This window comes from Acidobacteriota bacterium (assembly GCA_009861545.1).
GTDB lineage: Bacteria > Acidobacteriota > Vicinamibacteria > Vicinamibacterales > UBA8438 > WTFV01.
On sequence record VXME01000150.1, the window covers coordinates 1 to 57671 of the forward strand.

46 protein-coding genes and 4 pseudogenes (1 of these 50 running past the window's edge) are annotated in these 57671 nt (G+C 69.4%); 26 read left to right on the plus strand and 24 right to left on the minus strand.

All coding sequences use genetic code 11. The features are described 5' to 3' along the window. The 3 genes and pseudogenes from F4X11_22895 to F4X11_22905 form a co-directional block, all read right to left on the minus strand. Positions 1-126, minus strand: a pseudogene (locus tag F4X11_22895) (NUDIX hydrolase). 119 nt (positions 127-245) lie between these two features. After that, positions 246-1838 carry an ATP-binding protein gene (locus F4X11_22900; protein MYN67840.1) on the minus strand — a complete coding sequence of 531 codons (1593 nt, stop codon included), beginning with the start codon at positions 1836-1838 and terminating at the stop codon, positions 246-248. A 90-nt stretch (positions 1839-1928) separates the two neighbouring features. After that, positions 1929-2990: a hypothetical protein gene (locus F4X11_22905; protein ID MYN67841.1), complete on the minus strand. Its 1062-nt coding sequence runs from the start codon at positions 2988-2990 to the stop codon at positions 1929-1931. A 191-nt stretch (positions 2991-3181) separates the two neighbouring features. On the opposite strand from F4X11_22905, the gene F4X11_22910 reads away from it, so the two are divergent. Together F4X11_22910 and F4X11_22915 are read left to right on the plus strand one after the other, a co-directional pair. Beyond that, positions 3182-4840 (plus strand): FAD-dependent oxidoreductase, encoded by a 1659-nt coding sequence (locus F4X11_22910; protein MYN67842.1) that lies wholly within the window; start codon positions 3182-3184, stop codon positions 4838-4840. A 55-nt stretch (positions 4841-4895) separates the two neighbouring features. Further along, entirely contained in the window at positions 4896-5732 is an 837-nt protein-coding gene (locus F4X11_22915) for a carboxypeptidase regulatory-like domain-containing protein (protein MYN67843.1), read from the plus strand. A gap of 3 nt (positions 5733-5735) precedes the next feature. On the opposite strand, the gene F4X11_22920 is transcribed toward F4X11_22915, so the two are convergent. After that, complete coding sequence (locus F4X11_22920; protein MYN67844.1) at positions 5736-6746, minus strand: hypothetical protein; 1011 nt, start codon at positions 6744-6746, stop codon at positions 5736-5738. A gap of 334 nt (positions 6747-7080) precedes the next feature. Here F4X11_22920 and F4X11_22925 point away from each other — a divergent pair. After that, positions 7081-8664 (plus strand): annotated as a pseudogene (locus tag F4X11_22925) (DEAD/DEAH box helicase). Between the two features lie 857 nt (positions 8665-9521). Here F4X11_22925 and F4X11_22930 read toward each other — a convergent pair. From F4X11_22930 to F4X11_22965, 8 genes are all read right to left on the minus strand, one after another. Further along, positions 9522-10520, minus strand: a complete 999-nt coding sequence (locus F4X11_22930; protein ID MYN67845.1) for a hypothetical protein — start codon at positions 10518-10520, stop codon at positions 9522-9524. Positions 10521-10726: 206 nt separating this feature from the next. After that, positions 10727-12769 carry a PQQ-binding-like beta-propeller repeat protein gene (locus tag F4X11_22935; protein MYN67846.1) on the minus strand — a complete coding sequence of 681 codons (2043 nt, stop codon included), beginning with the start codon at positions 12767-12769 and terminating at the stop codon, positions 10727-10729. Positions 12770-12862: 93 nt separating this feature from the next. Further along, on the minus strand, positions 12863-13663 hold the full coding sequence (locus F4X11_22940) for a carboxymuconolactone decarboxylase family protein (GenBank protein ID MYN67847.1): 801 nt from the start codon (positions 13661-13663) through the stop codon (positions 12863-12865). Between the two features lie 128 nt (positions 13664-13791). Beyond that, positions 13792-14016 (minus strand): hypothetical protein, encoded by a 225-nt coding sequence (locus F4X11_22945; protein MYN67848.1) that lies wholly within the window; start codon positions 14014-14016, stop codon positions 13792-13794. A 90-nt stretch (positions 14017-14106) separates the two neighbouring features. Next, entirely contained in the window at positions 14107-16608 is a 2502-nt protein-coding gene (locus F4X11_22950; GenBank protein ID MYN67849.1) for a DUF5117 domain-containing protein, read from the minus strand. A gap of 109 nt (positions 16609-16717) precedes the next feature. Further along, entirely contained in the window at positions 16718-17647 is a 930-nt protein-coding gene (locus F4X11_22955) for a hypothetical protein (protein ID MYN67850.1), read from the minus strand. A gap of 64 nt (positions 17648-17711) precedes the next feature. After that, on the minus strand, positions 17712-18665 hold the full coding sequence (locus F4X11_22960) for a hypothetical protein (protein MYN67851.1): 954 nt from the start codon (positions 18663-18665) through the stop codon (positions 17712-17714). Positions 18666-18772: 107 nt separating this feature from the next. Beyond that, positions 18773-19324 (minus strand): hypothetical protein, encoded by a 552-nt coding sequence (locus F4X11_22965; protein ID MYN67852.1) that lies wholly within the window; start codon positions 19322-19324, stop codon positions 18773-18775. A gap of 63 nt (positions 19325-19387) precedes the next feature. Between F4X11_22965 and F4X11_22970 the strand changes: the two genes are divergently transcribed. Genes F4X11_22970 through F4X11_22980 form a run of 3 tightly spaced genes read left to right on the plus strand, consistent with a single transcriptional unit; the run spans position 19388 to position 22830 of the window. Continuing rightward, positions 19388-21595, plus strand: a complete 2208-nt coding sequence (locus F4X11_22970; protein MYN67853.1) for a PQQ-binding-like beta-propeller repeat protein — start codon at positions 19388-19390, stop codon at positions 21593-21595. Then, positions 21391-22128: a DUF4102 domain-containing protein gene (locus tag F4X11_22975; GenBank protein MYN67854.1), complete on the plus strand. Its 738-nt coding sequence runs from the start codon at positions 21391-21393 to the stop codon at positions 22126-22128. Before F4X11_22970 ends, F4X11_22975 begins: the two co-directional genes overlap by 205 nt. Positions 22129-22185: 57 nt before the next feature. Continuing rightward, complete coding sequence (locus F4X11_22980; GenBank protein MYN67855.1) at positions 22186-22830, plus strand: hypothetical protein; 645 nt, start codon at positions 22186-22188, stop codon at positions 22828-22830. 213 nt (positions 22831-23043) lie between these two features. On the opposite strand, the gene F4X11_22985 is transcribed toward F4X11_22980, so the two are convergent. Continuing rightward, complete coding sequence (locus F4X11_22985; protein ID MYN67856.1) at positions 23044-23478, minus strand: hypothetical protein; 435 nt, start codon at positions 23476-23478, stop codon at positions 23044-23046. Positions 23479-24046: 568 nt separating this feature from the next. Between F4X11_22985 and F4X11_22990 the strand changes: the two genes are divergently transcribed. The 5 genes from F4X11_22990 to F4X11_23010 all read left to right on the plus strand — a co-directional run bounded on the left by F4X11_22990 (position 24047) and on the right by F4X11_23010 (position 30830). Next, a complete protein-coding gene (locus tag F4X11_22990; GenBank protein MYN67857.1) occupies positions 24047-24937 on the plus strand; it encodes a hypothetical protein in 891 nt (296 codons plus the stop codon). A 266-nt stretch (positions 24938-25203) separates the two neighbouring features. After that, entirely contained in the window at positions 25204-25548 is a 345-nt protein-coding gene (locus tag F4X11_22995; protein ID MYN67858.1) for a PadR family transcriptional regulator, read from the plus strand. A gap of 14 nt (positions 25549-25562) precedes the next feature. Beyond that, the gene (locus F4X11_23000; protein MYN67859.1) at positions 25563-28280 is read left to right on the plus strand and encodes an ABC transporter permease; all 2718 of its coding nucleotides are present in this window, start codon (positions 25563-25565) and stop codon (positions 28278-28280) included. 201 nt (positions 28281-28481) lie between these two features. Then, entirely contained in the window at positions 28482-28922 is a 441-nt protein-coding gene (locus F4X11_23005) for a glyoxalase/bleomycin resistance/extradiol dioxygenase family protein (GenBank protein ID MYN67860.1), read from the plus strand. An 87-nt stretch (positions 28923-29009) separates the two neighbouring features. After that, positions 29010-30830, plus strand: coding sequence for a PQQ-binding-like beta-propeller repeat protein (locus F4X11_23010; GenBank protein ID MYN67861.1), 1821 nt, complete (start codon positions 29010-29012; stop codon positions 30828-30830). Between the two features lie 38 nt (positions 30831-30868). Here the strand turns inward: F4X11_23010 and F4X11_23015 are convergent, their stop codons facing one another. From F4X11_23015 to F4X11_23045, 7 genes and pseudogenes are all read right to left on the minus strand, one after another. Then, on the minus strand, positions 30869-31354 hold the full coding sequence (locus F4X11_23015; protein MYN67862.1) for a carboxypeptidase regulatory-like domain-containing protein: 486 nt from the start codon (positions 31352-31354) through the stop codon (positions 30869-30871). Positions 31355-31457: 103 nt separating this feature from the next. Next, positions 31458-31598 (minus strand): annotated as a pseudogene (locus F4X11_23020) (transcriptional regulator). Between the two features lie 104 nt (positions 31599-31702). Then, positions 31703-32125, minus strand: coding sequence for a DUF1801 domain-containing protein (locus F4X11_23025; GenBank protein MYN67863.1), 423 nt, complete (start codon positions 32123-32125; stop codon positions 31703-31705). 70 nt (positions 32126-32195) lie between these two features. Continuing rightward, complete coding sequence (locus tag F4X11_23030) at positions 32196-34712, minus strand: FtsX-like permease family protein (GenBank protein MYN67864.1); 2517 nt, start codon at positions 34710-34712, stop codon at positions 32196-32198. Further along, the gene (locus F4X11_23035; protein ID MYN67865.1) at positions 34688-35017 is read right to left on the minus strand and encodes a type II toxin-antitoxin system PemK/MazF family toxin; all 330 of its coding nucleotides are present in this window, start codon (positions 35015-35017) and stop codon (positions 34688-34690) included. Before F4X11_23035 ends, F4X11_23030 begins: the two co-directional genes overlap by 25 nt. Further along, positions 35004-35195, minus strand: coding sequence for a hypothetical protein (locus tag F4X11_23040; protein ID MYN67866.1), 192 nt, complete (start codon positions 35193-35195; stop codon positions 35004-35006). The genes F4X11_23035 and F4X11_23040 overlap by 14 nt, the downstream gene beginning before the upstream one ends. A 194-nt stretch (positions 35196-35389) precedes the next feature. Then, positions 35390-38749: a TonB-dependent receptor gene (locus F4X11_23045; GenBank protein MYN67867.1), complete on the minus strand. Its 3360-nt coding sequence runs from the start codon at positions 38747-38749 to the stop codon at positions 35390-35392. A 242-nt stretch (positions 38750-38991) separates the two neighbouring features. On the opposite strand from F4X11_23045, the gene F4X11_23050 reads away from it, so the two are divergent. Both F4X11_23050 and F4X11_23055 read left to right on the plus strand, forming a co-directional pair. After that, positions 38992-41154 carry a carboxypeptidase regulatory-like domain-containing protein gene (locus F4X11_23050; GenBank protein ID MYN67868.1) on the plus strand — a complete coding sequence of 721 codons (2163 nt, stop codon included), beginning with the start codon at positions 38992-38994 and terminating at the stop codon, positions 41152-41154. Positions 41155-41376: 222 nt separating this feature from the next. Further along, a complete protein-coding gene (locus F4X11_23055; GenBank protein ID MYN67869.1) occupies positions 41377-42198 on the plus strand; it encodes a DUF4159 domain-containing protein in 822 nt (273 codons plus the stop codon). Positions 42199-42307: 109 nt separating this feature from the next. On the opposite strand, the gene F4X11_23060 is transcribed toward F4X11_23055, so the two are convergent. After that, positions 42308-43192, minus strand: coding sequence for a prolyl oligopeptidase family serine peptidase (locus tag F4X11_23060; protein MYN67870.1), 885 nt, complete (start codon positions 43190-43192; stop codon positions 42308-42310). Positions 43193-43314: 122 nt separating this feature from the next. On the opposite strand from F4X11_23060, the gene F4X11_23065 reads away from it, so the two are divergent. The 5 genes from F4X11_23065 to asd all read left to right on the plus strand — a co-directional run bounded on the left by F4X11_23065 (position 43315) and on the right by asd (position 48170). Then, the gene (locus tag F4X11_23065) at positions 43315-44319 is read left to right on the plus strand and encodes a lyase (protein MYN67871.1); all 1005 of its coding nucleotides are present in this window, start codon (positions 43315-43317) and stop codon (positions 44317-44319) included. Positions 44320-44326: 7 nt separating this feature from the next. Further along, complete coding sequence (locus F4X11_23070; GenBank protein MYN67872.1) at positions 44327-45061, plus strand: class I SAM-dependent methyltransferase; 735 nt, start codon at positions 44327-44329, stop codon at positions 45059-45061. Positions 45062-45071: 10 nt separating this feature from the next. After that, positions 45072-46289: a divalent metal cation transporter gene (locus F4X11_23075; GenBank protein MYN67873.1), complete on the plus strand. Its 1218-nt coding sequence runs from the start codon at positions 45072-45074 to the stop codon at positions 46287-46289. A gap of 183 nt (positions 46290-46472) precedes the next feature. Next, positions 46473-47027 (plus strand): hypothetical protein, encoded by a 555-nt coding sequence (locus tag F4X11_23080; GenBank protein MYN67874.1) that lies wholly within the window; start codon positions 46473-46475, stop codon positions 47025-47027. 48 nt (positions 47028-47075) lie between these two features. Further along, positions 47076-48170, plus strand: a complete 1095-nt coding sequence (gene asd / locus F4X11_23085; GenBank protein ID MYN67875.1) for an aspartate-semialdehyde dehydrogenase — start codon at positions 47076-47078, stop codon at positions 48168-48170. Positions 48171-48178: 8 nt separating this feature from the next. Here asd and F4X11_23090 read toward each other — a convergent pair whose 3' ends face one another. Continuing rightward, the gene (locus F4X11_23090) at positions 48179-50044 is read right to left on the minus strand and encodes a hypothetical protein (GenBank protein MYN67876.1); all 1866 of its coding nucleotides are present in this window, start codon (positions 50042-50044) and stop codon (positions 48179-48181) included. On the opposite strand from F4X11_23090, the gene F4X11_23095 reads away from it, so the two are divergent. Together F4X11_23095 and F4X11_23100 are read left to right on the plus strand one after the other, a co-directional pair. After that, positions 49850-50500: a hypothetical protein gene (locus F4X11_23095; protein ID MYN67877.1), complete on the plus strand. Its 651-nt coding sequence runs from the start codon at positions 49850-49852 to the stop codon at positions 50498-50500. The genes F4X11_23090 and F4X11_23095 overlap by 195 nt on opposite strands. A 25-nt stretch (positions 50501-50525) precedes the next feature. Continuing rightward, positions 50526-51221: a hypothetical protein gene (locus tag F4X11_23100; GenBank protein MYN67878.1), complete on the plus strand. Its 696-nt coding sequence runs from the start codon at positions 50526-50528 to the stop codon at positions 51219-51221. Here F4X11_23100 and F4X11_23105 read toward each other — a convergent pair. Further along, positions 51216-51833, minus strand: coding sequence for a HEPN domain-containing protein (locus F4X11_23105; GenBank protein MYN67879.1), 618 nt, complete (start codon positions 51831-51833; stop codon positions 51216-51218). The two genes, F4X11_23100 and F4X11_23105, sit on opposite strands and share 6 nt — an antisense overlap. Beyond that, on the minus strand, positions 51605-51928 hold the full coding sequence (locus F4X11_23110) for a hypothetical protein (protein ID MYN67880.1): 324 nt from the start codon (positions 51926-51928) through the stop codon (positions 51605-51607). Before F4X11_23110 ends, F4X11_23105 begins: the two co-directional genes overlap by 229 nt. A gap of 77 nt (positions 51929-52005) precedes the next feature. Between F4X11_23110 and F4X11_23115 the strand changes: the two genes are divergently transcribed. The 6 genes and pseudogenes from F4X11_23115 to hflK all read left to right on the plus strand — a co-directional run. Beyond that, positions 52006-54639, plus strand: a complete 2634-nt coding sequence (locus F4X11_23115) for a DUF305 domain-containing protein (protein ID MYN67881.1) — start codon at positions 52006-52008, stop codon at positions 54637-54639. Positions 54640-54672: 33 nt separating this feature from the next. Continuing rightward, the gene (locus F4X11_23120; protein ID MYN67882.1) at positions 54673-54912 is read left to right on the plus strand and encodes a DUF4160 domain-containing protein; all 240 of its coding nucleotides are present in this window, start codon (positions 54673-54675) and stop codon (positions 54910-54912) included. After that, on the plus strand, positions 54872-55171 hold the full coding sequence (locus F4X11_23125) for a DUF2442 domain-containing protein (protein MYN67883.1): 300 nt from the start codon (positions 54872-54874) through the stop codon (positions 55169-55171). The genes F4X11_23120 and F4X11_23125 overlap by 41 nt, the downstream gene beginning before the upstream one ends. Positions 55172-55623: 452 nt before the next feature. Continuing rightward, positions 55624-55953: pseudogene (locus tag F4X11_23130) on the plus strand (nucleotidyltransferase domain-containing protein). Between the two features lie 587 nt (positions 55954-56540). Further along, on the plus strand, positions 56541-57188 hold the full coding sequence (gene nth, locus F4X11_23135) for an endonuclease III (protein ID MYN67884.1): 648 nt from the start codon (positions 56541-56543) through the stop codon (positions 57186-57188). Between the two features lie 264 nt (positions 57189-57452). Next, positions 57453-57671 carry the 5' end (the start) of an FtsH protease activity modulator HflK gene (gene hflK / locus F4X11_23140; GenBank protein ID MYN67885.1) on the plus strand. Its footprint extends 816 nt past the window's final position, so 219 of the gene's 1035 nt are visible here — the first part of the coding sequence; the start codon lies at positions 57453-57455; its stop codon lies beyond the right edge, outside the window.

Consider the following 57671-nt stretch of genomic DNA (forward strand, 5'->3'; position numbering starts at 1 on the left):
TTTATCTGGTGCCACCCCGCCCGGCCTCCCCCCCCGCCCGCCGCGCCCCCCCGCGGGGGCGGGCCCCCCGCGGGGCGGCGCCCCCCCCCCGCCCGCGCGCGCGCCACGACGAGGACCTCCCGCAGGCCAAGTGGGGGCTGGGGCCTAACGCGTCGCCCTGGCGACGGGTTAGGCGGCGCTCGCTGCTCGGGCGGGGACACCGGCGAGCGCCATCGCCGCGGACGCCTCTGCCCGGCGGGCGCCCGTCACATGCCCCAGACGGTGACAGGCGCGCGGCCGCCGGACCGTGCGCGGCGGAAGATCTTCTCCTCCCAGGTCTTGGTCTCCGAGCGGTCGAAGACGATCAGGTGGCCCGCCTCGGCCCCGCAACGACCCATGTAGCCCCGCGTCTGCTCGACTCCTTCGCGGACAGTCGGCTCCAGCCCGTCGCCGCGCACCTTGCACTCGACCACGAAGCGGCGGATGCATCCGGCGTGCGGCCAGACGATCAGCAGGTCCACGCGCCCCCGACCCAGGGCATACTCCCGCTCGACACGCCCCCCGCCGTTGACCACCTTCTGCAGGTATGCCTGCAGCAACAGTTGCGGCCCGGCCTCCTGGTAGCGGTCGAAGCGCTGCGTCCAGTGCTCCGAGTGCTCGCGGAAGAACCGCTGGAACGCGGCGAGGAGCTTGTCGACGTTCAATCCGCCGTCCGCGTCCACGAACCACGCCGCCTCCGCGTCGACGTCGTCCTGCGTGATCCATGTGAGCTCGCGCGGAATCACCTCCGCGTAGATCGGATTCGCGATGCGCTTCGCATCGTGTTGCGCCAGCAGGCCCAGGTCGCGCACGTACTCGACGTCGCGGTCCCGGTCCGCGTAGCCGTCCCGATCCTCGGCGCCGGTCAGCATCGGCAACACCACCCGCCGCACCCGCTCCTCGCGCAGCTTGTCGGCCAGGTTGTCCAGATGCGTCACGCGGGCGAGGATCAGCCGCTCCTGGGCGCCCAGGATGTCCCCTTCCGTGATGGCGCGGGAACGGTCGCGGCCCGCCCTGCTCTTGAAGCACGCCTCGCGACACAACGCGTTCACCAGCCACGGCTGCCCCGCCGTCCGCGTCCGGATCGCTTCCAGCGCCGCCGGGGCGAACGCCTGCCCTGTTTCCGCCGTGTGTTGCGCCAGGAGCGCCCGTGTCTCCGCCGCGGTGAAGTCGCCCAGCCGCAGCGACGCGGACTTGATGTTGAACGCGCTGCCGCCGAGCACCAGCGCGTTCCGCGCCGTGGAGTGGACGCGGTAGTCGCGCACGTCCCGCACCCCGCACAGGATCACGCTGTGCGGGAATCCCCCGGGCCGCTGGTCGTACCCGGCGCGAAGCTGCCGCAGCACCGACAGCAGCGTGTCGCCCACCAGCGTGTCGATCTCGTCGATCAACAGGACGAGCGGCCGCGGGTCGGCGCGGGCCCACCGCGACAACACCTCGAACAGCGCGCCGTCCGGCCCGGCGTCCGCTAGCGCCGCATTCCGCAGCCGCCCCGGCGTCTCGTCGTCCAGCGTCATCTCCGCCCTGGTGGCCAACTGGCCGAGCAGGGCGCGTAGCGCCCGCGCGGTGTCCTCGCGCGCCGCCTGGCCGACCTCGAAGTTCGCGTAGACGCAACGGTAGTCGCCGGCCTCTCCGCTGTTCAACAGATCGCGCAGCGCCAGCAGCGCCGACGTCTTGCCCGTCTGCCGCGGGGCGTGCAGCGCGAAGTACTTGCCGCTCCGTACGAAACCGAGCACCTCGTCGAGGTCGATCCGCTCCAAGGGCGGGATCAGGTAATGCTCGTCGGGGCGGACGGGACCTTCGGTGTTGAACTCCTTCATCGCTTCCAATTTGTCGCAACGCGCCTGTCACCGGTGACGGGCGGGCCCTTCGAGCCGTGTCGGGTCCGTCTCGCCGCTACGACACGGCGCTCAAGGCGACTCGGGCGGTGGAGGGATCACCGGCATCTCCCGGAGGCGCCGCCGGAATTCGGAGAGGTTCGTACACGTGACCGCCGCGGCGACGAACGTGTCGAGCGGAAGGTCCGCATGGCGCGTCACGTCGTCGGCGACGATGTCCGCGGGCGCGTCGACGCCTCGTGTTCGAAGCGCGGCAGTCACCGCCTGCGCGCGAGCCGCCGCGAGACCCTCCGCATGCCCCTGCCGGCGGCCTTTCGCATGTCCCTGCGCCGCCGCCCGCCGGCTCATCGAGCGTGTGAGCGGATCATCTTCCGGGGTCGTTCCCTCGCGCGCGCCCAGCGCCAGCGCCACGCGCTCCAGCGCCCGCCAGCTTTCCGCCGACAACGGCTCCTCCGTCAGCGCCCGGTGGATTTCCGCCGCCGTCCAGCCCGGAAACGCCAGGCTCTCCTCCGCCTCGCGATAACCGTCGCCCCGGCGCACGTGAATCGCCAGTCCCGGTCGCCGCACCGAGATGTTCCACGGGACCTCCGCCCAGATCTCCGGAAACCCGCATTCCTGGTACACGCCGAGCTTCCACCGGCGCACGTCCGTGGAGTGGTCTACCTCCAGAGCGACGTCCGGCAACGGGTCCTCGCCGATGATCACGGCCGAGCCCAGGCCCCGCGCCCGGTCCGGATGCAGATACAGGATTTCGTCGGCCTGCATGATCCAACGCCTGCGGCCCTCCGCGTCCCTGCGCAGCAGATCCGCCGATCCGAGGCACAGGATCCCGGAACCGCGCAGCGAGGCGATTCGCTCGACCAGTCCCGTCAGCCGACGGGTCGGCCGCTCGTGCCACGTGGAAGTCGGCTCGCGGGTCTTCCAGGCGGTCTCGGTGGAGCCATCCCAGAATTCCAGGTGGCCGTCGTAGGCATCGAGGGCGCTCTCGGGCAGATGAAACGACTCGCATCCGGGCAGATCCGGCGGGCGGGCGGTTGCCGGCAGCGCCGGGGCGGAAGCGACCGGCCGCGGCTCGAACAACGTGAAGGCGAACGACCCGCCACGGTGCGCTTTCCGGTCGAGTGCCGCCACCACACCATTCTAGCGCCCCGAAACGACGCGCAGGCTCGGCGCGTCGACCCATCCCCCCGCTCCATGACCTTGCGCCTCGGCACCTGGCTTCTCCGCGTTCTGCAGCGCAAGCTCCGCCCGTCAATCGTCGCTATACGGTCTTGCGCCGGCTCCGCACTCTCGATACAGTGCGGAATCGTACGGGGAGGACAACCATGCCCAAGGCGACACGGAAGGATGCGAGCGTCAGTCGGAGGGCCTTTCTCAGGAAGGGCGCGACCGCCGGCGTCGGCGCGACCGCGCTGGCCGGCCTCGGCGGACGGACCCAGGAGGCGGAGGCGCAGGACTTCTGGGACATGTCGGCTGATCTGGTGACCATCGGCGCCGGCACCGCGGGGCTTGCGGCGGCCGTCTCCGCCATCGACCACGGCGCCTCCGTGATCATGGTCGAGGAGAACACCGATATCGGCGGGCACGGCCTGTGCTCCGGCGGCAACGTGCACCTCGGCGGCGGCACCAGCAACCAGAAGAAGCACGGAGTGGAGGACTCTGCGGATCAGGTGTTCCTGGACTGGATCCGCCACGACCACCTGCAGAGCCGCTACAGCGACCGGGACCTCGTGCGCGCCTTCGCGGACGAGAACGCCGCAACCTACGAGTTCCTGATCGAGAACGGCGTCAAGTTCCAGGACCACCTGGTCGGTCCCACCCAGGCCTCGCGGGTGCGCCGGCAACAACGCACCATCCAGTGGCCGGTCGCCAGCGAGCGGGTCACCCATCATCCGACCCGCGTGGGGTCCGGCCTCGTCCGGGCGCTCGAGAAGAGCGCGCGGGCACAGGGCGCGGAGGTCCTGCTGCGTCACAAGATGCAGAGCATCGTGCGCGAGAGCCCGTCGTCGGGCCGCGTGCTCGGCATCACGGCGACCCACGACGGCCGCACCGTGAACATCCGGGCGAACAAGGGCGTCCTGGTGGCCACCGGCGGCAGCACCAGCAACGTGACCCTGCGCCGCACCTTCGACCCGCGGCTGACCGAGGAGTACCAGGTGGCGGGCGAGCCCTGGTCGCGGCAGAGCGGAGACGGCGAGCTGGCCGCGATGGCGGTCGGGGCATCGCTCTGGGGCACCGCCAACCAGACCTGCGAGCAGGGGATCGCGATCTCGAAGACGCGCCACATCGGGTGCCAGTGGGGCTACTCCAGCCTGATCTGGCAGACGGACAGCCGCATCTTCGATCTCGCCCGCGCCTCGGGCCTGACCGTGATCGACTGGCAGGATCTGATCCTGGTCAACCAGACCGGCCGGCGGTTCTGGAACGAGGTGGATGCCCGCTACGACTTCTTCGCCGCGGCCATGGCCTGGAGCGGCGACGAGAACAAGCTGAACGGCGGTGGTCCCATCTGGGCCATCTTCGACCAGGACGCGGTGGAGCGGGAGGAATGGGATCCGCGTCCGCCCAACGTCGATCCGGACTACTTCTTCCAGGCCGATACCCTGGCCGAACTGGCCGCCGCGATCAAGAACCCGTACCAGACGCTGTCGATGTCCGGCGCCACTCTCGAGGAGACCGTCGCGCGTTACAACTCCTTCGTCGACCTCGGCGAGGACGAGGATTTCGACAAGCCCACGCCCCGCTACAAGATCGAGCGGCCGCCGTTCTATGCAGCGTGGTCGACACCCATCCTCCACGACTCGCTGACCGGGTTGCGCACGAACGCGAAGGCGCAGGTCATCGACATGCGGGGTCAGGTCATCCCGGGGCTGTACTGCGCCGGGGAGTCGCAGGGGGGCTTCGCGCAGCACGGTCTCGGCCGCTGCCTCGTCTTCGGCCGCATTGCCGGCCGTGACGCGGCAGTCAACGGGGGGATGGCGTAGCCGGCCCGGCAATCCGCAGGCGCAGCGGGTGACGCCGAATCGGGACGAAACCGCAGTGACCGACAAGGTAACGCCGCCGGCAGCAGCCGGCGGCACGGCCATCGACCCCGGAGGCCGCAAGCCGACGAGGGAGTCGCATCCGACGAGCATCGCCGTGTGGGGCGTACCGTCGCCCGTCGTGGTGAGCCGCCGCTTCGCGGCGACCGTCGGCGTGAAGTGCGCGGCGGGGTGCCCGCTGGCGGGCCGGCAGGTCGTGGTCCGCGACGCGGCGGGGGCCGACGTCGGGCACGGAAGCCTCGGAGAGAGCCCGGCGCCCGGCACCCGCGCCCTGTACGCCGCGGAGGTGATGCTGGAGGCCCCGGCCGAGGAGGGGGTCCACGCCTGGACCGCGGCTTTCGGCGGGACGGAACCCGACGCGGCTCCGGCGCAAGAGTCGGTCTCTCCGCAGGAAGCGACTCCATCCCGCGCGGGACAGCCGGTTCAGCCCGCGACGCCGGCTCCGGCGCAGCACCTGCCGTCCGAGCACGCTCACCCGGCAGCGCCGGCTCCGGCGCAGCAGGCGGCATGCGAGCACGAAGGCTCGGTCACCACGTTCGGTTTCCGCGCGGTTACCCGGCCCGAGCACCGCGTCACGGTGACGGTCGTCGATCGGGATACGGAGACGCGCCTCGCCGGCGCCGAGGTACGGGTGGGCGTCTACCGGGGGACGACCGACGCGAGCGGACAGGCCCACGTCGCGGTGCACCCGGGAAGCTACGACCTCTACGTGCGCAAGGCCGGCTACCAGCCGCACGCAGACCGCATTCCGGTGGTGTCCGGAGACGTCATTCGCGAGGTGGCGGCGGTGCGCGTAACGGACGCGGACCTGGACGACGACCAGGTGTGGATGTGACCATCAGTGTCCCTGGGCCGCTTCCTCGGCGGCCCGACGCTCTTCCTCTCGCGCGCCGGCCAGGATATTCGTCAAGCCGTAGTTGCCCTCGTGGCAGGCGTGCTCGAAGATCGGCCCGATGGTCTGCTTCATCGGCATTTCGGCCGTCCAGGGCGCGTCCCAGGTCTCCGGATCCTCCACCGTGAAGCGGTAGATGATGGTGTCATCGGCCGCGCGGGTGAACCGCTCGGTCACCTGGAGGGCGGGGCCGGCGCCGCGGAACGGGTTCTTGCCGTTGTAGTTGGTGGTTTCGACCACCAGCGTGTCGCCCTCCCAGCGCCCGCGCGACTGGCCCATCCATCCGCGTGCGCCGGCCGGCGGCGCCGGTCGGCCGTCGAGCGGGATGATGCGCGCGTCATGAATCATCTCCGTGAGGATCATGACGTAGTCCCGGTTCTGGACGATGTGGTAGTTGGCGTTGTAGCCCGCGTTCATCATCGGCGGGCCGGCGCCGCGCATGACGATGCAGCGGGCGCCGAGCGGCAGGTTCTCCGCCCGGTCGTACTGTCCGCCGCGCGCCTCGCGCGCCGCCCGGCGTTCCGCCGCGCGCTGCTGTCCCTGCGCATTCACGGGCGGGATTCTGCCGTTCGGCGGATCCACGATCAAGGACGTGCGCAGGTTGCGCGCGAAGGTCGACTGACTCCGGTCGAGCCCGAACTGCGTGAAGTCGTAGTGCACGTCGGGGATCGTGCCGGGGGTCGTCTGCGACGCCTCGCGCACCGCCCTTCCCTGCTCGATGGCGGCCGCCTCCTCGGGGGTATGGAAGGCCGTGGTCACGCCGTCGGGGCGCTCGAGCGGGGTGTAGGTCTGGTTGGTCCAGAACCCCTGCAGGTCCGGTTGGCCGTCCGCGGTGCGCGGTACCGCGTAGGCCTCCTGCTCCGCCGCCCGATTCGGCGCCGAGGCATCCTGACCGCCGGCGGGGACCACGGCGACCAGGGTCACGATCCCGACGAGAACGAGCGCGCGATGATGCATGGCGTGTCTCCTTCCAGCCGCGAGCACCCCGATTCGACCGGGGGCGGCGAACCGGCCGGCTCGGACCGGCGGGTACGGCGTCCTGCGGGCCACTCTACTACACGCGCCGCGGATCCGGGCGCGGCGCGATCCATGCTACGATCGAGCTTCGAGTCCTGAATCGCGAGCAGGCGTTCCTCCACCCGGAAGCCCGCTCAGAGTAGCGGGTGTCGCCGGGTACGCTCTCCGGCCCTTCCCTCCTCCCAGATTCTCTTGCGGACGCCCGTCGGGTCGACGGGCGATCACCGAAACGATCTGCGCCCGGGTGAGCGCGGAAACTGGAGCACGTACCCGCATGCAGTTCGCCGACCTGGGCCTGCGCCCGGAAATCCTCCGCGCGGTCGCCCGCGCGGGCTACGAGACCGCCACGCCGATCCAGGCGCGGGCCATTCCCGCGGCGCTGGACGGGCAGGATCTGATCGCCTGCGCACAGACCGGCACCGGCAAGACGGCGGCCTTCCTGCTGCCGATTCTGCAGCACCTGGGCAGCGGCCGGCCGTGCCGCCCGCCGCGCGCGCTCGTGGTCACGCCGACGCGCGAGCTCGCCGCCCAGATCACGGAAGCGGCCCGGCAGTACGGCTGCTACCTGCGGCTGCGCAGCACTGTCGTCTTCGGCGGGGTCGGCATGGAGCCGCAGGAGCGCCGGCTGCGCGGCGGCCTCGACCTGCTCGTCGCCACGCCGGGACGGCTGCTCGATCACCTCGGGCGGGGCCATGCACGGCTCGACCGCGTCGAGACCGTGGTCCTCGACGAGGCGGATCGCATGCTCGACATGGGATTCCTGCCCGACGTCCGGCGCATCCTCGAGGCCCTGCCGGAATCGCGCCAGAACCTCTTCTTCTCGGCGACCATGCCGGACGAGATCGAAAGGCTCATCCGCCGGACGGCGACGAATCCCACCGTGATCGAGGTAACGCGTCGGGCGACGCCGGTCGGCGCCATCAGGCAGGTGGTTCACCCGGTCGCCATGACCAGCAAGAAGGACCTGCTCAAAACGCTTCTCGAACGCGCGGACATGGGACCGACGCTGGTGTTCACCCGCACGAAGGCCCGCGCCGATCAACTGGTGCGGCGCCTGGAGAAGTCCCGGCGCCAGGTTGCCGCGATCCATGGGAACAAGAGCCAGGGCGCACGGACCCGCACCCTCGCCGGGTTCCGCGACGGCAGAATCGACACGCTGATCGCGACCGACATCGCCGCCCGCGGCATCGACGTCGAGGGCATCAGCCACGTCATCAACTTCGACCTGCCCCACGTCCCGGAAGACTACGTGCACCGCATCGGTCGCACGGCGCGGGCCGGGTCGAGCGGCCACGCGGTCTCGCTGGCCGCACCGGAGGAAGGGCAGCAACTGGCCGCCATCGAGCGATTGGTCGGGAGCGCGATCCCGCGCGAGACGGTAGCCGGATTCGACGCCGCGCTCGACGTGACGGCACCGGCGCGACGGCGCCAGACGCCTCGCCCGAAGCGCCGCCGTCGACGACCGGAGGGAGGCGGGTACGCGCGCACCGCCGGGCCCGACAAGGTCGGAGCACCTGCCCGACCGCGCCGCCGCCCCGTCCGTTGATTCGGGGAGACCGGGTTCCCGGGTGACCGCGTGAATCCTCTCGGCGGCGCTATTCGGCGATGTGGACTTCCGCGATCGCGATCCCGCTCTCGCCGGCCACGGCGTACAGCAGAAAGATGCGCCCGCTGCCGGCGTCCTCGAAGATCGCGGGATCGCGGAGCTGGTTCACGTGCCCGTAGGCGGTGCTCCGGACGGACGGCTCGAGCGGCGCGTCGGCCCCTTCCCAGTCGAACTCCGGCCGCAGCACCTCGATGCCCGGGGTCTCCTTCCAGGTCATCCAGTCGCCGGCCAAGTCGATGGTGCTCAGCTTGATGTGCTCGGGCGCCTCGCCCACCTGCGTCCAGAAGACGTAGAGCGTGTCGTCCCGCTTCAGCAGCGCCAGGTGGCGCATGTCCGCATTGAACAGCAGCGGTCCCTGCTCGAACCCGCCGAGCGGATCCCGCGACCGGTAGAACTGCCCCGGCATCGACAATGCGTAGGTGTAGCCGCCGTGCTCGAACACGCGCATGTAGGTCCGGCCGAGACGTTCGGGCCGCGTCTCGAAATCGATGCCGTCGGGAGAGGTCGCCACCCGCGTCGTCTGCGTGCTGACATCGTCCAGGCCGTGGAAGTACATGACGATGCGGCGATTGGCGTCGTCGACGTGCACGTCGGGCGACGCGATGTGCGGCGCGGTCGCCTCGAACAGTCCGTCGTGCGACATCGGCACCCCGCGCCGTTCCTGCGAGGCGCGCAGCCGCGCAGCCACTTCGGGGGCGACCTCCGGCGGCTCGGTCAGGAAGTACGAATCGGCGATCTGCAGGCTGCCCGGCGGGTGGATGGTCCACGGCCCGAGCAGGTCGTCGGCGTACGCCAGGCGGATGTAGAGGCCCTTGTGGTCGGCGAAGTACAGGTAGTACCTGCCCAGCCGGTCCTCCACCCAATCGGGAACCTCGATCAGGGACGGGCCCTGGATGTTCACCCCGATGCTCGGGTGCAGATCCGGGGTGATGATCGGTGCGTCCAGCAGGCGCTCGACACGTACTTCGGACTCCGTCGTCTGTGCGTCGGCCGCGGCGGCTCCAAGAGCCATTGCCACCGCGGCGACGCCGATAAGCGTTCGCATCGTCACCTGGTCAACCCTCCAGACTCCCGGCGATCTCCCGAATGGGCGAAGGCATCGCTCCTCGTCACGGCCGCAGCTCGCGCCCCAGGCTTTCCAGGCGCCGCGCGCCGGCCAGAATGCCGGTCAGCCCGTAGTTCCCCTCGTGACAGGCGTACTCGAAGAGGTCCTGGTCGGTCCGGCGGAACGGCATCATCACCGTGTACGGCGCGGTAAAGACGGTCGGGTCCGTGACGGTGAACTCGTAGGCGACGGTGTCCGGATCGATACGGGTCAGGCGCTCTATCAGGTGCATGTTGGGTCCGGTGCCGCCGCTCTGCCCGCCCCGGAACTGCGTGGTCTCGATGACCAGGGTCTCCCCTTCCCAGTGCCCGCGGGAGACGCCGGCGAACTGCGGGAACGGCGGCTTCGCAGTGTCGTCGTCGATCGGAATGACGCGCGCGTTGTGCACCATCTCGTTGAGGATGGTCACGTAGCCCGGCGTCTGGAAGATCATCACGTTGTTGTTGTAGGCGCTCGACCGCATGGGCGGACCGGAGTTGAAGCCCATGATGCAGCGATCGGCGAGGCTGCGGTTCTCGTACGAGTCGTAGCGGTGCTCCTCCTGATAGGCGCGCCGCTCCGCCGCCGCCTGGATCGCGGCTTCGGTGCGCGGCGGCAACCGGCCGTCGGGCGGATCGACAATCAGGGAAGTCCGCTTGTCGGAGGTCAGCTCGATGCCCCGCTCGTACCAGAACTCGTTGTACGACAGGACGCCCCCTTCCGAACGCGGGCGATAGCCGGCCGCGCCCTTCTCCGGGTCGAAGAGGTCGCGGTTCAGCCGCACACGCTCCGCCGCCTCGAACGCGGCGGCCTCTTCGAGCGAGAGACTCTCCCGCCCTTCGAACTGCGCGGGCCGCTGGAACGGCGTCAGGGTGCGGAAGGTAAAGGTGCCGGACACGTCGGGCTGGCCATCCGGCGTCCGCATCGGCATCGTGCGCTCACCGGCCTGCGCGGCTGCGTCCGCCGGCGTGAGCGTGAGCACAACGGTCAGCACGAAGAACGCCGCGAGACAACTCCTGAGCATTTCCAGCCTCCCCTCCGCCGGTGACGCCCGGCGGGCTCTCGACAAATCACGGTACGGGAATCTCGACCGATCACAGTAGACGCGGGCGAACGGAAACGCAAGCGTCTCAGTCGCTCTCGGCCATTCGATCGGAATGTCCGGCCATCCAGTTCGTTGCGCCCCTTACCGTGCACCCGATGTCGCCGAGACGGGTCGTGAGCAGATCGTCACCGCGGCAGCCTGAACGCGACCAGCGACGGGGCCTCGCCGCCGACGGTGAGGGCGATGTACTGCCGGCCATCCAGCATGTAGGTCATCGGCGTCCCGATAGCGCCGCCCGGCAGGTCGACCGCCGCCAGCGCCTCACCGGTGGCCTTGTCGTAGGCGACGAGCTGCGGCCCGTCGCCGGTGCCGCCGGCCGTCAGGGACTGCACCAGCAGCGTCTTCGTCACCAGCGGCCCGTTGCGACCGCTGTCCCCGCCCAGCGGCGGCAGGTCGAGATCGCGCAGCAACGGGTGGTTGCGGACGCGGTCGCCGTCGCCGAGCGGCGTCATCCAGCGATGTTCGCCCGTGTTCATGTCAATGGCCGTCATCCGCGAGTACGGCGGCTTCCAGAGCGGCAGCCCCTGCGGCATGACGGGCGTACGCCGCGGGTTGCCGCCCTCCAGGAACGGCGCGCCGCCGCGGCTGAGCACGTAGCGCAGGGTCGAGTCCTCGCCGGGTCCCGGCTCGCGGAACCGCATGACGGATTGCGCGTTGCGCGACGGGATGTAGATGACGCCGGTCTCGGGATCCACGGCGCCTCCACCCCAGCTCGCGCCGCCGCCCGCGCTCGGGCGGAAGATGGTGCCGTTGAGGGAGAGCGGCGTATACAGGGGGCCCAGCCGGAATCCCTCCACCGCCTCCAGCGCCATCTGCCGGACCTCCGGCGTGAAATCGATCAGGTCATCGATCGACGCTCCCTGGTACTCGAAGGGAGCCGGCCGGGTCGGGAACGGCTGCGTCGGCGCCAGCACCTCCCCCGCCAGGTCGGTGTCGGTCGCCACCGGCCGCTCCTCTATCGGCCAGATCGGCTCGCCCGTCACCCGGTCGAACGCATAAACGAACCCCTGCTTGGTCACCTGCGCCAGCGCCTTCACCCGGCGGCCGTCGACGGTGACGTCCAGCAGGTTGGGGCCGGTCGGGTTGTCGTAGTCCCAGACCCCGTGGTGCACCATCTGGAAGTGCCAGACGCGCTGGCCGGTCTCCAGGTCGACGCAGATGAGGCTCTCGGCGAACAGGTTGTCGCCGACCCGGTGCCCGCCGTAGTAGTCCGACGTGGGCGTGCTGGTCGGCAGGTAGACGTAGCCGAGCTCGGGGTCCGCCGCGATGTTGCCCCAGACGTTGGTGTTGCCCGAGTAGCGCCAGGCCTCGTGCAGCCACGTGTCGGATCCGAACTCGTCGGCGCTCTGCGGCACGGTGTGGAAGTCCCACTTGTGCCGGCCCGTCCGCGCGTCGTAGGCGCGGGCGAAGCCCGGCGCGTTCTCCCTCCGGAGCAGGTAGTCGTGCACCGACGAGCCGACGATGATCGTGTCGCCGACCACGAGCGGCGGCGAGCGGGAAGGAGGCGGCAGCCGGCTGGGGTTGTCGCGCGCCCGCGGGATCCCTTCCTCCAGGCTCACCCGCCCGTTGTCGCCGAAGTCCGCGGCGAGCAGCCCGGTGCGAGCATCCACCGCGGTCAGGTAGCCGTCGCCCGTCCCCCAGATTATCCGCGCCTCTTCGCCGTCCTCCCAGTAGGCCACCCCGCGGTGGTTCCAGGGAGACGGCAGCGGCGGACTGCCGGATTCGTAGACGCGTGGATTGTGGATCCAGAGCGTCTCCCCGGTGTGGGCATCGATCGCGGCCGCCTGGTACAGCGGCGTGGCCAGGTACAGCACGCCGTCGACCATCAGCGGCGTCGCCGACAGGCGGGCAATGCCCGGGCGTGTCACCCAGAGGTCGGGATTCTCGGCCTCCAGGTGCTCGAACACGGTCTCGGCGGCAACGAGGGAGACGCCGTGCTCGTTCTCGACGGGCAGATGCGAGTCCGCGGTGCGCCAGCGCCACGCCAGCTCCAGGTCGCCGAAGTTGTCTCCGTCGATCCGGTCCAGCGGCGAGTACTTCGTGCCCCAGGCGTCCGCCGCATAGGAACGCCACTCGCCGCCGGTGGCCCCCTGCTGGGCGACGGCGGGGAGGGCCGCGAGCCCCGTTACCAGGAATGCTCCGACCAGAGTCCTCTTGTGCTGTCTCATGCGACTCGCGCTTCCCTTCGGTTGCCTCAACGACCGCTGACGACTTGCGGGCAGCTCACCGCCCGGGACGCCGAGCGCGGCCGCGCCCGTGGGCTACTTGAGGTCGGCGAACGCCACGTCGCGAGCCCGGAACGCCGCGGTCAGCAGACGGCCGGCGTTCACCGCGGCCGGCCAGCCGGCGTAGAACGTGACATGCAGCACCACCTCGGACAGCTCCTGCGGGGTCACGCCGTTCTGGTCCAGGGCGCGATCGATGTGCAGCCGCAGCTCGTTGGTGACGTAGAGCGCCTGGTTCACCGCCACCGTGACGAGGCTGCGGTCGCGCTTCGACAGCGTCGGCCGCTCCCAGATGTCGCCGTACAGCAGGCTGTTCCGCAACGCTCCGAGCCGCGGCACGGCCGCGTACGCGTCACTCAGACCGCCCGGCGTCGTCACCGCTTCCTCGAGATCGGGGGCGCGCGGCAGGTCGCCCAGGGTCACTCCCCGTGCCTCGAACGCCTCGGCCGCCGTCAGGGACGCCTGCACCCCGGTCGGCCAACCGGCGTAGAAGGTGACGTGCAGGATGATCTCTGAGATCTCCTCCGGCGTCAGCCCGTTGTCGAGGCCGCGCGGGATGTGGATTGCCAGCTCCTCGCGGGCCAGGGCCTGCAGAACGGCGATCGTGATCAGGCTGCGATCCCGCTTCGACAGGTAGGGACGCTCCCAGACCTCGCCGTAGACCAGGGTGTTTCGCAGCTCACGCAGATAGGGCGAACCGGCGTACAGGTCGGGCGCCGGCAGCGCGGGCACGTCGACCTGTTGCGCCGCCGCGGGCGCCGCGCCGGCGGACGGCAATCCGCAGGTCACCACGACCGCGACCAACGCTGCGACCTGAACCAGCCGTGATCTCTTCATGGTTCGTACTCCTCAACGGTGCCCGGATTCTCTCAACCGTCGAGCGGCTTCCTCCGCGACCGCTCGGCTCCCGGACGCAATGGTACCCCGGTCGAAGCGAATCGTACGGAGTCGAAGGGACTGCGCCGCTACGGGAGAATCCGGAGCAGGGCCACGGTCAACGTCACGATTCCAAGGCCCTGAAGCCACAGTGCGCGATAGATGTCGGCCTTGAACTCGGCTATCTCCTGCCGCACACGTTCGATGTCGATGCGGGTGGCGACGTCGTGCGCCAGCGGGATCGCACCTGCCGCCGCCTTGGCGGTGGAGTCGTCGACTCCCGCCGCGCGGAACGCTTCGTAGACTTCGGTCACGAGATGACTCACCGGTTCCCTGCCCTTCCTGGTGGGGGTTCGGAAGCAGAGACAATTCGAGTATACGGGATCGCCGCGGCGGGTTGGGCATCAGAAACCCGGCCGCCATTCCCAGGCGCAAACCTGGGTCGACCCGCGCAGCCACTCCAGCGCTGGTGAACCGATCGGGCTGCCCGGAGGCGCAACAGGCATGGGCGCGGCCGGATTCGGAACGGGACCACCCGGTCGCTCGAGGAAGCGTTCAATCTCGCGCCGCAGCAATCGATTGTGGGTATCGGTCGCCGATCGTCGGGTGTGGAGAGTGTGGATGCGCTCCAGTGTCTCCGCCGCGTGGGCGCGCACCTCCGCCATGGGAGCGCCCTCGGCGAGTCCCATCAACCGTTCGACGACAACCCGCTGCACCGCCCGCCGGACCGCGCGCGCGTACGCGGATTCGGCCGGCGTGTCGAAGACACCCTCCACCATCGCTTCCAGTACCTCCTCCAGGTCCGGCAGGGTGTCGTCGAGCATGGCCTGCTCGACCAGGCGGGCAGCCCGGGACGGGACGAGCATCCGCGAGACGGTCAGATCCGCCGCGACGATGGCCGGCGTCAGCGCATCGAACACCGGACCGGTCCGGCGCGGGAACAGCTCCCGATGCGGGCCGTGGCCCGGCGGCCGTGGAGGAATCCGTTGCAGCACGCTTTCCGGCAGCGCCAGCTCCGCCGGGTCGAGCGTGCGCAGGAGCGCCGCCAGCGCCGCCCGCTGGCGATCGCCCGGGACGGGGCTCACCGGCACGCGGCCGTCGCCCCGCAGCGCATAGACGTAGTCCACCCCGCCGAGCGCGGACGCCGCGGCATCGACCTGGTAGCGGTGGTGCAGGTAGAGCGGCACCAGCGCTTCCTCCAGCGTCGCCAGCGGGCGCCCGGCGGGAATCGCGCTCTCGCCGAAGCGGTCGAGGGCGACGCGGCGCACTTGCAGCATCCGCTCCAGCTCGCGGGCGGGGTCGGTGCCGTTGGCCCACAGGTGGACCCGCGGGTGTGCGGCGGCATCCTGGTTCGTCAGGTAGCGCAGGTCCTCGTCCCACGCCTCGTCGAGCAACCGCTGCAGCGCGGACGCCGTGTCGGTCCCGTCCGGATAGTCCTGGTAGCCATAGGCGATGGCCACTTCGTCCCATTCCCCGATGCCGACGTCGTAGGCGTCCGACAGGTCGATCTGCGCGTCCGGGCCCAGCGTCACGAGCGGGTGCGGGTAGTCCATGACCGAGATCCGTCCCTGACTGCTCGCGTAGTAGTTGTGGCCGAGCCCCAGGGTGTGCCCTACCTCGTGCGCGGACAACTGGCGGATCCGCGCCAGCGCCAGATCCGCCAGCTCGGGCACTTCTTCGTCACCGCGCAGATAGGGCGAGAGCAGTCCCTCGGCGATGAGGTAGTCCTGCCGGACGCGCAGGGAACCGAGCGTGACGTGTCCCTTGATGATCTCGCCCGTGCGCGGATCGGTCACCGAGCTGCCGTAGCTCCAGCCCCGCGTGGAGCGGTGCACCCACTGGATGACGTTGTAGCGCACGTCGAGCGGATCGGCTCCCTCCGGCATCAGCTCCACGCGGAAGGCGTCCCGGTACCCGGCCGCCTCGAACGCCTGGCTCCACCAGCGCGCGCCATCCAGCAGCGCCGAGCGGATCGGCTCCGGCGTGCCCCGATCCAGGTAATAGACGATGGGCTCGACCGCCTCGCTGGTCTCCGCGCCCGGGTCGCGCTTCTCCAGGCGATGCCGGCGCAGATAGCGGCGGGTCATCGGATCGCCGAGCGGGGCCGCGTAGTCGACGTAGGAAACCGCGCCGTACCCGGCGCGCGGATCGTAGGGCCGCGGCGTATAGCCATCATCGGGCAGCGCGATGAAGGACTGCCGCTGCCGCACCGTCACCGCTTCGGCGCTGGGAGTCACCGCGTCGATGGAGCCGCGGCCGAAGCCGGGTCCGTCCCCGCGGCTCTCGCGCGCAAACGTGAGCGTGGCCTCCATCTCGGTGTTCTCGGGAAACGCCATCGTCCGGGCGAGGTGGACGGCGCTGCGCCGGCCGTCGAGCCGGTACGCGCCGGGCAGGCGATCCGCGACGCCGTGGACGTCGCGCAGCAGGAACGGCGTGGCGTCGACGAGGAAGCGATCGTCGGTGCGCGCGGCGGCCGTGAACCCGAACAGAATCGAGGTGGCGAAGGCGTCCTCCACCGCCCGCCGTTCGTCCGGGTTCGAAGTGTCTGCGCGGTAGGCGTAGTTCGGCTGAACCATCAGGATCTTGCGGCCGACCCGCTCGAACCGCACGATGCGCGTGCCGCCGAGCTGCCCGCGGTCCAGACCGATATCGTTCGATCCCACCCCGGCGGCGAGCGCATTGACGTACAACACCTCGACGCCGAGACGGCCGATCTCCAGCCAGAGCGTCCCGGCGTCGTCGTCCCAGTAGAGCGGAAAGAAGCCGTCCAGCCGCTCGAACCCGGCCGTATGCGACTCGATGGCCGGCAGGCCGCCCTCCCGTGCGCCGGCCGCGGCCGGCCAACCGAGCGCGGTCGAAATTGCGATTGCCGCTGCCGCCCGCAACGTGAACCTGGCCCTGATCATCCGCTCTCTCCTTCGGCGAGTCCGTTTCCGCCGGCAGCGTAGCACGCAGTTGGAGCGCCCGCGGCCCGACGCGGCGCGGGAAACGCGGTGGCAACGGAGGGCCGGTCGGTCAGTTGCGGAATGGCTCGGACTCGTCGACCACCACGCGGAAGCGGCGGAAGCGACTGTAGGTGGCCACGCCTTCGACCTCCGAGCCGCTCTCCAGATTGTGGTAGCGCTCGCGCATCTCCACCGGTGCGGGGTGTTCCAGCTCCGCGGGCATCCCGTAGCGGACCGCGACGAGCGATTCGACGTCGTTGCCGTCGAGAGCCAGCTCGCTGGCCAGCACGCGGCCGCTCGCAGCCTCGATCCAGAAGTGGCCTCGCGCGGGCACGTTCTCGCGATCGCCCCCGCGGACTACGGTGGTCGGCGCCGTTTCCCGGTAGGCGACGACCCACACGCCGGCGCTCTCCGGCAGGTCGACGCCCAGGCCCGGCGGACGGTCCGCTACGCGCTCGAACGCGAACCGCCGCTTGTACGACTCGCGCAGAAAGAGGAGCGCGAAGGTCGGCGTGTTGGTGGTGCGCCGGACGTCGCCGACGTTGTAGCGCGCGCTCTCCGCCAGAATCCCCCGCACCCGGTCGTCCAGCGACGCCCCCGTGTCGAGAAAAAGCCCGGCCAGCCGATCATCGCGATCCCGGACCCGGCTGCCGTTGGCTTCGAAGACGTCCCGGAAGCCGAAGTGCCGGCGGGCGCCCTCCGGCTGGACCAGGAGATAGTCCGAACGCAGCGTAGCGCGTTGGACGGCGTCGTTCCCGCGCCGCTGGAAGACGCCGGACTGCGTGGCCCGCTGCTCGTACCGCTCCTCCATCACGACGCCCGAAAGCTGCGCGTGGAGCTGCTCGACGTAGTGCGTCGCACGGACGAGCACGAGCCAGAGCGACGGCTCCTGCGCCAGACCCGGCAGCGCCGGAGCCAGGGTCAGGGTCAGCGCCAACACCGGAATCAACGTCCGAATCCCGGTGGGCGCCGTACTGCCCCTGGCGGCCTCGTTGTCCATGTTCGCCTCCGTCCCACCTGTCACAGGAGTGGCCTCGGACGACGACGCCGGCGCCCGCGCTCGATCAATCGCGAAACGGCGCCGACTCCTCCACGAGCACCTGGAAACGCCGGAAGCGGCTGTAGGTCGCCGTACCCTCCACGCGCGAACCGCTGCGCCGATTGTTGTATCGCTCCCGCATCTCGACCGGTACGAGGTGGTCCAGCTCGTCCGGCCTCTCGTAGCGGACGGTGACCAGCGACTCGAGCCCTTCGTCCTCCAGCGCGAGCTCCGTGACCAGGACGCGACCCGTGCGCGGGTCGATCCAGTAGCGGCCCCCGGCCGGCAGGTTGCCGCCTCGACGACGGCGGATCACGGTGGTCGGCCAGGTCTCCCGGTACGCGATCACCCAGACGCCATCGTCATCCGGCTCGTCGATCCCGAGGCTCGGAGACCGGTCTCGCACGCGTTCGAACTCGAACCGCGGCTTGTACGACTGCCGCAGGAAGAGCAGCGCCAAGGTCGGCGTGTTGGTGTTGCGCTGGATGTCGCCGACGTTGTAGCGCGCGCTGTCGGTCAGGATGCCCTGCACCCGCCGGTCCACCGTCGACCGGCCGTCGAGAAAGAGCTGCGTCAGCCGCTCCTCCCGATCGCGCACCCGGCTGCCGTTGGCCTCGAAGACGTCCCGGAAGCCGAAGTACCGCTCGGAGCCTTCCGGACGCACCAGGAGATAATCCGAGCGCAGGGTGACCCGCTCGTAGGAATCGTTCCCGAACCCGAAGCCCGGCGACGACGCTCGCTGCTGATAGCGCTCCTCCATCACCACGCCGGAGAGCTGCGCGTGCAGTTCCTCGACGTACTCGGTGGCCCGCGCGAGCAACTGCGGCAGCGAGGGTTCCTGGGCCCGACCGGGGCCTGCGGACACCAGGGCCAGCGTCAAGGCGACGCCCGCCGCCGGCGCCGCGCGCCCTGCCGCCGCCAGGCGCGACCACCGGCGCGCGCAGGAAACGATGCCGGTCCGTGTCCAACGTCGACCCATGGGCTTCAGGCGACTATACCGCCGTCGGGCGAAGCGAGCCACCGTCGAGCAGCCGCGCTCGACACGGCGCACTCGCGAGCCGCGCCCGGCGCAGCCGCGCGACGGACTCAGTTGCGGACCGGCGCGGACTCCTCGACGAGCACCTGGAACCGGCGAAAGCGCCTGTACGTCGCCGTGCCCTCGACGCGAGACCCCGTCAGGAGATTGCGGTAGCGTTCGCGCATCTCGACCGGCACGAAGTGCCCGAGCGTGTCGTTCGCCTCGTAGCGGACGGTGATGAGCGCCTCGAGGCTGTCGGAGTCCAGGACGAGCTCGCTGAGGAACACACGGCCGGTCGCCGGTTCGACCCAGTATCGCCCGCGGACGGGCAGGCGCTGATCGTCCCGCCCGCGAATCACGGTGATCGCTCCCGTTTCCTCGTAGTCGACGACCCACAGGCCCAGGCCGCGTCCGGGTGCATCGATTCGCAGGCGGGTGGTGGCGTCGGTTCCGCGGCGGAACTCGAATCGGTCCTTGTACGCGGAACTGAGAAAGAGCAAGGCCATGGTGGGCGTGTTGATGTTGCGCTCGACGTCGCCGACGTTGTAGCGGGCGCTGTCGGCCACGATTTCCCGGATCCGCCGGTCCACCGATGCGGAGCGGTCGAGAAAGAGCTCCATCAGGCGTTCCTCGCGGTCGCGAACGGCTCGTCCGTTGACTGCGAAGACATCCCGGAAGCCCAAATGACGTTCGGATCCCCGGGGCTGCACGAGGAGGTAGTCCGAAAGGAGCGTCACGCGACCGATTCGCGGAATCTGCCTGGCATACTGGGGCGGCACCCGCGAACGCTGCTCGTACCGCTCCTCCATCACCACGCCGGCGAGCTCCCGGTGCAGCTCGTCGACGTATTGGGTCGCCTGCGTCAGCACGGCAGCCAGCGAGGGCTCCTGCGTGCCGCCCGCCGCGGGCGTCTGCGTCAGGGCGAGCGCGACGAGCGATGCCGACCGCATACGGGTCACGGAGAATCTCATCGTTCTCTCCCGTTTCCCCGATGGGCGCCCCGCCGGCGGCGCGGGAATCGCCCACCGGCCGCGCGTGACCGGCAGGAGGTCAAGCATAGCCCGGTCGCCGGCGGATCGCGTGCGCGGATCGTGTGTTACCGTGCGCAGCGAAGGAGTCCCGACATGCACCATTCGATTCCAGTCGGCCGCCGCGCTTCCCTGCTAGCCGCAACGCTCCTGTTGGCGACCGCCGGTCCCGTGGCGGGTCAGAGCCCGGCGGACGCCGAATTCGTCCCCGTCACCGACGCCATGCTGCAGAGCCCCGCGGACGGCGACTGGTTGATGTGGCGCCGCACGCTGGACGGCTGGGGCTACAGCCCGCTCGATCAGATCGATCGCGACAACGTCGGCGACCTGCGCATGGTGTGGACGCGGGCGCTGGGGCCCGGCGCACAGCAGGGCACGCCGATCGCCTACGGCGGCACGCTGTACATGCCGAACCCGAACGACGTCATCCAGGCGATCGACGCGGTGACCGGCGACCTGCAGTGGGAGTACCACCGCGATATCCCCGACGACGTCAACGACTATCTGGGCGGACTGATCAGCGTCAACCGCAACATCGCGATCTGGGACGACATGATCATCGACACCGCCAACGACGATTACGCCTTCGCGCTGAACGCCACGACCGGCGAGCTGGTCTGGGAGACGCAACTCTTCGACTACACGCAGAATCCCGCCCGGCACTCGGCCGGCCCCATCGTCGCCGACGGCAAGGTGATCTCCGGGCGGAGCTGCCGCCCCCGGCGCGGTCCCGAGGCCTGCGTCATCATGGCCCACGACGCCCGGACCGGCGAGGAGATTTGGCGGCGCCGACTCATCCCGGCCCCCGGCGAGCCGGGCGACGAGTCGTGGGGCGGCGTGCCCTACGAGGAGCGAGCCCACGTCGGCTCGTGGATGGTGCCGAGCTTCGATCCCGAGCTGAACCTGGTCTACGTCGGGACGTCGGTCACCTCGCCGGCGCCCAAGTTCATGCTGGGCGGGGTCGACAACAAGCACCTCTACCACAACTCCACCCTGGCGCTGGACGCCGACACCGGCGAGATCGTGTGGTACTACCAGCACCTGAACGACAGTTGGGACCTCGACCATCCGTTCGAGCGGCTGCTGGTCGATACCGCCGTCGCGCCGGATGCGAGCGAGGTGACCTGGATCAACCCGCGCATCCAGCCCGGCGAGGTCCGCCGCGTCGTGACCGGGGTTCCCGGCAAGACCGGCGTGGTCTACACGCTCGACCGGGAGACCGGCGAGTTCCTCTGGGCCAGGAACACCGTCACGCAGAACGTCATCAGCGACATCGACGGGGCCACCGGCGCGGTCACCGAGAACGCCGAGCTCGTCTTCAGTGCGGAGGGCCAGGAGGTCCTCGCCTGCCCCACCTGGAACGGCGGCAAGGACTGGGAGGCCGGCGCCTACAGCCCCCTGACCAACACCATGTACATGCCGCTGCGCAACGCCTGTGCGCGCATGCTGGCGACCACCGCGCCGGGAACCTCGCACTACGCCCTCGCCGTCCGCAACCAGATCGCGCCCGGCACCGACCAGGTCGGTACGGTCCACGCCATCTCCGCCGAGACGGGCGAGACGGTGTGGCTGCACGAGCAGCGCGCGGCCACGATGTCGCTGGTAGCCACCGGCGGCGGGCTGGTCTTCGGGGGCGACAACAACGGCCGGTTCAAGGCGTGGGATCAGGAGACCGGCGAGGTCCTCTGGGAGATCAACCTCGGCTCGGCGGTGACGAGCTTCCCGATCAGCTACGCGGTGGACGGCAAGCAGTACATCGCGGTCGGTACCGGGACCGCCAGCACCGCTTCTCTGTTCGGCCGGCTGACGCCGGAGATCCGGCCCAGCGCCGGCAACAACCTGTTCGTCTTCGCGCTCCCTTGACGCGCCGGGGACGCCATCCCAACAAGGCGCTCTCGGCCGCCTTCGTCCGTTCCGCCCCGCCCGGCAGGCACGCGGACGGCAATGGTCTGTACCTGTTCGTCCAACCGACCGGGACCCGAAGCTGGATCCAGCGGTTCGTCGTCCGCGGACGGCGCCGCGAACTCCGACTCGGCGCCGCCGCGCTCGTCCCGCTCGCCAAGGCCCGCGAGCAGGCCCTCGCCAAACGCATGCTGGCCCGGTCGGGCGGCGAGCCTCTCTCGGAGAAACGCCGCGTCCAGGGCGTTCCCACCTTCGCCGAAGCCGCCCGGCGTGTCCTCGAACAGAAGCGCGACGGCTGGCGCGGCCGGTGGCACGTTCACAACTGGAGGCGGAGCATGGAACGGTACGTCTTCCCCCCGCGTCGGCGACCGGCCCGTCTCCGAAGTCAACACGACCGACGTGCTGGAGATCCTCACGCCGATCTGGCACGTCAAGGCGTTCACGGCGACAGCGCGCAGGTCGGTCGTCGTGCAAGTGCCAGTCATATCGGCTAGGCTGACCTGCGCTGGCTGCTGGGCGAACCGACGTCGGCCGCTCCCAAGGGGAGAACGATGGAACCTTCGAGACCCGTCGCTTGGCAACCCGACCGGCTGCTGCGCGTCTTGCTCACCTGGACTTCACTAACAACACTGGTGTTCTGGCTGCCAACCGTCCGCTGCGCGTTCGACGGCCGCAGCTACGAATGGGGACTCTGGGGCATGCGAGGAGCCGGCCTCTCGGGCGACTACTGGTTCCCAGTTCTCGGAGCGGCGCTGGCGTGCTGGCCGGTGACTCGTGGCTGGCGCGGGGCTCGCCCGCCGTTCCGCTGGGTGTTTCCGGCATGGCACGCCGCTCTGGCAGTCGTCATCACAGAAAGAGCGGTCGCGCTTGGCGACAGGCTCACGTTGCAGCTCGGCACGCTGGGCGTGATCATCCCGCTGCAACTGGTAGGGCCGTTGTTGTTCGGAACGGTCGCCTGCATGGCGATCTACTGGGCGCTATGCGATCTCCGCTCCCCCGCGCAACGGTTGGTCGCACCGCACGACCCGATCGACCGCTCGTTGGCGAGAGTGCTGCTGGCGTTGCTTCCCGTGAGTTTCGTCCTGCTCAGGTTCGGCGAGCCCCACGGGCTGACCGACTTGGTCGGCGTGATCATCGTCGGCGGGTTGTGGTTCTTTCTGCCTCGTGTTCTGCAACCCTGGCTCGTACGAGACTAACTGGTCGTGGGGGGGTGCGAAGAGCCCCGTGGCGGAAGCCCTGGAAGCCCGAAGGCTCGTTGAGCGGCGCGTGACCGTGGTGGACGTGGTCAGCGCGAGACTCGATAGAGCGCTGAGGTCATCCCTACTGCCGCCGAGGTCGTCACCGGCGGCGACCGTGGGGCTCAGCATCCTCACCAGAGGGCGCAACTGACCACCCCTCGCTTGCGGATCTCAGTGACCGGCGGCGCCGGGTTCGGGGCCACCCTGAGCGCCATCGTCCGGATCGTCATCCGTGAGCTTCCCGAGAGCAACTTCGACAGCGCGGACTCGATCATCAAGACCGCGCACGTCCGTCCGGATCTCCGCATGATGGGTCTGCGTATCGGAGCGCAGATCGTCGATCCGGACGTCCGTCCGAGATGAGCCTGGAAGAAAGGCGAGGACGATCTGGACGACCGCAAGCGCGGCGATGGTGAGCGTCAGCCACCACATCCTCTGCCCCTGTGTGTCCGATGCCTGAATCGATCTTCGGTGGATTTCAGCTATCGCCGAGTTTCCCCACTGGCCATCCCTCACAATCTGACCGATGAGTTGCTCGTACGTCATCGCCCGGAGTTCCGTAGCCGAAGGGAGGGTCGGTTGCCCGGAGCCCTGCGGGTCAGTCATGAACGGAGATTCTACGTCGGGCCGGCCTCCGCGAAGCGGCTCGTCGATTCGCGCAAGTGCTTGACGTGGCCGGTGACTGCTTCGTACGGTGGGTCCCCGCAGCCTCCGACGAGATTTTCCGCGTGGTTCTCGGGCGGACCGCCGGGCGTTTCAGGGTCGCGGGAGACGGGTAGACTACGATGCGATGCGGTCCGCGGGGGGCGTCGGTGGTCCTGTGGATTCCCGACACGAATGGGGGAAGCGACGAGAGAATCATGGTCGAGATGCGACACGTAAAGCACTTCGTATGAGTGTCTTACGGAGATCATACAGCTCACGCTGCCCTGACGCGCCGGGGACGCCATCCCGACAAGGGGCTCTCGGCCGCCTTCGTCCGTTCCGCGCCGCGTGGAAGGTACGCGGACGGCAATGGCCTGTACCTGTTCGTCCAACCGACCAGGACCCGAAGCTGGATCCGGCGTTTCGTCGTCCGCGGACGGCGCCGCGAACTCGGACTCGGCGCCGCGACGCTCGTCCCCTCGCCACGGCCCGTGAGCGCGCCTGCTGGCCCGGTCGGGCGGTTTTCACGATGAAGAAGCGAGAAGTGACGCACGGCGCACCATGGTGGTTGCGCCGCGTCGGAACGGCGCTCGCCGTCTGCAGCCTCGTCTACGTCGCCGTGCGGTTCCTGGAGTATCGCGCCGATCTGGCCGTGGCGCTCGTGCCGCGGGCCGTCTGGCTTGCGGTACCGGCGCTAGCGTTGCTCTATGCCGCCGGCGGCGTGCTGCTGGCCTGCGCTTGGCGGGATTTGCTGGCGACGAACGGCGAGCGTCCTGGACTGCGCTGGTCCGTCGGCACTTACGGCCTCTCACAACTGGCGAAATACATTCCGGGCAACGTCTTTCACTTCGTCAGCCGCCAAGCCCGGGGGGCGGCCGATGGCCTGCCGCACGGCGTCCTCGGCCGGTCGTCGCTATACGAGTTGCTGTCGCTGGCGGCGGCCGGCGCCATTATCGGCCTTTGGGCGCTGCCGTTGGTCGATGGCAGGCTCGGGTGGCTGTCGACTCCCCATGCCGGTGCGGCGGTCGTCGTGCTAGGTCTCCTGGCGGCGCGGGTGACGGCGGGCGCGCGGATGGCCAGGGTGCTCGGCGCCCACCTCCTGATTCTGCTGTTCGGCGCGGTTGTCTTTCTTTGGTTGCTCAGCCTACTCGACGCGCTGCCCGACTCGGCCGCGTGGCTGTCCTTCTGCGGCGCCTACACGCTCGCCTGGCTGGCAGGTTTCGCCACGCCTGGCGCACCCGCGGGGCTCGGCGTGCGCGAGTTGGTGCTGTTGTTCCTGCTGCGCGGTGACGTGCAGGACGAAGAGTTGCTGCTGGCGGTCACGCTCGCACGGGTGATCTCCGTGCTGGGCGACACGCTGTTCTTCTGCGCCGCCGCCTGGGCCGCTAGTGGACTGTCCTTGAAGAAAGCTCTTCCATGAGTGAAGCGCCGCATGGGGTCGGCGTACTTCCACCGGAGAGGCTTCTCACTTTTCGCGTAGACGTCCGTGTACCGCCGCAGCTTGCGCGCCAAGTCATCCGCGGAGCCGGCCCTGCACATGACCCTCGGGTGGGAGTGCGGATGCTGCGGGCATCGGCACCCGACCGTTTCAACAGGCGTGACAGTGCCTGGAGGACGATCACCGACCAGGAGCTCAACACGTTTTAGTAGACACGCCACTCAATAATTTAGTAGCATGCCTACACAATGACAGAGCCCCCGAACAACCGGGTCGAGCTGCTCTACGGCACCCTCGACCTGCTGATCCTGCGCACCCTCCTCTACGGGCCCTCGCACGGCCACGCCATCGCCAAGCACATCCAGCGCGTCTCGGAGAACGCGCTGCAGATCGAGACGGGCTCGTTGTACCCCGCCCTGCACAAGCTGGAGGGGCGCGGCTGGATCGCGGCCGAGTGGAAGAAGTCGGACAAGGGCAAGCGCGCCCGCTACTACCACCTCACCGCGGCCGGCCGCAAGCACCTCACGGTGCAGCAGTCGCGCTGGGAGGCGCTGTCGGTGGCCATGGCCCGGGTGCTGCGGCCCGCCGAATAGAGGGAGGCACGATCATGTGGCGGCAACTCCATCTCCGGCTGCGCTCGCTCTTCCGCCGGCATGGGCAGGAAAGCGAGCTCGACGAGGAGATCCGATTTCATCTCGCCAACGAGACCGAGGAGCTGATGGCCGCCGGGATGTCACCCAAGGAGGCCCGCGCTGCTGCGCAGCGCGATTTCGGCAACGTGACGCTCATCCGCGAGTTGACCCGCGAAGCCTGGGGCTGGGCTCCTGCCGAGCGCTTCCTTCACGACATTCGCTCCGCGATACGGGGGGTGCAGAAGGCCAAGGGCTGGGCGCTCGTCGTGCTGGCCTCGCTCGCCTTGGGCATCGGCGCCAACACCGCGCTCTTCAGCGCCGTCGACGGGCTGCTCTTCAGGACGATTCCGGTCCCGGACCCCGACGGTCTCGTACGCCTGCGTTGGACCGGCGACAACGGCGCCAGGCATGTTGGGATCTCCTACGGCTACACCCGGGGAGACGGCGTCCAGGGGTACTTCTCCTACCCCGTCTTCGAAGCCCTGCGGGACGCCAACGAGACGCTCTCCGGGCTGTTCGCGGTGGCGCAGACGCCGTTGACCCTGATCGTCGACGGCAGGGCCGAGGTCGCAACCGGCTTCGCCGCTACCGGCGGCTACTTCGGGGTCCTCGGCCTGCGGCCGGCCGCGGGCCGCGCCATCGGCCCCGACGACGACCGGCCGGGAGCCGAGCCGGTGGCGATGATCAGCCATCGGTTCCGGCAACGCCGCTTCGACGCGGACGAGGAAGCGGTAGGCAAGGTCATCCGCGTGAACGACGTCCCCACCACCATCGTGGGCGTGCTCCCCCCCGGCTACACCGGCATTCGGCGGCCGGACGCCGCCGCCGCCGACGTGCACCTGCCCCTCGCCACCCTGCCCCTGCCGGAACGCGACGATCGCCTGGCGGACGGGACGACGTGGTGGCTCCCGATCATGGGGCGGCTGAAACCGGGGGCGACCGCGGCCCAGGTGCAGGGCAACCTGGACGGGGTGCTCCGGGCCGCCGCGCAATCGGCGCTGGCGTCGCACCTCGACGGCCTGTCCGAGGAAGAACGGGCGCTCCCGCGGAACCGCGATCTGAGCGCCGAGCCGCGGCTGCTCGTCGATTCCGGCCGGCAGGGCCTCTACGACGCGAATCCCCGGTCGTCCGGCCAGGCCCTCGTCCTGGGCGTCGTCGTCGCCCTCGTCCTGCTCATCGTGTGCGCCAACGTGGCCACGCTGCTGCTGTCGCGGGCGGTGTCACGACACCGCGAGGTGGCGATCCGCATGTCGGTCGGCGCTTCGCGGGGACGGCTGATTCGGCAACTGGTGACCGAGAGCCTGTTCCTGTCGGCGACCGGTGGGGCGCTCGCGCTGCCTGTTGCCTGGGCGGCGCGTGGACTGCTGCCGTTCGGCCAGACGAGCCCGTTCGACTGGCGGGTCTTCGCGTTCGCCGCGATGCTGAGCCTGGCCGCCGGGATGATGTTCAGTCTCGTGCCGGCCCTGCGCGCCACCCGCGCCGAGCCGTTGGACGCGCTCAAGGAACAGAGCCGGAGCGTGACCCTGTCGCGCTCCCGGCTGAGCCGGGCGTTGATCGTGGTCCAGGTCGCGTTGTCGCTGGCGCTGCTGGTCGGCGCCGGGCTCTTCCTCAAGACCCTGGCCAACCTGCGAGGCGTCGACGTCGGGTTCAATCCGGAGCAGGTGCTGCTGTTCCAGATGGACTCGGCGCGGAGCGGCTACGGCCCCGAGGAGTCGGTCGCGCTCTACGCCAGGGTCCGCGACAGCGTGCAGCGGCTGCCGGGCGTGCGCTCCGTCACCATGGCGCAGCAGGCGCTACTGGCCGGCGGGAGGTCGAGGGGCACGGTCCACGTCGAGGGCGGGACCGACCCGGGACGCGCCACGCACATGATGACCGTGGCGCCCGGCTTCTTCGACACGATGGAGATTTCGCTGCTGGCGGGACGCGCCTTCGAGGCCCGCGACGACGCGGACGCGCCGAGGGTCGCAGTGATCAACGCAGCCGCCGCGACGGAGCTGTTCGGGGTCGAGAATGCCGTCGGCCGGCGGTTCGGTTTCGACCAGGAGGAGCGCGGCGAGATCGAGGTCGTTGGCGTCGCCCGGGACAACCGCTACGACGACCTCCGGGGCGCGGTGCCGCCGACGGTGTTCCGCTCGGCCGTGCAGTCTCCCCTGCGCGCCGCCACGTTCGCGGTCCGGACCGGCGGCCCCCCGAACGCCCTGACGCCGGCGGTGCGCGAAGCCGTCCGGCAGATCGACCCGCGGCTCCCGATCATGAACGTCACCACCCAGACCGCGGCGATCGAGCAGCGGTTGTCCGACGAGCGCCTCTACGCCCTCGCCTATACCGCCTTCGGCGGCCTGGCGACGCTGCTGGCCGCCATCGGGCTGTTCGGGCTGGCCTCGTACACCGTCACGCAGCGCACCAACGAGGTCGGCATCCGGATGGCACTCGGCGCGCCGTCGACGGGCATCGCCTGGATGGTCCTGCGCGAGTCGCTGGTGCTCGTCGCCGCCGGCGTCGCGGCCGGGGTCGGCATGGTGCTGCTCGCCGGACGCCTGATCGCGAGCCTGATCCACGGTCTCGCCCCCACCGACCCGATCACGATCGTGCAGGCGGCTGCGCTGCTGGCGGGAATCGCGGCGGCGGCTGTCTGGTTCCCCGCGCGCCGCGCCGCGCGCGTCGACCCCCTGACCGCCCTCCACAAAGAGTGAGTTCAGTGGCCGCCGTGCCGACCCGGCTGGGCCGGACGGGTGCAAGACAAGCTGCCGGCGGCCAGTAGCTTTCCCGTTTGGCAAAGTGGAAGTCAACGCGCGAATCGTGGCTGGAGTTCCGCAAGCAAGTCCCGTACTATGAATGACTTGCGAGAAACACAGACTGCCAGCGATGCCTTGACGCCATCGAAGGAGCGCGCCATGTCCCGAGTCCAGCTTGCCATCAACGTGACCGACCTCGACAAGGCGATCACATTCTATTCCCGCCTGTTCGACACTGCCCCCGCGAAGGTGAAGCCCGGCTACGCGAACTTCGCGATCGCCGATCCGCCGCTGAAGCTGGTCCTCTTCGAGAGCCGGGAGGGAGCGACCCTCAATCACCTGGGCGTCGAGGCGGAGACGGCCGAGGAGGTCGCGGCGGCCGAACGCCGCCTGCGCGGGGCCGGACTCGAGACCACCGGCGTCGAGGACGCCATCTGCTGCTACGCGGAGAAGACCGAGACGTGGCTGGTCGACCCCGACGGCGCCCGCTGGGAGTGGTACGTCAAGTCCGGAGACGCCGGGCAACTCCACAAGACGGCCGCCGGCAGCCAATCGTCCTGCACAACCGACGACACCACATCCGCAACCTGCTGCACCTGAGCCGCACGCCCGCCGGCGGCGGAACAGCCTCCGCGCCGGGCCTGCCGCCCCGCCGTGCAAGCAGCGGTAGATCCACGTAGCGGTAAGATGCCCGGGTCGTCGGTCGGATCGCCGGCTCTCCCCGCGTATGGAGGTATCGAGATGCCGTACCTGTCACGCGCCGCACGATTCGCACTGCACGCCGCTATCGCCCTGCCGTTGCTGACCACGTTCTCGCCGGTCGTCCACGCACAGACGTCCTCGGACTTCGTGCCGGTCACCGACGCCATGCTCGAGGATCCGGCGCCGGCGGACTGGCTGACGTGGCGCCGCACGCCCGACGGCTGGGGCTACAGCCCGCTCGACCAGGTCGACCGCGACAACGTCGGCAGTCTGCGCATGGTCTGGTCGCGCGCCCTGACCGAGGGCAGCCAGGAAGGGACCCCGCTGGCCTACGGGGGCGTGCTCTACATGCCCAATCCCGGGGACGTCATCCAGGCCATCGACGCCGAGACCGGCGATCTCGTCTGGGAGTACCGCCGCGACAATCCGGAAGACGTCACCGAGTACGTCGGCAATCTCACGACGAACCGGAACATCGCGATCTACGGCCGCCACATCATCGACACCAGCGTCGACAATCACGTCTTCGCCCTCGACGTCGAGACGGGCCGGCTCGCCTGGGAGACGCCGATCCTCGACTACACCAGGAACCCGGCCCGCCACTCGTCGGGACCGATCATCGCCGGCGGCAAGGTCGTGTCCGGGCGAAGCTGCATGCCGCGCGGCGGCCCCGAAGCCTGCGTCATCACCGCCCACGACGCGACGACCGGCGAGGAGATCTGGCGGCGGCGTACCGTCCCGGCCCCCGGCGAGCCGGGCGACGAAACCTGGGGCGGCATCCCCTTCGAGGAACGCGTGCACGTCGGATCCTGGATGGCGCCGAGCTACGACCCGGCGCTGAACCTCGTCTACGTCGGCACGTCGGTCACCTCTCCCGCGCCGAAGTTCATGCTCGGGGGCGTCGAGAACCAGCACCTGTACCACAACTCCACGCTGGCCCTCCACGGCGACACGGGCGAGATCGTGTGGTACTACCAGCACCTCAACGACCACTGGGACCTCGATCACCCCTTCGAGCGCATCCTCGTCGACACGGCGGTGGCGCCCGACCCGGCGGCGGTGAGCTGGATCAACCCGCGACTCACCCCCGGCGAGACGCGCCGGGTCCTGACCGGCATTCCCGGCAAGACCGGCGTCGTCTATGCGCTCGACCGGGCCACCGGCGAGTTCCTCTGGGCGCGGCCGACGGTGACCCAGAACGTCATCAGAGCCATCGACGGGGCCACCGGTGACGTCATCGAGAACGCCGAGGTCGTCTTCAGCGCCGAGGGCCAGGACGTGCTGGCCTGCCCCACCTGGATCGGCGGCAAGGACTGGGAGGCCGGCGCCTACAGCCCCCGGACCAACCGCATGTACATGCCGTTGCGCAACGCCTGCGCGCGGATGATGGCCACCCGCGACGGCGGCATGGATCTCTACGCGCTCGCGGTGCGTACCGAGTTCGCCCCGGGCTTCGATCAACTCGGTACGGTGCAGGCGATCTCGGCCGAGACCGGCGCCACCGAGTGGATCCACTCACAGCGAACCGCCACCATGTCGCTCGTCGCGACCGGCGGCGGGCTCGTGTTCGGCGGCGACGTCAACGGGCGCTTCCGGGCGTTCGACGACGAGACCGGCGCGGTGCTCTGGGAAATCAATCTCGGCTCGGCGGTCACCGGCTTCCCCATCACCTACGCGGTCGACGGCCGGCAGTACGTGGCGGTGAGCACGGGGACGGCCGGCACCGCGTCGGGGTTCATCCGGCTGACGCCGGAAATCACGCCGAGCGCCGGGAACAATCTGTTCGTCTTCGCGTTACCGGAGTGACGTGGCGGTCGTCTTGGGCGCGGACGCCGGGACGGTATTCAAGGCCGCAGCAACTCACCTGTGACGAAGACGCGGCGGCACGCGGCGATGACGCCGTCGGGGCGAAAAGTGCATTCGAGCGCGGCGGCTCCGGCCTGTAGCGGGACGATCAGCGACTCGGGAACATCGTCGTCCAGACCGACCACCATCTCCGCGTTCACCGTCGCCCTCAGACCCATGCCCACGTCGATGCCTTCGTGGACGACAGAGCGGAATCCAGGCAACGTGAACAGGACGGCGTAGGTGTCCCGCGGCAGATCCGCGATCCGGTACCGGCCATCGAGGTCGGTCACGTCGAGGCGTGGCTCGCCCAGCGTCGAGCCGACTGCCTGAACGGTGACCCCTGGCAAAGCGTCGCCGGCTGTGTCGAGCACTTGGCCGACGATGACCCCGTCCTGTGCCGACGCGAACGCAGACGCCAGAATGAACGCCGCGAACAGAGCCGAAGCGGTAACTCGCATGGAGAAACCTCCCGTTCGCATCATACCGTGAGCACTCGTCGCTGTAGCGTTGCGTCCATGGTGCAAGAATCAGACAGAACCATCGGGTTGTTGTTTTGAAGAAGGCGACGGTCGTCATTGGCCGTCTCCGAACGGTGACGAGCACGAAAGCGTCCTGCACGTCGAACTCGGGCGGTGGATTGCCGTTCTCCGCCAACGTCCTGCGGGCCGTCTCGATGCCGATTCCGAAGCGCTGCATGAAGCCCATGTTCTTCATGGCTTCCGCGATCAGTTCTGCGTCGCCGAGCATGCCTCCACTGCCTCCGGTTCCGATGCCGCGTCAATCCTCTTCGATTATGGCGCGGGCCGCGTGCGGCAAGGGTTCTGTACGCGTCACCAGCCGTACTGGCCCTTCGACACCCGGTCGAACGACTCCCGGACGAGCTCCCGCAGCACGTCCATGTCGATGTCCTCCAGCTTCTTGATGTAGAGGCACGACTTCCCCGTCGTGTAGCGGCCGAGATTTCTCATCAGCGCCTCGTGCCGCTGGAAGCCGGTCATGATGTAGACTGTCAGGCTCTGCTTGCGCGGCGACACGCCGGTCGCCATCCAGTCGCCCTCGCGCCCGGAGGGGTACTTGTAGTGGTAGCTGCCGAAGCCGATGATGCTGTCGCCCCACATCGCGGGCGGCTCACCCGTGACACCGGCCATCAGGTCGACGACGGCGCGGCAGTCCTCCCGGCGTTTCTCGTTCTCGATACCGTCGAGGAAGGCCCCGACGTCCGCGTCGTTCTGCTTCGTCTTCAGCTCGGCCATGGGGCCGAGTGTATCCGCTGAAGACCCCCGCCTGGTCTTGGTGACGAAGACGGACTCGGCCCAAGCGGCGCTATTCCGTGCGCAGCGCCGTCGTCGGCTCCGTCGCCGCCGCCCGCCGGGCGGGCAGCCAGGCGCCCGCGGCTGCTGCCGCGAACAGCAGCACGGCGGCAACTGCGAACGTCGTCGGATCCGTCGGCGCAATCCCATACAGCGGGGGCGCCAGCAACCGGGTCAGCGCGACGGCTCCCAAGAGCCCGAGCACGGTACCGGCGAACGACTGCAGCACGGAGCGCCCCAGGACATGCCGGATCACCGCGCCGCGGGTAGCGCCGAGCGCGACCCGCACCCCGATCTCCCGCGTCCGCGCGCTCGTCTCGTACGCCACCACCGCATACAGGCCGGCGCCGGCCAGGAGCACCGCGAGCAGGGCGAACGCCGCCAGCAGCATCGTGATGAAACGCGGCTGGGCGAGGGTGGCCGCGACCACGTCGTCCATGGCGTGGACGGTGACCGGGAGCTGCGGATCGAGCCTCCACACCTGTTGCTTGAGCAGCCCGATGGGGTCGGAACCGGCGGCCGTCCGGACCAGCACGAACCGGGGCTGTCGCCACATACCGCTCCGACTGGCCCAGGGCAGGTAGATCTCGAACGGGTCCGGCCGGTCGACGTCGATGCCGAAGGCGTTCGTGTACACGCTGCCGGCCACGCCGACCACGGTGAGCCAGTCGCCGTCGTTCAGCAAGGCCAGGCGGGGCATCCGAAAGCGCTGCCCGACCGCGGTGCCGGGCGGCCACAGCCGGTCGGCGAGATCGCGGCTGACGAGCGCGGCATCGGTCCGGGCGGCGTCCGCATCGAACCCGCGCCCCTCGAGAATCGGGATCTCGGCGGCGGCGAAGTAGCGGTTCGGGACGTAGTTGATGGTGACCGCGGCCTGGGCGATGTTCGCCTCGTCGGCGTCCAACCGGCCGAACGAGAACATGGCGGGCAGAAACGGCACCTGCTCGGCCGGCGCGGCGCGCTCGACGCCCGGGACCGCCACGGTCAGATCGGCGAGCTGCGCAAGGAAGCGGGAGCGCGCCTCCGCCCCTTCATAGCGGTCCCCGGACAAGCGGGGCTCCAGCGCCACGGCATCGTCGGCCGTCCAGCCGATGTCGACGTCGAGCAGGGTCCAGAGGGAGCGTCCCATCAGCAACGCGCCGATCAGCAGCACGACGGCCAGGGTGCTCTGCACGGCGACGAGCCCGCCCCGCAGGCGGCCGTGGTCGCTGGCGCGGTGCGACCCGCGTCCCTGGATCTGCCCCATGAGATCGCGGCCTACCGTGAGGAGTGCCGGCGGCAGAGTCGCCGCTACGCCGGCGAACAGGGCCGCCATCGCCGCCCAGGCCGTCACCCGGCTGTCCACGTCGATGGGGTTCAGCAGTCCCCGGCCGAACTCGGGCGGCACGTTGGCGGCGGCGAGTCCGGCCAGCCACCGCGCGAACACCAGCCCGAGCAGCCCCGCCAAGGCGGCGATGAGCACCGACTCGGTAAGGAGCTGACGGCAGAGCCGCGGCCGGCTCGCCCCCGCCGCGGCGCGGATCGCGAACTCGCGCGTGCGGGACAACGCCTGCGACAGGAACAGGTTCGCGGCGTTGGCCCACGCGATTAGCAGTACGCAGGCGGCCAGCCCGAACACCAGGAACAACGCGGCCCGCCGCTGCTGGACCCACGCGAACTGGCCATCGACGCCGAGCCCGGCGAGCTGGTTCAGCGACCTGAGACGGGTGGTGAACCCGGCCGAGGCCCACTCGGGGTTCCACTGGGTGGACAGCGCCGCCGCCCGCGCATCGGCCTGCTCGAACGTCACGTCTCGCCCGAGTCGCGCGCCCACCGAGACCCGGCCCTCGCCCGGATCGCCGGAAGCGGCCCGGCGCCCCACGTCCAACGGCGCCCAGAAGACAGTGTGTGCGTCGGGGAACCGAAACGACGCCGGCATCACGCCCACGATCGTGAGCTCGCCGTCGCTGAAGCGCAGCGGCCGGCCGACGATGGCCGCGTCCCCCCCGAAACGTGTCATCCAGGTCGCGTGGCCGATGATCGCGACGGTGCCGAGCGTCTCGTCCGGCGCAAAGGCCCGTCCGAGCGCGGGCGCGACGCCAAGGAGCGGGAACAGGCCCGGCGATAGGCGGGCGCCCTGCATCGCCTCCGGCTCCCTGCCCCCGATGAAGACACGCTCTACGTGGACGTACGCCTCGACGCCGTCGAACAGCGTCCCCTCGTTGCGCCAGCTCTCCACCATCGCCGCCGGCTGGCCCGGACCGCCGCCGGTCGGTCCGAACCGGTTCAGCTCCACCAGCCGCTGCGCATCCGCGAATGGCACCGCGTTCAGCAGCACGCTGTCGACGATGGCGAACACCGCCGTGGTCATACCCACGCCGAGTCCCAGGATGAGTACCACCGCGAGGGTGAACCGGGGCGCCCGGCGCAGCACGCGCGCGCCATAGCGCACGTCCTGCCACAGCGTGTCGAGCCAGTAGATCGACCCCTGGTTGATCTCCAGGCGCTGCGCGAGTGGCCGCTCGATCAATCCGACAGCCCCATGCAGAATGCGACCGTCCGGTTCAGCCGCCGGACGTCCGGCAAGTCCAACCGTCCGATCCGCGCGCTGATCCGCTCGCGTCGCACGGTGACCGGCTTGTCGGCCATGATCTGTGAGGTCTTCTTCAGGCCGTTAGCCTCGGAGGGTGCAATAGTCGCGCGGAAATCCGGGGCATCGACCAGGGTGGAGGTCATCTGGCACACGATGACCGACGCATGCTCCTGCGGGAACACGTCACTCTGAACAATCACCGCCGGCCTCGGCTTGCCGAAGTCGCCGGGGGCGGAAACCGTCACCACGTCACCGCGCCGCAGCCGCATCGAAATCCGAGACGGCCTCGATCCACGTCAGCGCGTCTGCCTCGCTGGCCGGATCGAGCCTGGTGACCGCATCCGCAACGCGCGCCCGCACCGCGGCGCTACGGGCGTCCGGCAGCGTCAACCGAATCTCGCGTTCTGCGAGTCCGCGACGACGTGCACGCATTGCCCGCATCCGCTCCGCTGGAGAGGCTGGCGTGGCTGTCTGCCCTTCGTCCATGAAGAGCACTGTAACGCGTTACGCCGCGTCCGACAAGGACGCGCGGAACCTCATGCAAAGGACCGTGGCCCCGCCGGACTGGGCGGGGACCCGCGGTCGGGGAAGGAAGGGCGCGACTCCATCCTTGGGCGGAGCCGCGCCCCCGCGAGCTACCAGCTCAACTGCGTCGACAGCCGCAGCATCCGGCCGAGGACGTAGCGGCTCGGCTGCGCCCAGACGCCGGAGGTGTAGTTGGTCGACGCCTCGGCGTACCAGACGTCGGTGTTGGTCACGTTGTAGATCTCGAGCTGCGGGCGGAACTCGACGCCCGCCGCGTTGAAGATCCGCTGGAAGCTGAAGTTCACCATGTTGGTCCGGGGCAACTGGTGGATGGTGCCGGCCGGCGCGACGGGCACCGTGATCGACGACTGCACCATGTCCGGGATGACGGGCATCCCGGGCATGCACGGCGCGCCGTTGATCGTCGCGCCCTGACACGTCGGGGAACGACCGGTGGATCCGCCGTCGGCGGTATAGACGGTGTTCCGGTTGATGACCCAGTTGACCGGCAGCAGCTCGTCCACGCGCTGGATGTCACCGGTCAGCCGGCCGGTGACGCTGTTCAGCACCAGGCTGAACTGCGCGCCGCCGGGCAGCGGGAAGTAGCCGCCGAGCTTGAAGTCGTTCTTGAAATCGACCCCGTCGTAGGCGACCTGCATGCCGCCCGGCAGGCTGACGTTGTAGCGGCTCATGTCGGTTCGGTCGCAGAAGCGATCGCCGTTCGGGTCGCCCCGGTTGTCGCACTCGCTCGTGATCTTGCGCTGCGTCGTCAGGCTGGAGATGAGCTGTCCGCCGCCCGGCAGCCGCGCATTCAGGGCGATCTCGATCCCGTTGTAGACGCCGGTGTGGCCGATGGGGTTGGTGACCAGGTTGTCCACCTGCCCCGCGAGGTCCGCGCTGGCCAGGTCGTACACGTTGAAGACCTCGCCGTTGAGCGGGTTGACCACCTCGACCGCCCGGAACGAGCCCGGCGCCTCCCAGTTCTGGTTGTAGATGAACATCCCCTCGTAGCCGCGGTCGGTGAAGAGGATGTCGTGGAACGACCGGCGGTACCAGCCGACGCTCAGCGAGACGTTGCGCGTGAGCTCCCGCTCCACGCTGACCGAGGTCTCGATGTTCCATTCCCGCACCAGGTTCGGGTCGATATCGTCGAGCCGCCGCGTGCCGAAGTTGGGCGGCAGCCGGTTGAAGTCGAGCTCGTGGTCCTGCACGATGCTGTCGCCGTTCGGGTCGCTCCAGGGCAGGGCAAACGTCGTCAGGGCCATCGGATTCACCCGGTTCGGCAATGCCGTGGTGGTCGGGGTCAGGTACTTGCCGGTGCTGAACTTCAGCGCGGTCCTCGCGTCACCGAAGACGTCCCAGGCGACGCCGATGCGCGGCGACCACTCCGGACCCCAGCACGGCACGCAGGTCACCTCGGCAAAGTCGCGCCCCTTGGCGAAGCGGCCGTCGGGCACGCGCTGCGGCGGCACCGACCCGTTGAGCCAGTCGGCGCGCAGGCCGCCGGTAATCGTGACGCGGTCGACGGTCCAGGCGTCCTGGACGAACCAACCGGTCTCCTTGACCGAGTTCAGCCGGATGAACGGATAGTTGCCCGCCAGCACCTCGTAGGCGCGCCCGTCGCGGATGTTGATCCGGCTGATGTCGCCGTTGTTGAAGCGGTGCTGCTCAGCCGTCCCCCAGGCGTAGGAGAAGCCGGTCTTGAAGTTGTGCGAGCCGGTCACGTAGGAAATATTGGTCATCACCCGCTCGCCCGGCAGGTTCCAGGTGAAGTCCTCCACCGAGTCGAACTGGATGTTTCGGTCGAGGTCGCGCTTGTGCACGAACTGCAGCCAGTTGTCGGACCAGCGCGGAAACACGGTGTTCGGCTGCGGGTCGCTGCAGCAGTCGGCGACACCGGAGCTGCCGTAGCCCGCCTCGAACAGCAACCGGCTGCTGATCGTCGACGTCCACTTCGCCTGCCCCTGCCAGTACGGGGCGTGGTGCCAGCCCTGCCCCTTGTTCTGGTAGTTGCGGGCGGTCTCCGGGTCGGGGCCGCGCTGATCGTCGAGCAGGAACGCGGACTGAATCAACGCCGACTCGGGCGCGGCCTGCCACTGCCCGCGGTAGCGCGCCTCGTGCGGCAGGTCGATGTAGGGCCCGCGCCGCTTGTTCAGCCGGTCGAGGGTGGCGCTGAACTTGTTGTTCGGGTTCGCCTGGAAGGTGAACCGGGTGACGCTGGAGATGATGTCCTCTTCGTTGAAGAACTGGCTCCGATCGTCGAACAGCCAGCCCGGCTCCGGCGTCCAGGCGCCCCAGTAGCGGACCGACTCGTGGAACCAGAGCTTGTCCTGGATGATCGGCCCGCCGATCGACCCGGAGTAGTCGAACAGCTTGTTGAACTCGGCCGCCTCGGTGGTGCCCGCCTGCCGCAGCCGGTCCGAGTAGTTGTTGGAGATCCAGCCCCCGGCGGTGTGGCCGACGTAGCCCTGGCCGCTGAAGGTGTTGCCCCCCTCCTTGGGGATGATGTTCATCACGACGCCGCCGGCCTGCATCTCGGCGTTGCCGCCGCCGCCGCCCGCCTGCACCGCCATCTCCTGGGTCGCCAGATCCTGGTTGTACATGACCGGGACCCCTTCGAGGGCGAGCAGGTCGAGGGCCATGCCCTCCTGCATGACGGTGGTGTGCTTGGCGTTGGCGCCGCGCGCCTCGAGCTGCAGGTCGTTGACGTAGCGCGACCCGCCGACGTCGACTCCCGCCATCGAGACGCCCGGGACCATCATCGCCTGGGTCCACGGGCTGCCCGTGTTGATGACGTTGTCGAGCACCTCGCGGGAGAGCACCTGCACGCGGGCCGCCTGCTGCACGTCGACGGTCGGCGCCGCGCCGGAAACGGTCACCGTCTCCTCGAGAGCCCCGACGGACAACTGGATATCGAGCTCGGCCGTGAACTCGGACGGCAGGTCGTAGGCCTCCTGCACGACCGTGCCGAAGCCGGCGAGCGAGAACGTCAGGCTGTAGAGGCCGGGCCGCAGGTTGACGATGCTGTACCGCCCCTGGCCGTCGGTGACGGCGATGCGGCTGCCCTCGATGAGCTCCGGACTCGAGGCCTCCACCGTGACACCCGGAAGGATGCCGCCGGTGTTGTCGGTGACCTGGCCGCCGATCGCGCTCTGGGCCGCGGCCGACGCCGGCCACAGCGCCAGGCCCGCGAGCAGGATCCAGGCGTAGCTGATCTTGCGGACGCACTGCACGATTCCACCTCCGTTCCGCGAGTGTTTCCGACGAACGCGGCGTTCCGGGGAAACGGAAACGATGGAGGGGCCGACCGTACGCAATGGAAGGAGAGACGCGAGCGCCGGCACCGGCCGGTCCGCTTCGCTTCGACGAGGCCGCGGGCAGTCGCCGCGGATGATGTTGGCCCCAGCATAGCTTCCGCTCTCCGGGTGAACGCCAACTACCGACGACGCGAGCTCGACCGCGAACGACACGAGCCGCGGTCACGCAACGCGGCGGCGGCCCGGCCCTCACTATACTCCTCGCGCTCCACGACGCAACCCCGAGCGCCTCCTCCGCTTTCCTCCGACGACAACGCATGCACCCTTGACGGTCCATCCCCCGCGGGGGCATGCTCGGCACGAACGGCCGCCAGCAGTCACCGCAGAGCGCCGGCCGGACCGCAACACGGAGGATAGCCATGAGCAAGCGTTTCGCAGGAGCGTCGGTCGCCGCGATGTTCGTCGCCGCGGCGTTGGTGTCCCTCTCGGCGTCAGGCCGCGCCGCGAGCGGGGCGCAGGCGCCGGAGGCCGACATCAGCGGCGTGGTCACCAGCGCCAACGGCCCCGAGGAGGGGGTCTGGGTGATCGCCGAGACCACTTCCCTGCCGACCAAGTTCGTCAAGAGCGTGGTGACCGGCGACGGCGGCCGGTACCTGATCCCCGATCTGCCGGACGCGACCTACGACGTGTGGGTGCGCGGCTACGGCCTGATCGATTCCGACGCCGTGACCGCGATGCCGGGCGACACGGTGGACCTGGAGGCCACGGTGGCCCCGACGCCGGCCGATGCGGCGAAGGTCTACCCGGCCAACTACTGGTACTCGCTGATCCAGCCGCCCGTGCCGACCGAGTTTCCGGGGACCGGCGAGGACGGCAACGGCATCGCCGCCACCCTGCAGCACCAGGACCAGTGGGTGGACATCCAGAAGCAGGGCTGCATGCTGTGCCACCAGCTCGGCAGCCGCATCATCCGCGAGATCGACAACCTCGACCAGTTCGACTCCAGCCTCGAGGCCTGGAACCACCGCGTGCAGATGGGCCAGCGCGGCGGGCAGATGACCAACGTCATGAACCGCTTCGGCCGGATGCGCGGCCTGCGGATGTTCGCCGACTGGAGCGACCGCATCGCCGCCGGCGCCGTGCCCGAGGCCCCGCCGCGGCCGCAGGGGGTCGAGCGCAACGTCGTGGTCTCGATGTGGGAGTGGGGCACCGAGATCGACTACATCCACGACGAGATCACCACCGACAAGCGCGATCCGACCATCAACGGCGACGGTCCCGTCTACGGCGTGAACATCTCCAACGACGCGCTCACGATCCTCGACCCGGTGACCCACACCGCTTCCAGCCTGGACGTCCCGCTGCGCGTCGACCCCGACACAGTGCCGGGGATGATCGCCATGTCCATGCCGGCGCCGTCCCGGTTCTACGGAGACGAGCTCATCTGGAACGACCCGGCCAACCCGCACAACCCGATGATGGACCAGAAGGGGCGGGTCTGGATGACCTCGGCGATCCGCAACCGCGCCAACCCGGACTATTGCAGAGAGGGCTCGGACAATCCGTACGCGCAGTACTTCCCGCTGGCGAACGGCTTCCGCTCGGCGGTCTTCTACGAGCCGGATCAGGAGCAGTTCGTGCTGGTCGACACCTGCTTCGGGACCCACCACCTGCAGTTCGCCGAGGACGACAACGACACGCTCTACTTCAGCGGCGGCGGACAGGCCATCGGCTGGATCGACACCAGGCTGTACGACGAGACCGCCAACGAGCGGATCTCGCAGGGCTGGTGCCCCACGGTGCTCGACACCAACGGCGACGGCGCGATCACGAAGCCGTGGAACGAGCCGGCGGTGCGCGGCCGGGAGGTCGAGCACGACCCGGCGCTCGACACGCGCGTTTCCATCGGCAGCTACGGCGTCATCGCCGACCCGACCGACGAGAAGGCAATCTGGATCAGCTCGAACCGGTTCCCGGGCCGGCTCGCCCGGCTGCACGTCGGCGACAACCCGCCGGAGAGTTGCGTGACCGAGATGTACGAGGTGCCGTCGGTCCTCGATCCGAACGTGCCGCCCGAGAAGCGCGGCTTCGGCTCCCGCGGCATCGACATCGACCGCGACGGCGTCATCTGGACCGCGCTGTCCGGCTCGAGCCACATGGCCAGCTTCGACCGGACGAAGTGCGCCGTGCACAACGGCCCGAGCACGGCCGAGGGGCGCCACTGCGTCGAGGGCTGGACCCTCTACCCCACCCCGGGGCCGACGATTCCCGGCACCGAGCCGCCGGTTCGGGCCGACTACCACTACTACAACTGGGTCGACCAGTGGGACACGCTCGGACTGGGCAGGGACGTCCCGATCGCGACAGGCTCGAACTCCGACTCGCTGCTGGCGCTCGACCCGGACAGCGGCGAGTGGGTCGTGCTGCGGGTGCCGTATCCGCAGGGCTTCTTCACGCGCGGCCTCGACGGCCGCATCGACGACCCGGACGCCGGCTGGAAGGGACGCGGCGTGTGGGCCACCTACGGCGCGGCGGTCACCTGGCACATCGAGGGCGGCCCGGGCGTGAAGCCGGGGATGCTGAAGTTCCAGGTGCGGCCGCACCCGCTGGCGAACTGAGGGAGCGCGGTCGAAGGCTCGCAGCTCCTGTACAACCCCGCGGGCAGTGTCCATTACGGCACTGCCCGCGGGAAGCCTCCATACGGTAGCCTGCGCCGCCCTCCCCACGGGAACGGGCCGCCGCCACTTCCTGTCGCGTTCGAAGTGCCTTGGATTCGAGATGGGGCGTCCCGGCGACAGAAATTCCGCGGGCGGCGCGCCGCACTGTGGCAGAATGGCGGAATGAAGCGGCCGGCTTTCGTCGGTGCCGCGCTGGCGGTCGTACTGGCGCTCGCCGCCAATGCCGCGTTCGGCCAGTGGGGCTGGCGGACTCGGTATCCGCCCCGCATCCGTCCTCCGGAGCAGCGCGACGCCGGCTTCTCCTTCTGCCGGCTCATGTACTCCAGCGAGTACACGGGCCGCGGCATGGGCCGCTGGTCCACCGACTACCCCTTCGCCGACATCAACTTCATGATCCGGCTGTCGGAGCTGTCGACGACCGATGTCAACTTCGACGCCGACGACGAGCCGATCCACTGGGTCGTCCCGGTCACGAACGACACGATCTTCGGCTGCCCCTTCATCATCGCCTCCGCCGTCGGATCGATGGTGCTCTCCGGCGAGGACGCCGGCCGCCTCCGCGAGTACCTGCTGAAGGGCGGCTTCCTGTGGGTCGACGACTTCTGGGGAAGCTGGGAGTGGGCCCAGTGGGTGAGCCAGATTCACAAGGTGTTGCCGGCCGGACAGTATCCGATCGTCGACCTGCCGATCGAGCACGCGTTGTTCAACACGCTGTTCCAGATTTGGGAGGTGCCGCAGATCGCCAACATCGGCTTCTGGCGGCGCTCCGGGGGGCGCACGTCCGAGCGCGGCCGCGACAGCGCCGAGCCCCACTTCCGCGTCATCTTCGACGAGCGCGGGCGCATCATGGTGGCGATGACGCACAACACCGACATCCAGGACGCGTGGGAGCGCGAGGGAGACGACCCGCGCTTCTTCGAGAACTTCGCGCCGGACGGCTACTCGCTGGGGGTCAACGTCCTGCTCTACGCCATGAGCCACTGAACCGCGCCGCGCCTGCGGCGCGACCCGCATCGCCGCCACCGACTGCGCCCATCGTCCGCTTTGCCGGCCGCGGGCCCTGAATCCGATTCGAAGCCGCCGCCAGTCCCTGTCAGTGAGCCCGCGTCTTCTTCGAGACGAGGTTGAAGAACGAGAAGAGGTGCTCGACCACCTTCGGGTTCCTCGAGATGAAGAGCGAGTGATCGCCGCCGGGGATCTCGATGTAGAGGTGCCGCATGCCCAGCTCGCTCATCCTCGCCACCGACGCTCGCACCCCCGCGGTGGGAACGACACGATCGTCCGAGCCCTGGATCACCAGGAACGGGATGTGGCGGATTGCCTCCGCGTCGACGTAGCCGGCGTTCATGCTGCCGCCGGCCACCGCGGCGAGCCCGGCCCAGACGTCGGGGTAGCGGCTGGCGAGGTAGTAGGTGCCGGCGCCGCCCATGGAATGGCCCCACAGGTAGATCCGGTTCTCGTCGACGTTGAGCTCCCCGGTCACCAGCCGGAACACGTTCATGACGTCCTGCTCGGCCCGGCGGTCCTGCTCCGAATCGCCGCGGTAGCCGTATCCTCCCCGCCGCGTGTAGCCGAGCGGCGTCACCACGACGTACCCGTGGTGCTCCGCCAGATCGAGAAAGCCCGCGTAGTTCATCAGCCAGTCGTACTGGCGCCCCGCCCCGTGCAGCGAGACCATCAGCGGTGCAGGAGTCGCCGGGTCGTAGCTCGAGGGCACGAAGAGGGCGTAGGGGATGGTCTCGCCGGTCTCTTCCATCACGTACGAACGATGCTGGACGCGCGGGTCGTTGACCGCGTACTCGTTGTCGCGCGCCTCGCGCTGGGCCAGCAGATCCGTGGGGACGCCGGCGACGAGCCAGAGCGCGCCCGCGAGCGTCAGAGCGGGACCGACCGAACGAGGGATTGTCTGCATCGCTTTCCTCCTGCGCGTCCCGGTGGTCCATCGCCGCCCGGCCGGATGCGCTGTTGCAAGGATCATACGGCGGCGGATGCACCTGACGCCGCGCGGGTCCGCGGACGGTGTCCCCGGTAAACGCGCCGCAGCCTGGTGCAGTCGCTTGCACCGTAGGGTTTCGTTAGTATTCACGAGTGAGGTGCACCATGAGAAAGCAGATATCGGCGTTGCTGGCGGCCGTCATCGCGTTCGGGGCTTTCGGCACGCTCGGCGCCGCCCCGGCCGCGGCCGAGGACATCGAGATCACCGAGTGGGTGGTTCCCTGGGAGAACACCCGGCCCCGCGACCCCTACGTGGACGGCCAGGGGCGGGTCTGGTTCGTCGGACAGCGGGGCAACTACCTCGCCTACCTCGATCCGGCGACGGGCGACTTCCGGCGCTACGAGCTCGACCCGGGCACGGGGCCGCACAACCTGATCGTCGACGACGACGGAATCGTGTGGTACGCGGGCAACCGGGCGATGCACATCGGCCGGCTCGACCCCGAGACCGGGGACATCGAGAAGATCATGATGCCGACGCCCGAGGCGCGTGATCCGCATACGCTCACCTTCGACCACAACGGCGACATCTGGTTCTCGGTGCAGGGCGGCAGCTTCGTCGGCAAGCTCGGCACGCGGACCCGCACCGTGGAGCTCATCCCGATCGAGGGCCGCGGCCGCCGTCCCTACGGCATCGTCGTCGACGCGAACAACCGCGCCTGGTTCTGCCAGTTCGGCACGAACAAGCTCGCCACCGTCGATCCGGAGACGATGGAGCTCGAGGAGTTCGACCTGCCGCGCGCCGAGGCAAGACCCCGCCGCCTGGCCCTGACCTCGGAGGGGCATCTCTGGTACGTCGACTACGCGGGCGGCAACCTCGGGCGCTTCGATCCGGAAACCGGTGATGTGCAGGAATGGGCCGTCCCGGGCGGCGCCTCGGCGCGCCCGTACGGCATGTCGGTGGACGACAAGGACCGGCTCTACTTCGTGGAATCGGGGACCATGCCGAACCGGTTCGTCGGCTTCGACCCGGCGACCGAGGAGTTCTTCGCATCTACCGCGATCGCGAGCGGCGGCGGGACCGTGCGCCACATGTACTACCACGCGCCGGCGCGCGAGATCTGGTTCGGCACCGACACGAACAACATCGGCCGCGCGCGCGTGCCGTAGTCGACGCGTGGCCCAGTACGACGCGATCGCCGAGGCGTACCGGGACTCGAAGCAGCTCCCCTTCCGGAAGGCCATCGAGCGCTACACGCTGTTCGAGGCCTTGGGAGACGTTCGCGGGCTGACGCTGCTGGATCTCGCCTGCGGCGCGGGCTTCTACACGCGCCTGCTCAAGAGGGCCGGTGCAGCCAGCGTGACGGGAATCGATGTCTCGGCGGAGATGGTCCGCCTGGCCGAGCGGGAGGAAGCGCGCGACCCGCTCGGCTGCTCGTTTCTCTGCCGGGACGTCGCCGACTTCGAGCCGCAACCGGGCGCGGCGGACCTGGTCGTGGCCATGTACCTGCTGCACTACGCCGGGACCCCGGCGAAGCTGCTCCGCTTCCTGCGCGTCTGCCACGACGCGCTGCGGCCCGGCGGCCGGATCGTCGGCTTCAACGACAACGTCCTGCGCCCGCCGCGGGGAACTGTCTCGTGGCGTCAGTACGGCCTCGAAAAGACGGGCCCGCCGTCGGCGCCGAAAGAAGGCGACCCGATTCACTACCGGTTCACCAACCCGGACGGCGGGCAGTTCGAGTTCCACAACTTCTTCCTGAAGCCCGAGACCTACGACGATGCCTTCCGGAAGACCGGGTTCCGCGACTTCCGCTGGCTCGGGGTCTCCCTGGAACCCGACGAGCGGAACAACCCCTTCTGGGACGACTTCCTCGCCAACCCGCCGGTGATCGCCTACGCGGCGACGAAGTAGGATCTGCACGATGCGTCGCTTCCGCGCCGGACCGGGTTTCCTGGTTGCCGCCGCCTTCATCGGACCCGGCACCATCGTGACCGCGAGCCGGGCCGGCGCCGGGTACGGGACCGCTCTGCTCTGGGCGGTTCTCTTCTCGGTCGTGACCACCGCCATCCTGCAGGACATGGCGGCGCGCGTGGGCCTGGCCGGGCGGCGCGGGCTCGCCGAGGCCATACGCGACAGCCTGGGCAACCCGGTGGTCCGGACCGGCGCGCTCGGCCTCATCGCGCTGAGCATCCTGATCGGCAACGCCGCCTTTCAGACCGGCAACCTGCTCGGCGCGTCGCTCGGCCTCAGCCTGCTCACCGGACTGCCGCAGGGGCTTCTGGTGGCGCTGGTCGGCGGGGTGGCCGGCGCCCTGTTGATGACCGGCACCTACAAGACCATCCAGAACGCGCTGGTCGCGCTGGTGGGACTGATGAGCGTGGTCTTCTTCCTGGTGGCCGTACTCAGCGCCCCGAGTCCGAGCGACCTGCTCTCGGGGCTGCTGGTTCCACGGGTGCCGGAGGGAGCGCTGCTCACCGTGCTGGCGCTCATCGGCACCACCGTCATCCCCTACAACCTCTTCCTCCATGCTAGTGCCGTCCTCGAGCGCTGGCCGGACGCGGACAGGAACGAGCAGAACATCCGCGAGTGCCGGCAGGACACCCTGTTCTCGGTCGCGCTCGGCGGCCTGATCACGGCGGCGGTGGTAATCGCCGCCTCTCCCCTGCTCGGGCAGGGCGCGGACGCCGCCGACGCCGCAACGGTGGCGGCGCGCCTCGAGCCGCTGCTCGGCAGCGCGGCCCCGGTGTTCTTCGGCATCGGACTCTTCTCCGCCGGCGTGACCTCGGCGATCACCGCGCCGCTGGCCGCCGCCTATGCCGCCGGGGGCGCGCTCGGCTGGGGCTCGGACCTCAGGAGCCCGCGCTTCCGCCTGCTCTGGGGCTTCGTGCTGCTGACCGGCATGTTCTGCGGGATCTTCCTGGGAGCCTCGCCGTACCAGATCATCCTGCTCGCCCAGGCCGGCAACGCGATCCTGCTGCCGCTGACCCCGATCCTGCTGCTCGTCGTGGCGAACCGCAGCGGGATAATGGGCAAGTACCGCAACTCGCGGCCCGCCAACCTGCTCGGCGCGGTGGTGGTGCTCGTCATCTTCGGACTCGCGTCGGTGCAGATGGCCCGGATCCTCGGTCTGGCGGGTTAGCACGGGTTGGCACTGCGTCAGCACGGTCACCGCGACGCCCATACACACGACAGGGTGTGTGCGGGCACGAGACGTGACACATTGACACGAATGCACTCGAACGGCGCGCCCTCTTGCGCCGTGGAAACGGAAGGCGGAATCGCCGCGCGCCGTGGCCGGCGCGCCGCCGCCTGTGCCGGGGCTCTGACGGCGGCGCTGCTGACTGCGGCCGCTCCCCCGCCGAAGGCCGCCTACCTGGACGGCCCTCCAACGGCCCACGCCGGCGGCTTCGGCGACGATACCTGCCACGCCTGCCATTTCGAGAACGACCTCGACGATCCAGGCGGCTCGCTGGAGCTCGACGGGTTGCCGGAGACGTTCGACCCGGCGGCGACCTACCGCATCACCGTCTCTCTGGAACGCTCCGGGATGGGACGCGCCGGCTTCCAGTTGGCGGCACGCGTGAGCGAAGGCAACGACGCCGGCGAACCGGCGGGTACCCTGCAGGGCCTCGCCGGCGACGAACGCGTGCAGGTCGTCTCGGGGCCGAACGGCGTGACCTACGCCCAGCACACCGAGCCTGGAACCACGCTCACCGGCCCGGGCGCGACCTCCTGGACCATCGAGTGGCGCCCGCCTGCCGCCAACGCGACATCCGTCACTTTCCACGCGGCGGCCAACGCGGCGAACGACGACGCCTCGGAGTTCGGAGATTTCATCTACACGGCGTCGGCGACGACGCGTCCCACCAGCCCCTGACGGCCGGCCGATACCGCCTGCTATCATGCTCGGTTCCGGGGTACTCCAATGAAGACCGTAGGCTTCGTCGGCTGGCGCGGCATGGTCGGCTCGGTCCTGCTGGACCGCATGCAGTCCGAGGGCGACTTCGGCGGCTGCGACCCGCTGTTCTTCTCCACCTCCCAGGCAGGTCGGCGCGGTCCCGAGATCGGGGGCGCCGAGCCGCTGGGCGACGCCCACGACGTGCGGGCCCTCGCGCAGGCCGACATCGTCGTGACGTGCCAGGGCGGCGACTACACGAAGGCGGTCCACGGCGCGCTGCGCCGGCGCGGCTGGGACGGTTACTGGATCGACGCGGCGTCTGCGCTGCGCATGAACGACTCGAGCGTGGTCATCCTCGACCCGGTGAACCGCCGGGTCATCGACGAGGCGCTCGACGCCGGCACGAAGGACTTCATCGGCGGCAACTGCACGGTCAGCCTGATGTTGATGGGCCTGCAGGGGCTGTTCGACCGCGGCTGGGTCGAGTGGATGACGTGCATGACCTACCAGTCGGCGTCGGGCGCCGGCGCCCGGCACATGATCGAGCTCGTCCGCCAGATGGGCGACCTGGCGGGCTGTCGGTCGCCCGACCAGACCGCGCTGGAGCTCGACCGCCTCGTCACCGGGCGCATGTCGAACGGCGACCTGCCCACCGAGCACTTCGGCGTGCCCCTGGCCGGCAGTCTGATCCCCTGGATCGGCGGTCCCATGGACAACGGCCAGTCGCGCGAGGAGTGGAAGGCGGCGAACGAGGCCAACAAGATTCTGGGCAGCCGCCGTTTCATCCCCATCGACGGGCAATGCGTGCGCATCGGCGCCATGCGCTGCCACAGCCAGGCTCTGACCGTCAAGCTGACCGCCGACGTCCCGATCACGGACATCGAGGCCGCCATCGGCGGCGCCAACGACTGGGTCGAGGTGGTCCCGAACGACCGTGAGGCGACGTACGAGCGGCTCACGCCGGCCGCCGTCTCCGGCCGCCTCCACGTCCCGGTGGGCCGCATCCGCAAGACGACGTTCGGCGACGACTACCTGACCTGCTTCACCGTCGGCGATCAGCTCCTCTGGGGCGCCGCGGAGCCGCTCCGGCGGATGCTGCGGATCCTGCTGGGCAGGCTCTGACTCCCGCGTCAGCGCGCGACGTACGGCCGTCCGACCAGCAGCGCAGGGTCCGCATCCGTCTTCGGCACCAGCTTCTGCGTGCGCCCGTGCTGGTTGTCGCCGCCGTAGAGGTTCCCCTCCGAGTCGACCGAGATGGTGTGCACCTCGAGGAACCCGGTGGGCCCCTCGTTGGAGACGTTCCAGGTGTAAAGGCGGTTGCCGTCGAAGTCGAGCTTCACCATCTTGAGCGGGAGCAGGTCCGAGACCCACAGGTGGTCCTCGTTGACGATGAGATCGAGCGGCAGGCCGAAGCCTGACCACGTGGCGAGATGATCGACCTCGGCGTGGTACTCGCCGGACGCCTCGCTGGAAATGCGGAACTTCTGCACGCGGCCGTTGGCCCGGTCGAGCGCGAAGATCAGGCCGTCGGGTCCCATGCCCAGGGCATGGATGCCGTTGAACCGGCCCGGTTCCGTGCCGAACCCGCCGAACTCGGACTGGTAGCGGCCCTCGGCGTCGAGAATGATGATGCGGTGGTTGTCGAGCCCGTCCGCCACGAGCACCCGCCCGTCCGGCAGGAACGCCACGTCCTGCGGCCGTCCGAAGTGGGTCTCGTCGCTGCCGCCGACGTTCTTCTCGCCCAGCGTCATCAGCAGTTCGCTGCCGTCGTTGGAGAGGACGAAGATCTGGTGGCGGCTCTCGTTGATCACCCAGACGCGGCGCTCCGGATCATAGGGACTGATGCGGACGCGGTGCGGTCCCGGGCCGTCGGACTCGTCGCACAGGTGGTCCCACTGGTCCCAGACCTCGATCAGGTTGCCGTCGCCGTCGACGATCATGAGGCAGTTCTGCCAGGTCCGCCGCTCGGCGTCGCGCAGCGCGTTGATGCCGATCGAGCCGACCCAGCCGGCGAACTCCGGAGGAACCGGATCGGGCAGGCGCGTCTCACCCCGCTGCGAGATGAAGATGCGGTCCGGGGACTCGGCGAACACACCCGAGTTGCCGCCGAAAGCGAAGCCCTCCCCCGCAAACGGCTTGTGCCAGCCCTCGACGATCTCGTAGGGACTTGGACCGATGGGACCCGCATCCTGGGCCAGAACCGATCCGGCGAAGAAACCCGCCAGCAGCAACACGACCGCCGAAGTGCAGTACCGCATGATCTGAAACCTCCACGGTCCGGCCGCCCGGACCTGTCGCTCGTCTCTGGAACCCGGTCTCTGCCGCGTGCGCGCCACGACGCCGCCGAGTATACACAGCGCGCGGCCGCCCCCTCGCGTGGTAGTGTTCGCGCCGTGATTCAGACTCAGCCCGCGTTGGCGGATCTCGCCGCCCGCATCGCCGCCACCGACCGCGTCGGTGTCGACACCGAGGCCGACAGTCTGCACTGCTACCACGAGAAAGTCTGCCTCGTGCAGGTTGGCCTGTCCGCCGCCGACGAGCTGGTCGACCCGCTTGCCGACATCGACCTGACACCGCTGCTCGATTCGCTGGCGGGAACCGAGCTGGTGATGCACGGCGCCGATTTCGACCTGCGCATGCTGTACCGCCTCGGCCTCGGAACCCCGTCGAAGGTGTTCGACACCATGATCGCCGCACGGCTCGCCGGGGCCACTCGCTACGGCTACGCCGCGCTGGTCGCCGAGCACTTCGACGTCACCCTGCCCAAGGGGCAGCAGAAGGCGAACTGGGCACAGCGGCCGCTGGCGCCAGCCCTGGCCCGCTACGCGCGTAACGATACGCACTACCTCCTGCCGCTCGCCGAACGGCTCGAACGCCGATTGACGGACCTCGGCCGTCTCCCGTGGCTGGAGCAGGCGTGCGGGCGCGCCGGCGCCGCCGCACGGGTTACCCGCAAGCGCGACCCCGAGACCGAGTGGCGGGTGCGCGGCAGCCATGTGCTCGAGGCCCGGGCGAGCGCCGTGCTGCGCGCCCTCTGGCACTGGCGTGAGGGCGAGGCGCGCAGCGCCGACCGTCCGCCGTTCCACATCCTGTCGAACGCGGATCTCGTCGACGCGGCGCGGCGGCTCGATCGGGGCGACGCGACAACGCCCCGCGGACTGCGCGGAGCGCGCCGGTCGCGGTTCTCGCACGCGGCCGACGGGGCCCTGGCTCTGGATCGGGCGGCGTGGCCGAAGCGCCCGGCGGTCAAGGCGCGCCCGCGCCTCACGAAGGGGCAGGAAAAGCAAGTCGCCGCGCTCAGGCAGCGCCGGGACACCCGGGCCGAGGCACTGGCTATCGACGCGGAGCTGATCGCGCCGCGGGCCGCGCTCGAGCGGATCGTCCTGGAGGGCGACGATGGACTGGCCGTGTTGCTGCCTTGGCAACAGTCGCTGCTCGGCGGGCGGGATTGAGGCTGCTGCCTCTGCCGAGAACGCCATGACCACCCCGTCCGACACCACCTGGGTGCATTACCTGCCGGCCGCGACCACCGTCATCGCGGCGGCGTTCTCGTTCACGCTGTTCCGCAAGTACCGCGCCCGGCCTACGCCGCACATCGGCTGGTGGGCGGCCGGCGTCGCCACCTACGGCACCGGCACGCTGCTGGAAACGGTAATCACGCTGGCCGGCAACACGGTCGTGCTCACCAAGCTCTGGTACGTAGCGGGCGCCGTCCTCGGGGCGTACCCGCTGGCCCAGGGCTCCCTCTATCTGCTCTATTCGCGACGCTTCGCCAATCGCGTCACGGCGGTCAGCATGCCGTTCGTCGTGCTGACCGCCACGCTCGTCCTGCTCTCGCCCATCGTCGCCGAAGCCCTGGAACCGCATAGGCCTTCCGGGGCCGTGCTGGCCTGGGGGTGGGTGCGGCTGCTGACCCCGTTCATCAACATCTACGCGGCGTTCCTTCTCGTCGGCGGGGCGATTGTCAGCGCGTGGCGCTTCTCGAAAACGAAGCACGCCGGCTATCGAGCCGCCGGGAACGCCCTGATAGCCTTCGGCGCGCTGTTGCCCGCGATCGGCGGGACGGCGGCGAGGGCCGGGTTCGTGGAGGTCCTGTACGTGGCCGAGTTCTTCGGCCTCGTTCTTATCTGGGCCGGTGAACGGACCTGCGCCGTGCGGCCCGCCGCTTCATGAGGACACGACGGCACGGACCCGCGACACGAAATCGCGGGCTGCCTGCAGGTCCTCGCGGGCGCCCTCGTCATCGACCACGAACGCCGGGGCGTAGTCGGCCTCCTCGCGGAACTTCTGCAGCCTGGCGATGAGACCGGAGGTCGCCGGCTCGAATCGGCCCGTCCGGACGAAGTGCAGGTTGAAGAGATGCTGTGCTCCCCGGTGCGTGCGAGGCTCGAAACCCTCGGCGTACAGCTGCGCGCGCACTGCATGGAAGACCGCGAAGTACATGCGCCCGACCGCGATGCGCGGCAGTCCGTCGGCAAGCAGCGCTTCCGCGGCGCGCAATTCCTCATCGGCGAGATCGAGCTCGGCCCCGGCGCTCTCGCGCCGGCCTTCATCGGTCAAAGCGGCAGCCCCTCCCGCTGAATATCCATCACCAGCAGCCGTTCCTGCGCGCGCCAGCGTTCGAAAGTCCGCCGGTCGAGCACGGTTGGCGAGAGGAGCACGTCGTGCTCCAGTCCGATTTCCGAAGCGAGATCGATGACGTCCTTCTTCGTCCGCCAGTCGACCACCTGCAACACGACCGCAACGTCGACATCGGAATCCTCGCGCATCTCGCCTCGTGCGCAGGACCCGAACAACTGCACGTCCACTAGCGCATCGCCGTAACGCTCGCGGAGGCTGGCGGCGAACCGATGGGCCGCCCGCTGCGGCAATTCGTTCATGATCCTCCGCTTTCGCCCGATGGAGACGCCCGGATCGTAGTGCGTTCCCTTCGGAAGCTCCAGTTTCCGGCTGTACAATGGGCAACCTGAACCGTCAACCAACCGATCCGCGGAGATCTTCCATGAATCGACAGAGTGCGCTTCGGTCACTGCTCGCCCCCACCATCGGAATCGCCCTGCTCTTCCTCTCGCTCGCGTCCGCGACCCAGGCGCAGCCGCCCATCGTGCAGCCGGGCGCGCCCGGCCAGCCGAGCCGTACCATCTCGGCCGCCGAAGCCTCCGACCTGGCCGGCATCCGCTACACCGAGGCGGACGTGCGGTTCATGCAGGGGATGATCTCCCACCACGCCCAGGCGCTCGAGATGACCGAGCTGCTCGACACGCGGACCGAGAGCGACGCGATGCGGCAGACGTCGCGGCGCATCGAGCTCTCGCAGGAAGACGAGATCGAGATGATGCAGGACTGGCTGCGCACCCGCGGCCAGGAGGTCACCGCGATAGACGCGCATCATGCGCCCGGCGCGATGCGCATGCCGGGGATGCTGACCGACGAGGAGATGGAGAGCCTGGCGGACGCCGACGGGGTCGCATTCGACCGGTTGTTCCTCGAGGGGATGATCAAGCACCACCGCGGCGCCCTGACCATGGTCGAGAACCTGCTTGAACAGCCCGGCGCGGCGCAGGGCTCGCAGCTCTTCGCGTTCACCTCCGACATCACGGCCGATCAGACGGCCGAGATCAACCGCATGGACGCCATGCTGGCGGAGCTGTCCCCCGACCCGCGGGTGCAGCTTGCGTCCGGTTTCCAAGACGCCGGCCAGGCGCTCTGGAACATGGCCCTGGTGGCCACGCGGCCGAAGCCCGAGGGCTTCTACGATCCCAACAATCCGGCGGGACGGCCGATGCCGGTCGAGGCGGACCCGGAGCCCGAGGCAAAGGCTGAGCCAGCCGCGGCGGGCGCAGCCGGGGATGAAGCGGCGCCGGACGAGCAAGCCGACCACGAGGAGGGCCGGGACGAGGACGGTGCGGCACACGATGATCCCGAGCACGAGGGCGGCGGCGCGGACGACGGCGCCGAGCCGGAGCAGGAAGCGGCCGACGCGGCGGAAGAAGACGACGCCGACGACCCGCAGCGGCGCGGCCTGCTCAACTTCGGCAACACCGACCTCGCCTTCGCCGGCGACCGGATGTTCGTCGGCAGCCACCATGGGTTCAATACCTACCGCGTCGAGGTCCCGGCGTCGCCCCAGCTCGTCACCTCCGTGGTCTGCCCCGGCGGGCAGGGAGACGTGTCGGTCGTCGGCAACCTGCTGATCATGTCGGTCGAGCAGACGCGGGGACGGCTGGACTGCGGGCTGCAGGGAGTCGCGGAGCCGGTGAGCGATCAGCGCTTCCGCGGCATTCGGATCTTCGACATCAGCGACATGCGCATGCCGCGACAAGTGGCGGCGGTGCAGACCTGCAGGGGATCGCATACGCACACCGTGGTCGCCGACCCCGACGACGAGGGCAACGTCTACGTCTACGGGTCGGGAACCGGCGCCGTCCGTTCAGGAGAGGAGCTCGAGGGCTGCTCGGACGAGTCGCCGGCCGAGAACCCGGACACGGCGCTGTTCCGCATCGACGTCATCCAGGTCCCGCTGGGGAATCCCGAGAACTCGGCTATCGTCAGTCGCCCCATGGTGTTCCGCGATCCCGAGACCGGCGCGGCCGCGGGTCTCTGGCCTGGGGGAGACCACGGTCCGGGGACGCAGCGCACCGCCGAGAGCAGCCGCTGCCACGACATCACCACGTTCCCGGACGCCGGGCTGGCCGCCGGGGCGTGCTCCGGCAACGGCATCCTGTTCGACATCTCCGACCCGGTCAATCCGGTCCGGCTCGACGACGTGATCGACCCGTCCTTCGCCTACTGGCACTCGGCGACGTTCAACAACGACGGCACCAAGGTGATCTTCACCGACGAATGGGGCGGCGGCGGGCGCCCGCGCTGCCGCGCGTCCGACCCCCGCGAGTGGGGCGCGAACGCCATCTACGACATCGTCGACGGCGAGATGCAGTTCCGCAGCCACTACAAGCTGCCCGCCCCACAGACCGACCGCGAGAACTGCGTGGCGCACAACGGCTCCATCGTGCCGGTGCCGGGCCGCGACATCATGGTGCAGGCGTGGTACCAGGGCGGCATCTCGGTCTTCGACTTCACCGACTCGTCGAATCCGGTGGAGATCGCCTTCTTCGACCGCGGCCCGATTCACCCGGACCGTTTCGTCATGGGCGGGTTCTGGTCGGCGTACTGGTACCGCGGCTACATCTACGGCACCGAGATCGCGCGCGGCCTCGACGTGCTGGAACTGCTGCCAAGCGAGTACCTGACCGAGAACGAAATCGCCGCGGCCGCATCGGTGGCATCCCCCGCGTTCAACGCGCAGCAGCAACCGCGCCTCGAGTGGCCCGTTCGCCCGGTGGTGGCGCGCGCCTACCTGGATCAGCTCGAGCGCAGCGACACGCTGTCGGCGGACCGCCGGGCGGCGTTGTCGGACTTGCTGGACCGGGTCGACGCGGCCGGGTCGGGCACCGACGCCAGCCTGGCGGCCGAGCTTGCGCCGGCCGCCGACGCGCTGGGGAGCGACGCCGCGGACGCGAACGGGCGCACCGCGCAGCGGCTCCAGGGGCTCTCGGAGACGCTGATGGGTCTTGCTGAGCGTCTGCGATGACTTGAATTACCCGACCGCGGGTGTTTCACGATCGTGAGTCCGACTGTCTTCCGAGCGCGCGGATATCGCTTCTACTTCTTCTCGCGCGAGGAGGAGAGACCGCACGTTCATGTCCACCATGCGACGGGGGAGGCGAAGTTCTGGAGCGAGCCCGAAATCGAGTTGGCGCGGAACTACGGACTCAGTCCCGACCGGCTGAACACGGCCCAGCGGATGATCGACGAACATGCGGATGAAATCCGTGCAGCCTGGAACGACCACTTCGGACGTTGAGGTCACCAACGTCTCCGAGCACGGCTTCTGGATCTTCATTGGGGACCGCGAGCTCTTTGCCCCGTTCACCGAGTTCCCCTGGTTTGAACATGCATCCATCAGGGAACTCACGACCGTGGAGCTGCCGAGTCCGCATCACCTTTACTGGCCTGAACTCGATGTCGATCTGGCTGTCGATTCACTGGACCATCCGGATCGCTATCCGCTCGTCAGCCGTAGGCATCGCCGCCGGAGGCAGGCGACCGGCCGGGTTCGTTGACTCTCCAACCGTGCCTCCTCGCGGGGTAACCTGACTTCAGATACCCCTACGGAGCCGGTCCACGAGCTGCCACACCTCGGAACTGGGGTTCTCTCTCCGGGAGTTGCCGTTGCCCACGTGGCGTCCAGGATCTCGTCGGCCGACTTCGTCCACACGAACGGCCGCCCGGTGCGCGCCCACTCGGTGAAATAACCCGGCTCGGTAACCTCTCCTTCGCTCAGAATGCGAAGAATGTACCGCTGGCGCTGCTCTTGGCCGCGGCCGCGCCGCGGTAGCCGCCCCGAGGGTTTCTTCATGACCTGCTTACGCCGGCAACCTGTTCGAACTCTGCCGGGCTCAGCACGGGGACACCACCACCCCTGGTTCGTGGTGTCGCCTGCGTTCGGCGCCGTCCGGCATGTCGTTTGCTCTATCCAGGCACCAACGGTCATCATGAACAGCCTGGAGACACGATGCCGGACGTCACTGATGCAATCCTCGACCGGATGATCCGCACCATCGTCGACGAGGTCGATCCCGAGCAGGTGATCCTCTTCGGCTCCCGCGCCCGCGGCGATGCCCGGCCCGACTCCGACGTCGACCTCCTCGTCATCGAGTCCAAGCCGTTCGGCGCCGGCCGGAGCCGGCACGCCGAGGAAGTCCGTCTCAACCGGGCGCTGGCCGCAACCCCGGTTGCCAGGGACATCCTCGTCTACAGCCGCGATGACATCGAGCAGTGGCGGGGCTCACTGAACCATGTCGCCGCCCGCGCCATGCGCGAGGGGCGGGTGCTGTACACCAGGGGTTGGGGCGTCCTCTCGGCGACATCCCGGCCGTGCGGCGTCCGTGACGGCGACGAGGCTTCGCCCGACGTCGGACAGGCCCGGCTGCTCCTCGGTATGGCCGACAACGACCTCGGGGTCCTTCGCGTCGCCGGCGACCCCGCCGAGGTCTCCGATGAGAGTTTCGGATTCCACGTCCAGCAGGCCGCCGAGAAGGGCTTCAAAGCCTGGATCGCGCTGCTCGGCAAGGAGTATCCGTTGACGCACGAACTCGACCTGCTCGTCGAGATGATCCGGCAGCAGGACGCTGCCGTGTCGCTGTACGCCAACCTGGCCGGATTCAGCGCATTCGCCGTGAGGTACCGCTACGGCCCACTCTCGGAGAACGCCGCACGCATCGATCGTCCGGCCGCGATCCGGGAAGCGGAAGCACTGCTGCGACGGGTGCGGCGCCTGCTGCCGGAAGCAGGGTCCGAGGCACTGTAGCGCAAGGGGAGCCTCTGCCGCTCCCTCCCTACCTGCTCCGTATCGGCCACCGATTCCTCCGCTGGCGGCTGGCGGGCGGCTGCTCTACAATCGCCGGTCTACCCTCGGCCGGGCCACCGTGCATGACCGACGACCAACGCACCGCGATCTTCACCCGCCTGCGTGCAGAGAATCCCGAGCCGACCACCGAGCTCGACTTCGGGACCCCCTTCGAGTTGCTGATCGCCGTGGTGCTTTCCGCCCAGGCAACGGACGTGGGTGTGAATCGGGCGACGACGAGGCTCTTCCCCGTTGCCCGCACGCCCGCCGCCATGCTGGAGCTGGGCCTGGACCGGCTCAAGGACTACATACGCACCATCGGCCTCTTCAACACCAAGGCCGAGAACATCCTGAAGACCTGCCGGATTCTCCTCGACGAGCACGGCGGCGAGGTGCCCCGGCGGCGCGAGGCCTTGGAAGCGCTGCCCGGCGTCGGCCGCAAGACCGCCAACGTCGTTCTGAACACCGCCTTCGGCGAGCCGACCATCGCCGTCGACACGCATATCTTCCGCGTGTCCAACCGCACGGGAATCGCCTCCGGCAAGACGCCCCGCAAGGTGGAGGACGCGCTGCTGGACTCGGTGCCCGACGCCTTCAAGCGCGGCGCCCACCACTGGCTGATCCTGCACGGCCGCTACGTCTGCACGGCACGCCGGCCACGCTGCGCGGAGTGCGCGATCGAGGATCTTTGCGAGTTCGAAGACAAGGACTGGACGCAGCCCGGGAAGTGAGGACGCCGGCGTCGACCGAGCGTCGGCACGAGACGCAACTTCCGGACGACCCGGCGCTGTGAGTCGGCCGAGCTCAGCGTCAGAAGAACAGCAGCACGATTTCGGGAACCCGCCGCGCCGCGATTTCCGTCACACTGTAGATGGATGTCCGAATCGCGCCGGCGCCGTCCGGGCACCTGTTTCGCGCCGTCCCTCGTGCGGCGTAGCCGCCGTCGGCCTTCGCCGCGGTCGTGCGACACGCCGTGAGCTACAAGGAGATCGCATATGGACCAAGTACCCAACATCCCCATCGACGTCTCGCGGGTGCGCCTGCCGCGCTTTCCGCGGGGCGCCGCCACGGCGGCCGCCGCGCTGATCGTGGCCGCCGTCGTCGCCTTCGGCGCGCTGTACCAGGTGCAGCCGGAGGAAGTCGGCGTCGTGCTCCGGTTCGGACGCTACGTGCGCGCCACCGACCCGGGCCTGCGCGCCAAGATCCCGTTCGCC

Bases quoted from the DNA above. Each gene is read 5' to 3' on its own strand.
- F4X11_23015 (MYN67862.1), bottom strand. From the start codon at position 31,354: ATGATGCGAACGGGAGGTTTCTCCATGCGAGTTACCGCTTCGGCTCTG.
- F4X11_22910 (MYN67842.1), top strand. From the start codon at position 3,182: ATGCCCAAGGCGACACGGAAGGATGCGAGCGTCAGTCGGAGGGCCTTT.
- F4X11_22980 (MYN67855.1), top strand. From the start codon at position 22,186: ATGGAACCTTCGAGACCCGTCGCTTGGCAACCCGACCGGCTGCTGCGC.
- F4X11_22900 (MYN67840.1), bottom strand. From the start codon at position 1,838: ATGAAGGAGTTCAACACCGAAGGTCCCGTCCGCCCCGACGAGCATTAC.
- F4X11_23025 (MYN67863.1), bottom strand. From the start codon at position 32,125: ATGGCCGAGCTGAAGACGAAGCAGAACGACGCGGACGTCGGGGCCTTC.
- nth (MYN67884.1), top strand. From the start codon at position 56,541: ATGACCGACGACCAACGCACCGCGATCTTCACCCGCCTGCGTGCAGAG.
- F4X11_22940 (MYN67847.1), bottom strand. From the start codon at position 13,663: ATGAAGAGATCACGGCTGGTTCAGGTCGCAGCGTTGGTCGCGGTCGTG.
- asd (MYN67875.1), top strand. From the start codon at position 47,076: ATGAAGACCGTAGGCTTCGTCGGCTGGCGCGGCATGGTCGGCTCGGTC.
- F4X11_23125 (MYN67883.1), top strand. From the start codon at position 54,872: ATGAAATCCGTGCAGCCTGGAACGACCACTTCGGACGTTGAGGTCACC.
- F4X11_23115 (MYN67881.1), top strand. From the start codon at position 52,006: ATGGGCAACCTGAACCGTCAACCAACCGATCCGCGGAGATCTTCCATG.
- F4X11_22930 (MYN67845.1), bottom strand. From the start codon at position 10,520: ATGCTCAGGAGTTGTCTCGCGGCGTTCTTCGTGCTGACCGTTGTGCTC.
- F4X11_22950 (MYN67849.1), bottom strand. From the start codon at position 16,608: ATGATCAGGGCCAGGTTCACGTTGCGGGCGGCAGCGGCAATCGCAATT.
- F4X11_22970 (MYN67853.1), top strand. From the start codon at position 19,388: ATGACGTTCGGATCCCCGGGGCTGCACGAGGAGGTAGTCCGAAAGGAG.
- F4X11_23090 (MYN67876.1), bottom strand. From the start codon at position 50,044: ATGGCTGCCGCGCACCCGCCACTCGGTCTCGGGGTCGCGCTTGCGGGT.
- F4X11_22960 (MYN67851.1), bottom strand. From the start codon at position 18,665: ATGGGTCGACGTTGGACACGGACCGGCATCGTTTCCTGCGCGCGCCGG.
- F4X11_23110 (MYN67880.1), bottom strand. From the start codon at position 51,928: ATGAACGAATTGCCGCAGCGGGCGGCCCATCGGTTCGCCGCCAGCCTC.
- F4X11_22965 (MYN67852.1), bottom strand. From the start codon at position 19,324: ATGGAGCTCTTTCTCGACCGCTCCGCATCGGTGGACCGGCGGATCCGG.
- F4X11_22990 (MYN67857.1), top strand. From the start codon at position 24,047: ATGAAGAAGCGAGAAGTGACGCACGGCGCACCATGGTGGTTGCGCCGC.
- F4X11_22995 (MYN67858.1), top strand. From the start codon at position 25,204: ATGACAGAGCCCCCGAACAACCGGGTCGAGCTGCTCTACGGCACCCTC.
- F4X11_23065 (MYN67871.1), top strand. From the start codon at position 43,315: ATGAGAAAGCAGATATCGGCGTTGCTGGCGGCCGTCATCGCGTTCGGG.
- F4X11_23060 (MYN67870.1), bottom strand. From the start codon at position 43,192: ATGATCCTTGCAACAGCGCATCCGGCCGGGCGGCGATGGACCACCGGG.
- F4X11_22935 (MYN67846.1), bottom strand. From the start codon at position 12,769: ATGAGACAGCACAAGAGGACTCTGGTCGGAGCATTCCTGGTAACGGGG.
- F4X11_23050 (MYN67868.1), top strand. From the start codon at position 38,992: ATGTTCGTCGCCGCGGCGTTGGTGTCCCTCTCGGCGTCAGGCCGCGCC.
- F4X11_22920 (MYN67844.1), bottom strand. From the start codon at position 6,746: ATGCATCATCGCGCGCTCGTTCTCGTCGGGATCGTGACCCTGGTCGCC.
- F4X11_23100 (MYN67878.1), top strand. From the start codon at position 50,526: ATGACCACCCCGTCCGACACCACCTGGGTGCATTACCTGCCGGCCGCG.
- F4X11_23005 (MYN67860.1), top strand. From the start codon at position 28,482: ATGTCCCGAGTCCAGCTTGCCATCAACGTGACCGACCTCGACAAGGCG.
- F4X11_22985 (MYN67856.1), bottom strand. From the start codon at position 23,478: ATGACTGACCCGCAGGGCTCCGGGCAACCGACCCTCCCTTCGGCTACG.
- F4X11_23000 (MYN67859.1), top strand. From the start codon at position 25,563: ATGTGGCGGCAACTCCATCTCCGGCTGCGCTCGCTCTTCCGCCGGCAT.
- F4X11_23055 (MYN67869.1), top strand. From the start codon at position 41,377: ATGAAGCGGCCGGCTTTCGTCGGTGCCGCGCTGGCGGTCGTACTGGCG.
- F4X11_23075 (MYN67873.1), top strand. From the start codon at position 45,072: ATGCGTCGCTTCCGCGCCGGACCGGGTTTCCTGGTTGCCGCCGCCTTC.
- F4X11_23040 (MYN67866.1), bottom strand. From the start codon at position 35,195: ATGCGGGCAATGCGTGCACGTCGTCGCGGACTCGCAGAACGCGAGATT.
- F4X11_23010 (MYN67861.1), top strand. From the start codon at position 29,010: ATGCCCGGGTCGTCGGTCGGATCGCCGGCTCTCCCCGCGTATGGAGGT.
- F4X11_22955 (MYN67850.1), bottom strand. From the start codon at position 17,647: ATGGACAACGAGGCCGCCAGGGGCAGTACGGCGCCCACCGGGATTCGG.